At 70.5% G+C, this 57328-nt stretch carries 51 protein-coding genes and 1 pseudogene (2 of these 52 only partly in view); 36 read left to right on the top strand and 16 right to left on the bottom strand.

Annotation, left to right across the window (positions count from 1 at the left end):
- The 3 genes from BLS97_RS02055 to nusB form a co-directional block, all read left to right on the top strand.
- Window positions 1-866 carry the 3' portion of a M24 family metallopeptidase gene (locus BLS97_RS02055; protein WP_090474321.1) on the top strand. The gene continues 226 nt to the left of window position 1, outside the view, so the window shows 866 of its 1092 coding nt (coding positions 227-1092); its start codon lies off the left edge, out of view; it ends in the stop codon at window positions 864-866.
- 96 nt (window positions 867-962) lie between these two features.
- Window positions 963-1526 (top strand): elongation factor P, encoded by a 564-nt coding sequence (gene efp, locus BLS97_RS02050; RefSeq protein WP_090474320.1) that lies wholly within the window; start codon window positions 963-965, stop codon window positions 1524-1526.
- Between the two features lie 36 nt (window positions 1527-1562).
- Window positions 1563-1979, top strand: a complete 417-nt coding sequence (gene nusB, locus BLS97_RS02045) for a transcription antitermination factor NusB (RefSeq protein ID WP_090474319.1) — start codon at window positions 1563-1565, stop codon at window positions 1977-1979.
- 106 nt (window positions 1980-2085) lie between these two features.
- On the opposite strand, the gene bldD is transcribed toward nusB, so the two are convergent.
- The gene (bldD, locus tag BLS97_RS02040) at window positions 2086-2568 is read right to left on the bottom strand and encodes a transcriptional regulator BldD (RefSeq protein WP_090474317.1); all 483 of its coding nucleotides are present in this window, start codon (window positions 2566-2568) and stop codon (window positions 2086-2088) included.
- Between the two features lie 301 nt (window positions 2569-2869).
- Between bldD and pyrR the strand changes: the two genes are divergently transcribed.
- From pyrR to BLS97_RS01975, 13 genes and pseudogenes are all read left to right on the top strand, one after another.
- A complete protein-coding gene (gene pyrR, locus BLS97_RS02035; protein ID WP_407938029.1) occupies window positions 2870-3508 on the top strand; it encodes a bifunctional pyr operon transcriptional regulator/uracil phosphoribosyltransferase PyrR in 639 nt (212 codons plus the stop codon).
- Window positions 3509-3558: 50 nt separating this feature from the next.
- Window positions 3559-4491: an aspartate carbamoyltransferase catalytic subunit gene (locus BLS97_RS02030; protein ID WP_090481094.1), complete on the top strand. Its 933-nt coding sequence runs from the start codon at window positions 3559-3561 to the stop codon at window positions 4489-4491.
- Between the two features lie 92 nt (window positions 4492-4583).
- The gene (locus BLS97_RS02025; RefSeq protein ID WP_090481091.1) at window positions 4584-5900 is read left to right on the top strand and encodes a dihydroorotase; all 1317 of its coding nucleotides are present in this window, start codon (window positions 4584-4586) and stop codon (window positions 5898-5900) included.
- Between the two features lie 2 nt (window positions 5901-5902).
- Window positions 5903-6436, top strand: a complete 534-nt coding sequence (locus BLS97_RS02020) for a PH-like domain-containing protein (RefSeq protein WP_090474314.1) — start codon at window positions 5903-5905, stop codon at window positions 6434-6436.
- A complete protein-coding gene (carA, locus tag BLS97_RS02015) occupies window positions 6433-7608 on the top strand; it encodes a glutamine-hydrolyzing carbamoyl-phosphate synthase small subunit (protein WP_090474312.1) in 1176 nt (391 codons plus the stop codon). Before BLS97_RS02020 ends, carA begins: the two co-directional genes overlap by 4 nt.
- Window positions 7608-10997 carry a carbamoyl-phosphate synthase large subunit gene (gene carB, locus BLS97_RS02010; protein ID WP_090474310.1) on the top strand — a complete coding sequence of 1130 codons (3390 nt, stop codon included), beginning with the start codon at window positions 7608-7610 and terminating at the stop codon, window positions 10995-10997. Before carA ends, carB begins: the two co-directional genes overlap by 1 nt.
- A complete protein-coding gene (locus tag BLS97_RS02005) occupies window positions 10994-12061 on the top strand; it encodes a quinone-dependent dihydroorotate dehydrogenase (RefSeq protein ID WP_197676359.1) in 1068 nt (355 codons plus the stop codon). The genes carB and BLS97_RS02005 overlap by 4 nt, the downstream gene beginning before the upstream one ends.
- 8 nt (window positions 12062-12069) lie before the next feature.
- Window positions 12070-12909 (top strand): orotidine-5'-phosphate decarboxylase, encoded by an 840-nt coding sequence (pyrF, locus tag BLS97_RS02000; RefSeq protein WP_090474308.1) that lies wholly within the window; start codon window positions 12070-12072, stop codon window positions 12907-12909.
- 46 nt (window positions 12910-12955) lie between these two features.
- Window positions 12956-13861, top strand: a complete 906-nt coding sequence (locus BLS97_RS01995; protein WP_231988310.1) for an EamA family transporter — start codon at window positions 12956-12958, stop codon at window positions 13859-13861.
- Between the two features lie 38 nt (window positions 13862-13899).
- Window positions 13900-15579, top strand: a complete 1680-nt coding sequence (gene ilvD / locus BLS97_RS01990; protein ID WP_090474306.1) for a dihydroxy-acid dehydratase — start codon at window positions 13900-13902, stop codon at window positions 15577-15579.
- 45 nt (window positions 15580-15624) lie between these two features.
- Window positions 15625-16560: a TIGR04222 domain-containing membrane protein gene (locus BLS97_RS01985; protein ID WP_090474304.1), complete on the top strand. Its 936-nt coding sequence runs from the start codon at window positions 15625-15627 to the stop codon at window positions 16558-16560.
- Window positions 16557-17375: pseudogene (locus BLS97_RS01980) on the top strand (DUF692 domain-containing protein); the annotation flags it as partial. The gene BLS97_RS01985 and the pseudogene BLS97_RS01980, both read left to right, overlap by 4 nt.
- A 91-nt stretch (window positions 17376-17466) precedes the next feature.
- Entirely contained in the window at window positions 17467-18009 is a 543-nt protein-coding gene (locus tag BLS97_RS01975; protein ID WP_197676357.1) for a hypothetical protein, read from the top strand.
- A gap of 64 nt (window positions 18010-18073) precedes the next feature.
- On the opposite strand, the gene BLS97_RS01970 is transcribed toward BLS97_RS01975, so the two are convergent.
- The gene (locus tag BLS97_RS01970) at window positions 18074-19147 is read right to left on the bottom strand and encodes a LacI family DNA-binding transcriptional regulator (RefSeq protein WP_090474303.1); all 1074 of its coding nucleotides are present in this window, start codon (window positions 19145-19147) and stop codon (window positions 18074-18076) included.
- Between the two features lie 234 nt (window positions 19148-19381).
- On the opposite strand from BLS97_RS01970, the gene BLS97_RS01965 reads away from it, so the two are divergent.
- Both BLS97_RS01965 and ahcY read left to right on the top strand, forming a co-directional pair.
- The gene (locus BLS97_RS01965; RefSeq protein ID WP_090481076.1) at window positions 19382-20623 is read left to right on the top strand and encodes an MFS transporter; all 1242 of its coding nucleotides are present in this window, start codon (window positions 19382-19384) and stop codon (window positions 20621-20623) included.
- 232 nt (window positions 20624-20855) lie between these two features.
- Window positions 20856-22334 carry an adenosylhomocysteinase gene (gene ahcY / locus BLS97_RS01960; protein WP_197676537.1) on the top strand — a complete coding sequence of 493 codons (1479 nt, stop codon included), beginning with the start codon at window positions 20856-20858 and terminating at the stop codon, window positions 22332-22334.
- Window positions 22335-22657: 323 nt separating this feature from the next.
- Here ahcY and BLS97_RS01955 read toward each other — a convergent pair whose 3' ends face one another.
- Window positions 22658-23029: an FKBP-type peptidyl-prolyl cis-trans isomerase gene (locus tag BLS97_RS01955; RefSeq protein ID WP_090474301.1), complete on the bottom strand. Its 372-nt coding sequence runs from the start codon at window positions 23027-23029 to the stop codon at window positions 22658-22660.
- Window positions 23030-23127: 98 nt separating this feature from the next.
- Here BLS97_RS01955 and BLS97_RS01950 point away from each other — a divergent pair, with 98 nt between their 5' ends.
- A complete protein-coding gene (locus BLS97_RS01950) occupies window positions 23128-23763 on the top strand; it encodes a dTMP kinase (RefSeq protein ID WP_090474300.1) in 636 nt (211 codons plus the stop codon).
- A 42-nt stretch (window positions 23764-23805) separates the two neighbouring features.
- Here BLS97_RS01950 and BLS97_RS01945 read toward each other — a convergent pair whose 3' ends face one another.
- Entirely contained in the window at window positions 23806-24708 is a 903-nt protein-coding gene (locus BLS97_RS01945) for a hypothetical protein (RefSeq protein WP_090474299.1), read from the bottom strand.
- Between the two features lie 151 nt (window positions 24709-24859).
- On the opposite strand from BLS97_RS01945, the gene mtrA reads away from it, so the two are divergent.
- The 6 genes from mtrA (at window position 24860) to secA (ending at window position 34035) form a co-directional block, all read left to right on the top strand.
- The gene (gene mtrA / locus BLS97_RS01940; protein WP_090474298.1) at window positions 24860-25537 is read left to right on the top strand and encodes an MtrAB system response regulator MtrA; all 678 of its coding nucleotides are present in this window, start codon (window positions 24860-24862) and stop codon (window positions 25535-25537) included.
- Window positions 25534-27270, top strand: a complete 1737-nt coding sequence (gene mtrB / locus BLS97_RS01935) for an MtrAB system histidine kinase MtrB (RefSeq protein WP_231988309.1) — start codon at window positions 25534-25536, stop codon at window positions 27268-27270. Before mtrA ends, mtrB begins: the two co-directional genes overlap by 4 nt.
- Window positions 27267-29162 carry an LpqB family beta-propeller domain-containing protein gene (locus tag BLS97_RS01930; RefSeq protein ID WP_090474297.1) on the top strand — a complete coding sequence of 632 codons (1896 nt, stop codon included), beginning with the start codon at window positions 27267-27269 and terminating at the stop codon, window positions 29160-29162. Before mtrB ends, BLS97_RS01930 begins: the two co-directional genes overlap by 4 nt.
- 131 nt (window positions 29163-29293) lie before the next feature.
- Window positions 29294-30010 carry a ComF family protein gene (locus BLS97_RS01925; RefSeq protein ID WP_090474296.1) on the top strand — a complete coding sequence of 239 codons (717 nt, stop codon included), beginning with the start codon at window positions 29294-29296 and terminating at the stop codon, window positions 30008-30010.
- 210 nt (window positions 30011-30220) lie between these two features.
- On the top strand, window positions 30221-30841 hold the full coding sequence (gene hpf, locus BLS97_RS01920; RefSeq protein WP_090474295.1) for a ribosome hibernation-promoting factor, HPF/YfiA family: 621 nt from the start codon (window positions 30221-30223) through the stop codon (window positions 30839-30841).
- Between the two features lie 254 nt (window positions 30842-31095).
- A complete protein-coding gene (gene secA, locus BLS97_RS01915; RefSeq protein ID WP_090474294.1) occupies window positions 31096-34035 on the top strand; it encodes a preprotein translocase subunit SecA in 2940 nt (979 codons plus the stop codon).
- Window positions 34036-34106: 71 nt separating this feature from the next.
- Here the strand turns inward: secA and BLS97_RS01910 are convergent, their stop codons facing one another.
- Window positions 34107-34739, bottom strand: a complete 633-nt coding sequence (locus BLS97_RS01910; protein ID WP_090474293.1) for an Rv3235 family protein — start codon at window positions 34737-34739, stop codon at window positions 34107-34109.
- Window position 34740: 1 nt separating this feature from the next.
- Complete coding sequence (locus BLS97_RS01905) at window positions 34741-35652, bottom strand: LysM peptidoglycan-binding domain-containing protein (RefSeq protein WP_090474292.1); 912 nt, start codon at window positions 35650-35652, stop codon at window positions 34741-34743.
- Between the two features lie 91 nt (window positions 35653-35743).
- On the opposite strand from BLS97_RS01905, the gene BLS97_RS01900 reads away from it, so the two are divergent.
- On the top strand, window positions 35744-36325 hold the full coding sequence (locus BLS97_RS01900) for a hypothetical protein (protein WP_090474291.1): 582 nt from the start codon (window positions 35744-35746) through the stop codon (window positions 36323-36325).
- A 32-nt stretch (window positions 36326-36357) separates the two neighbouring features.
- Here the strand turns inward: BLS97_RS01900 and BLS97_RS01895 are convergent, their stop codons facing one another.
- Window positions 36358-36588 (bottom strand): helix-turn-helix domain-containing protein, encoded by a 231-nt coding sequence (locus tag BLS97_RS01895; protein ID WP_090474290.1) that lies wholly within the window; start codon window positions 36586-36588, stop codon window positions 36358-36360.
- A 281-nt stretch (window positions 36589-36869) separates the two neighbouring features.
- Between BLS97_RS01895 and BLS97_RS01890 the strand changes: the two genes are divergently transcribed.
- Genes BLS97_RS01890 through BLS97_RS01875 form a run of 4 tightly spaced genes read left to right on the top strand, consistent with a single transcriptional unit; the run spans window position 36870 to window position 40873 of the window.
- Window positions 36870-37526, top strand: coding sequence for a hypothetical protein (locus tag BLS97_RS01890; protein ID WP_090474289.1), 657 nt, complete (start codon window positions 36870-36872; stop codon window positions 37524-37526).
- Entirely contained in the window at window positions 37523-38857 is a 1335-nt protein-coding gene (locus BLS97_RS01885; protein ID WP_090474288.1) for an AAA family ATPase, read from the top strand. Before BLS97_RS01890 ends, BLS97_RS01885 begins: the two co-directional genes overlap by 4 nt.
- A gap of 4 nt (window positions 38858-38861) precedes the next feature.
- Window positions 38862-40370, top strand: a complete 1509-nt coding sequence (locus tag BLS97_RS01880) for a WS/DGAT/MGAT family O-acyltransferase (RefSeq protein WP_090481071.1) — start codon at window positions 38862-38864, stop codon at window positions 40368-40370.
- Entirely contained in the window at window positions 40367-40873 is a 507-nt protein-coding gene (locus BLS97_RS01875) for a DUF6912 family protein (protein WP_090474287.1), read from the top strand. Before BLS97_RS01880 ends, BLS97_RS01875 begins: the two co-directional genes overlap by 4 nt.
- Before the next feature lie 142 nt (window positions 40874-41015).
- On the opposite strand, the gene BLS97_RS01870 is transcribed toward BLS97_RS01875, so the two are convergent.
- Window positions 41016-41567, bottom strand: a complete 552-nt coding sequence (locus tag BLS97_RS01870; protein ID WP_090474286.1) for a YceI family protein — start codon at window positions 41565-41567, stop codon at window positions 41016-41018.
- A 173-nt stretch (window positions 41568-41740) separates the two neighbouring features.
- On the opposite strand from BLS97_RS01870, the gene BLS97_RS01865 reads away from it, so the two are divergent.
- Window positions 41741-42586 (top strand): SGNH/GDSL hydrolase family protein, encoded by an 846-nt coding sequence (locus BLS97_RS01865; RefSeq protein ID WP_090474285.1) that lies wholly within the window; start codon window positions 41741-41743, stop codon window positions 42584-42586.
- On the opposite strand, the gene BLS97_RS01860 is transcribed toward BLS97_RS01865, so the two are convergent.
- From BLS97_RS01860 to BLS97_RS01840, 5 genes are all read right to left on the bottom strand, one after another.
- Window positions 42573-43928, bottom strand: a complete 1356-nt coding sequence (locus BLS97_RS01860; RefSeq protein ID WP_090474284.1) for a L,D-transpeptidase — start codon at window positions 43926-43928, stop codon at window positions 42573-42575. The two genes, BLS97_RS01865 and BLS97_RS01860, sit on opposite strands and share 14 nt — an antisense overlap.
- A gap of 263 nt (window positions 43929-44191) precedes the next feature.
- A complete protein-coding gene (locus BLS97_RS01855) occupies window positions 44192-48121 on the bottom strand; it encodes an FtsK/SpoIIIE domain-containing protein (protein WP_090474283.1) in 3930 nt (1309 codons plus the stop codon).
- A gap of 89 nt (window positions 48122-48210) precedes the next feature.
- Window positions 48211-49260 (bottom strand): ribosome small subunit-dependent GTPase A, encoded by a 1050-nt coding sequence (gene rsgA / locus BLS97_RS01850; RefSeq protein ID WP_090474282.1) that lies wholly within the window; start codon window positions 49258-49260, stop codon window positions 48211-48213.
- A 70-nt stretch (window positions 49261-49330) separates the two neighbouring features.
- Entirely contained in the window at window positions 49331-50641 is a 1311-nt protein-coding gene (aroA, locus tag BLS97_RS01845; protein WP_090481068.1) for a 3-phosphoshikimate 1-carboxyvinyltransferase, read from the bottom strand.
- A gap of 48 nt (window positions 50642-50689) precedes the next feature.
- Entirely contained in the window at window positions 50690-51520 is an 831-nt protein-coding gene (locus BLS97_RS01840) for a septum formation family protein (RefSeq protein WP_090474281.1), read from the bottom strand.
- 124 nt (window positions 51521-51644) lie between these two features.
- Here BLS97_RS01840 and BLS97_RS01835 point away from each other — a divergent pair, with 124 nt between their 5' ends.
- Window positions 51645-52385 (top strand): SOS response-associated peptidase, encoded by a 741-nt coding sequence (locus BLS97_RS01835; protein WP_090474280.1) that lies wholly within the window; start codon window positions 51645-51647, stop codon window positions 52383-52385.
- Window positions 52386-52433: 48 nt separating this feature from the next.
- Here the strand turns inward: BLS97_RS01835 and BLS97_RS01830 are convergent, their stop codons facing one another.
- A complete protein-coding gene (locus tag BLS97_RS01830) occupies window positions 52434-53822 on the bottom strand; it encodes an aminotransferase-like domain-containing protein (RefSeq protein ID WP_090474279.1) in 1389 nt (462 codons plus the stop codon).
- Window positions 53823-53917: 95 nt separating this feature from the next.
- Between BLS97_RS01830 and pdxS the strand changes: the two genes are divergently transcribed.
- On the top strand, window positions 53918-54847 hold the full coding sequence (gene pdxS, locus BLS97_RS01825; RefSeq protein ID WP_090474278.1) for a pyridoxal 5'-phosphate synthase lyase subunit PdxS: 930 nt from the start codon (window positions 53918-53920) through the stop codon (window positions 54845-54847).
- Window positions 54841-55425, top strand: a complete 585-nt coding sequence (gene pdxT, locus BLS97_RS01820) for a pyridoxal 5'-phosphate synthase glutaminase subunit PdxT (protein ID WP_090474277.1) — start codon at window positions 54841-54843, stop codon at window positions 55423-55425. The genes pdxS and pdxT overlap by 7 nt, the downstream gene beginning before the upstream one ends.
- A 1-nt stretch (window position 55426) precedes the next feature.
- On the opposite strand, the gene ybaK is transcribed toward pdxT, so the two are convergent.
- Window positions 55427-55906, bottom strand: a complete 480-nt coding sequence (gene ybaK / locus BLS97_RS01815; protein WP_090474276.1) for a Cys-tRNA(Pro) deacylase — start codon at window positions 55904-55906, stop codon at window positions 55427-55429.
- A gap of 304 nt (window positions 55907-56210) precedes the next feature.
- Between ybaK and BLS97_RS01810 the strand changes: the two genes are divergently transcribed.
- Both BLS97_RS01810 and rsrA read left to right on the top strand, forming a co-directional pair.
- On the top strand, window positions 56211-56831 hold the full coding sequence (locus BLS97_RS01810) for a sigma-70 family RNA polymerase sigma factor (RefSeq protein ID WP_090481065.1): 621 nt from the start codon (window positions 56211-56213) through the stop codon (window positions 56829-56831).
- A 3-nt stretch (window positions 56832-56834) separates the two neighbouring features.
- On the top strand, window positions 56835-57155 hold the full coding sequence (rsrA, locus tag BLS97_RS01805; protein WP_090474275.1) for a mycothiol system anti-sigma-R factor: 321 nt from the start codon (window positions 56835-56837) through the stop codon (window positions 57153-57155).
- A 116-nt stretch (window positions 57156-57271) separates the two neighbouring features.
- On the opposite strand, the gene BLS97_RS24385 is transcribed toward rsrA, so the two are convergent.
- Window positions 57272-57328, bottom strand: partial view of a 50S ribosomal protein bL37 gene (locus BLS97_RS24385; RefSeq protein WP_370531406.1) — the 3' portion only. The gene runs 18 nt beyond the window's last position; 57 of the gene's 75 nt are visible here — the last part of the coding sequence; its start codon lies off the right edge, out of view; its stop codon occupies window positions 57272-57274.

The following is a 57328-nucleotide window of genomic DNA, read 5'->3' as shown; positions in this document are numbered from 1 at the left end:
ACCGTCCGTGCGACCTGGCCCTGCTGGCCGCGGCCGGCGGCCGGGTGGGATTCGAGGCGGCCCTGGTCTCGGTCGCCGCGCACCGGGATCAGGTCAAGGCGGCGGCCGACGCCGAACTGGTGGAGACGGTCGACCTGGTCGAGCAGCTGCGCGCGGTCAAGGATGAGGGCGAGATCGACTCCCTGCGCACCGCCTGCGCGGTGGCCGACCGGGCGCTGGCCGATCTGATCTCCGACGGCGGACTCCGGCCCGGCCGCACCGAGCGGGAGGTCGGGCTCGACCTGGACGAGCGGATGCGGCGGCTGGGCGCCTCGGATCCGGCCTTCGAGACCATCGTGGCCGCCGGCGCCAACTCGGCCATCCCGCACCATCGGCCAACGTCCGCTCCGCTGCGCCGCGGTGACCTGCTCAAACTCGACTTCGGCGCGGCCGTCGGCGGCTACCACTCGGACATGACGCGCACCTTCGTGCTGGGAAATCCGGCCGATTGGCAGGTGGAGATCTACCAGCTCGTCGCGGAGGCTCAGCGGGCCGGCCGGGAGGCCGCCGTGGTCGGCGCGATCGGCGGGGACGTCGACCAAGCGGCCCGCAGCGTCATCACCGACGCCGGCTACGGGCCGCAGTTCTCCCACGGCCTGGGCCACGGCATCGGCCTCCAGGTCCACGAAGCCCCGAGCCTGGCTCGGGCTCAACCGGGTATCATCAGGGCAGATATGTGTGTCACCGTCGAGCCGGGGGTCTATCTACCGGGCCGCGGCGGGGTCCGCATCGAGGACAGCGGAGTAGTCCGAGCGCCGGAGAACGACCAGGGTGTCCCCGGGTACGAGGTGCTCACCCTGACGTCGCGCGATCTGGTCGTCCTGTAGCGGTTTGCGCCGCCGCGGGACGCCCGCCCGGTGTCCGCTGCCCAAGCACTCCACGCATCTGACGCAATTCTTCACGAAAGGCACCGCAACCACCTCATGGCTTCCACCAGCGACTTCAAGAACGGCCTCGTCCTCAACCTGGAGGGGCAGCTCTGGACCATCACCGAGTTCCAGCACGTCAAGCCGGGTAAGGGTCCCGCCTTCGTCCGCACCACGCTGAAGAACGTGATGTCGGGCAAGGTCGTCGACAAGACGTTCAACGCCGGGATCAAGGTCGACACCGCGACCGTGGACAAGCGCGACATGACCTTCCTGTACAAGGACGGGTCGGACTTCGTGTTCATGGACAAGGACACCTACGACCAGATCAACGTCCCGGCCCAGACGGTCGGGAGCGTCGCCGACTATCTGCTGGAGAACCAGGAGGCGATGGTCGCGCAGCACGACGGCGCGGTCCTGTTCGTCGAACTCCCGGCCTCGGTCGAGCTGATCGTCTCGCACACTGATCCCGGTCTGCAGGGCGATCGGTCCACCGGCGGCACCAAGCCGGCGACGTTGGAGACCGGTGCCGAGATCAACGTGCCGCTGTTCCTGAACACCGGCGACAAGATCAAGGTCGACACCCGCGACGGTCGCTACCTCGGCCGCGTCAACAGCTGACGTGATCCATTCTCACGCTGCCCGGCCGGCCCGCTGATGTCGGCCCGGTCCAAGGCGCGCAAGCGCGCACTTGATGTGCTGTACGCCGCCGACGCCCGCGGGGCCGACCCGTTGGACGTGCTGTCCGAGCGGGTCGACTCCGAAGAGGCGGCGCCGCTCGGCGAGTACGCGGAGACCCTCATCCGCGGTTACGCCGACCACGCGGCCCGCATCGACGATCTGCTCAGCGAGCACGCCGAAGGCTGGACCCTTAACCGGATGCCGGCTGTGGACCGCGCCATCCTGCGGATCGCCGTCTACGAGTTGGTGTACTCGCCCGACGTGCCGGCAGCGGTCGCCGTCGACGAGGCGGTCGAACTGGCGAAGTCACTGTCCACGGACAACTCCCCGCGATTCATCAACGGGGTGCTCGGGCAGATCCTGCTGATCGCCCCGCAGCTGCGGCGCGTCTGAACGTGGAGTCCTTGGATGCGGAGTCCTTGGATCAGGGCGTCACGCCGAGACGGCGGTCACCATCCCGGAGGATGTGACCGCGGCGTCCGGCGAACAGCTGGAGTGACTACTCGAGCTCGGTCCCGGCCGGCAGAACGCCCCAACCGACCAGCTGCTCGGTCAGGCTCTCGGGCGACATGTCGTAGATGACTGCGAGTGATCGCAGGTCCTCGGCGCGGATGGTCAGCACCTTGCCGTTGTAGTCACCACGCTGCGACTGGATGGCGGCGGCGTACCGGGCCAGCGGACCGGCCTGGTGGGCCGGCAGTTCGGACAGCCGATGCAGGTCGATGACGAGCTTCGGGGCCGGCATGCCCCGGCGGGAGGCCCGCGCGTCGGGCAACAGCTCGGCGACCGGGACGCCGTAGAACTCAGCGAGTTCGGCCAGCTTGGCGACCGTGACGGCGCGGTCGCCGCGTTCGTAGGACCCCACCACGACCGCCTTCCAGCGGCCTTCCGACTTCTCCTCGACCCCGTGGAGGCTCAATCCCTGCTGAGCACGAATCGACCGCAGGCGTTGCCCCAGCGCTCGTGCGTAGTCCTGCGTCATGTCAGCCTTCCTGGCCGCCGAAGAGAAGAAATCCTGGCCCAATGGACAGTGGAGTCACCGTCCAACACGCAGAGTAGTCGCAACTCATCAATGGTTCCACTGCGACCCGCGGGTTGGTGCGCCGACTTCTGTCACGCAGGGTCATCCGCCACCTCCGCTCCGCGATCGGTCGGAGGCCACCAGCGCGGTTGGTAGCATGGCCAATGGGTCACCGGTCGGCGGCGCTCGCGCCGCACCGCGATCCACTTCCTTGAGACATCCTTTAAAGCCGTCCAGTGAGGCGGGAAAGGAGTCGGCGAAAGTGCCTGCGCGCCCGAACCGGACCGAAGCGGCTTCCTCCGCTCGCAGTAGACCCCATCGCTCCCAGGGCGATCCCCACGTCACCGAGGCATCTGCGACTTCCGCGGCCGGAACGGTGTCCCTGTTGTCCGCGGCCGACATCGGCCGGACGATCGACCGGATCGCCCACCAGATCCTGGAACGCACCGGGGACGCCTCAGTGGTGCTGGTCGGGATTCCGACCCGCGGCGTCCATCTGGCCCGCCGGCTGGCCGAACGGCTCACCGCGTTCACCGGCCGTGCCTATCCGGTCGGTTCGCTCGACATCACCCTGTACCGCGACGACCTGCGTCGGCGCCCCCCGAGAGCCCTCGAGGAGACGGTCCTGCCGGAATCGGGGATCGAGGGGACGACCGTCATCCTGGTCGACGACGTTCTCTACTCCGGGCGCACCGTCCGGGCCGCCCTCGATGCGCTGCGCGACCACGGGCGCCCGGCGGTGGTGCAACTGGCCGTACTCGTGGACCGCGGCCATCGTCGGTTGCCGATCCGGGCCGACTACGTCGGGAAGAACATCCCGACCGCGCTGGCCGACGACGTGGCCGTCCGGCTGGCCGAATCCGACGGTGTCGACGGTGTCGACCTGATCCGAGGGCAGTGATGACGATCCTCCAGAACCCGGCCGCGCCGGTCATCGTTCCGGCCGGCGCCCTGCCCCGGCACCTGCTGTCCGCCGGCGACCTGGACCGGGACGCCGCCCTGCGGATCCTGGACACCGCGACCCGCCTCGACCAGGCGATCGCCGGCCGTGAGGTCCGCAAGCTGCCCACCCTCCGTGGGCGGACCGTGGTCAACCTGTTCTACGAGGACTCGACCCGGACCCGGATCTCGTTCGAACTCGCCGCCAAGCGGCTCTCGGCCGACGTCATCAATTTCTCGGCCAAGGGATCCTCGGTGTCCAAGGGCGAGTCGCTCAAGGACACCGCGCTGACCCTGCAGGCCATGGGAGCCGACGCGGTCGTCTGCCGGCACTCGTCGTCCGGGGCCCCGGAGCGGCTGTCGGCCTGGGTCGACGGTCACGTCATCAACGCCGGCGACGGTACCCACGAACACCCGACCCAGGCGCTGCTGGACGCCTACACGCTGCGCCGGCACCTGGCCCCGGGCGGCAGCCTGGAGGGCCGGCGGGTGGTGATCGTCGGTGATGTCCTGCACTCCCGGGTCGCCCGTTCCAACGTGCTGCTGCTGTCGACCCTCGGGGTCAGGGTGACGCTGGTCGCCCCGCCGACCCTGCTGCCGGTCGGGGTCGACACCTGGCCGGCCGACGTCTCCTACGACCTGGACGCCTCACTGGTCGGCGCCGACGCGGTGATGATGCTGCGGGTGCAGCGCGAGCGGATGGGTGGCGCGTTCTTCCCGACCGAACGCGAGTACAGCCGCTCCTACGGGCTGGATTCCCGGCGAGCCGCGCTGCTCGCCCGGCACGGCATCGTCATGCACCCGGGCCCGATGAACCGCGGGATGGAGATCACCCCACAGGTCGCCGACAGCGCCGGTTCGGTGATCGTCGAGCAGGTCGCCAACGGGGTCACCGTCCGGATGGCCGTGCTCTACCTGCTGCTCACCGGCGGTCGGGACGAGTGAGCGGCGCAACCAGGCACGAGCGGGCCGCGCCCGAACGCCGACGCGACGAGCCGGGTCCGTCCGGCGACCCGACCCAGATCGAGAGGAACACGATGAGCGCGGTACTGATCACCGGAGCCCGGCCCTACGGCGAGGAGGTCACCGACCTGCTGCTCCTGGACGGCGTGGTGGCCGTCGCCGGCGCCGCGGCGTCCACCGATCCCCGGGCCGCGGGGGCCGAACGGATCGACGGGTCCGGACTGATCGTGCTGCCCGGCCTGGTCGACCTGCACACCCATCTCCGGGAGCCGGGGCGCGAGGATTCGGAGACCGTGGCCACCGGTTCGGCCGCCGCTGCGCTCGGCGGGTACACGGCGATCTTCGCCATGCCCAACACGGACCCGACCGCCGACACCGCCGGGGTGGTCGAGCAGGTGTACCGGCTGGGCGTCGCGGCCGGCCTGGTCGACGTCTTCCCGATCGGCGCCGTCACGGTCGGCCGGAGAGGGGAGCGGCTGGCCGAACTCGGGGCCATGGCTGCCTCCGCGGCCCGGGTTCGCGTCTTCTCCGACGACGGCGATTGTGTGTCCGACCCGCTGCTGATGCGCCGCGCCCTGGAATACGTGAAGGCGTTCGACGGAGTCATCGCCCAGCACGCCCAGGAGCCCCGGCTGACCGTCGGCGCCCAGATGCACGAGGGCATCGTGTCGGCCACCCTCGGGATGACCGGCTGGCCCGCTGTGGCCGAGGAGGCCATCATCGCCCGCGACTGCCTGCTGGCCGACCACGTCGACTCCCGGCTGCACGTCTGCCACCTGTCCACCGCCGGATCGGTGGAGATCGTCGCCGCCGCCAAGGCCCGCGGTACCCGGGTCACGGCCGAGGTGACCCCGCACCATCTGATCCTCACCGACGAGCGCGCGATCGGCTACGACCCGGTGTTCAAGGTCAACCCGCCGCTGCGGACGGCGTCGGACGTCACCGCGTTGCGGACGGCGCTGGCCGGCGGCACGATCGACATCGTCGCCACCGACCACGCCCCGCACGCGATCCAGGACAAGGAAACCGAGTGGGACAACGCGAAGCCGGGCATGCTCGGCCTGCAGACCGCGCTGTCCGTCGTCATCGCCACCATGGTGGCAACGGGGTTGCTCGACTGGCGCGGGGTGGCCCGGGTGATGAGCGAGAACCCGGCCGTCATCGGCGGTCTGGCCGACCACGGCCGGCCGATCGCCGAGGGTGAGCCGGCCAACCTGGTCCTGGTCGACCCGGCCGCCACCTGGACCGTGCGCGGGGACGATCTGGCCAGCCTGTCCGACAACACGCCGTTCGAGGGCATGACGCTGCCCGGCAAGGTGGTCGCCACCATCCTGCGCGGACGACCGACCGTCCGGGCCGGCGTCCTGGCCGCCGCGACCGTGGAGGTCTGACGATGGAACGACTACTCCTGACCCTGGTGCTGGTCGCGCTGATCCTCCTGTCGGCCTACGGCATCCTGGTCGGCTGGCGGCACCGGGCAGCGCGTCAGTCCGACCTGGCCGCCCCGCCGGCCGCGCCGGCCGACCTCGGCGACGAGCTCTGCGCACCGTTGTCCGGGCTCTACGTCTCCACCACCAATGCCGGTTCCTGGCAGGACCGCATCGTCGCCCACACCCTCGGCCGGCGGGCCGCGGCGACGGTGCACCTGAGCCGGCGCGGCGTGCTGATCGACCGGGTCGGGGAGACCGCGATCTTCATCCCGGCCGCCGATCTCGTCGCGGTGGGCGCCGCCCCCGGCATCGCCGGCAAGGTGATGGCCATGCCCGACGGCGTCCTGGTCATCACCTGGGACCTGGGCGGCGTCCAGGTCGATTCGGGTCTGCGTCTGGACGACCTGCAGGCCCAGGCCGAATGGATCCAGACCGCCCGGCAACTCATTCCCGGCGTCATTCCCGGCGCCACCACGAACGACGGAGCAACGGCATGACAACAACAACTCCGAACGCCACCGCCCTTCTGGTCCTCGAGGACGGCCGTGTCTACCGCGGCACCGGTTTCGGGGCAACGGGTTCCGCCTTCGGCGAGGCCGTCTTCTCCACCGGCATGACCGGGTACCAGGAGACGCTGACCGACCCGTCGTACCGTCGTCAGGTGGTCGTGGCCACGGCTCCCCAGATCGGCAACACCGGCTGGGTGGCCGGCCCGGAACAGAACGACAACGAATCCGGACGCATCTGGGTGGCCGGTTACGTGGTGCGCGACCTGTCGCCCGAACCGTCCAACTGGCGGGCGTCCTCCAGCCTGCCGGCCGAGATGGAAACCCAGAACGTGGTGGGGATCTCGGGGGTGGACACCAGGGCGTTGACCCGGCACCTGCGGACCGCTGGGGCGATGCGTTGCGGCATCTTCTCCGGTGACGCCCTGAGCTCGGTCGAGGATCTGGTGGCCCAAGTGCGGGCCCAGCCCGGCATGGAGGGCGCCGACCTGACCGACGAGGTGACCACGGCCCAGCCCTACACGGTGCCGGCCGCCGGCGAGTCGCGGTTCCGCGTCGCCGCGGTCGATCTGGGCATCAAGGCGAACACCCCGCGGATGATGGCCCAGCGCGGCATCACCACCGTCGTCGTCCCGGGCGACGTCACCATCGAGGAGATCGAAGCCCTCGGCGTGGACGGGGTCTTCCTGTCCAACGGTCCCGGCGATCCGGCCACCCAGACCGAGATGGTGGCCCTGACCCGCGAGATCCTGGCCCGCCGGATCCCGCTGTTCGGCATCTGCTTCGGCAACCAGATCCTGGGCCGGGCCCTCGGGTTCGGCACCTACAAGCTCAAGTTCGGCCACCGCGGCATCAACCAGCCGGTGCTGGAGCGGGCCTCTGGCCGGGTGCTGATCTCGGCCCACAACCACGGGTTCGCCGTCGACGCACCGCTGGACACGGTCTCCGACACCGAGTTCGGCCGCGTCCAGGTCGGCTTCGTGTGCCTGAACGACAATGTGGTCGAGGGCCTGGAATGCCTTGACGTGCCGGCCTTCTCGGTGCAGTTCCACCCCGAGGCGGCGGCCGGGCCGCACGATGCCCAAGCCCTGTTCGATCGTTTCGTCGCCTTGATGAGCGATCCGTCCCAACGCAACGACACCCCCCGGAAGGCCTCAGCCTGATGCCCGCACGCACCGACATCAAGCACATCCTGGTCATCGGGTCCGGCCCGATCGTCATCGGCCAGGCGTGCGAATTCGACTACTCCGGTACCCAGGCCTGCCGGGTGCTGCGCGAGGAGGGCATCCGCGTCTCCCTGATCAACTCCAACCCGGCCACGATCATGACCGACCCCGAGTTCGCCGACGCCACCTACATCGAGCCGATCACCGCCGAGTACGTGGAGAAGGTGCTGGCCGACCAGGCCGCGCGCGGCTTCCCGGTGGACGCCATGCTGGCCACCCTGGGCGGGCAGACGGCGCTGAACACGGCTATCGCCATCGCCGAGGCGGGAGTGCTGGAGAAGTACGACGTCGAGCTGATCGGTGCCGACATCCCGGCCATCCAGCGCGGCGAGGACCGGCAGATCTTCAAGGACATCGTCCGCGGTGTCGGCGGTGACGTGCCGCGGTCCGCCGTCTGCCACACCATCGAGGAGGTCCGCTCGACGGTGGCCGAGCTCGGTCTCCCGGTGGTCATCCGGCCGTCGTTCACCATGGGTGGCCTCGGTTCGGGGATGGCCTACACCGACACCGATCTCGAGCGGATCGCGGTCACCGGCCTGGCCGCTTCCCCGGTCCACGAGGTGTTGATCGAGGAGAGCGTGCTGGGCTGGAAGGAGTACGAACTCGAGCTGATGCGCGACGCCCACGACAACATGGTCGTGGTCTGCTCCATCGAGAACATCGACCCGATGGGCGTGCACACCGGCGACTCCATGACGGTGGCCCCGGCGATGACGCTGACCGACCGCGAGTACCAGGACATGCGCGACCTCGGACTGAAGATCCTGCGGGCGGTCGGCGTGGCCACCGGCGGCTGCAACATCCAGTTCGGCATCGAACCCTCGACCGGGCGGATGGTCGTCATCGAGATGAATCCGCGGGTTTCCCGCTCCTCGGCCCTGGCCTCCAAGGCGACCGGGTTCCCGATCGCCAAGATCGCGGCCAAGCTGGCCATCGGCTACACCCTGGACGAGATCGCCAACGACATCACCAAGGCCACGCCGGCCGCGTTCGAGCCATCGCTGGACTACGTCGTGGTCAAGATCCCGCGGTTCGCGTTCGAGAAGTTCCCCGGCGCCGACCCGACGCTCACCACCACCATGAAGTCGGTGGGGGAGGCCATGTCCATCGGCCGGTCCTTTGCCGAGGCGCTGGGCAAGGCCATGCGATCGATGGAGACCAAGACGTCGGGCTTCTGGACCGGCCCGGCCACCCCGCCCGGCGACGTCGACGCCCTGCTGGAGAAGATCAAGCAGCCGCTGGACGGCCGGATCTACGACGTCGAGCGCGCGCTCGCCTGGGGTGCCACCATCGACCAGGTCTTCCAGGCGACCCGGATCGATCCCTGGTTCCTGGGCCAGATCCAGCTCATCGCCTCGGCCGGCAACGCGCTGCGCGACGCCGCCGTGATCGACGCCGACGTGCTGCGGACGGCCAAGCGCTACGGCCTGTCGGATCTGCAGATCTCGGTGCTGCGGCCCGATCTCGGCTCCGAGGCCGACGTCCGGGAGCTGCGCTGGTCGCTCGGCGTCCGGCCGGTGTTCAAGACGGTCGACACCTGCGCCGCGGAGTTCGAGGCGGCGACGCCGTACCACTACTCGGCGTACGAGACCGATCCGGCGGCCGAGTCCGAGGTCGCCCCGCAGACGCAGCGGGAGAAGATCATCATCCTGGGCTCGGGGCCGAACCGGATCGGCCAGGGCATCGAGTTCGACTACTCGTGCGTGCACGCCGCGCTCGCGCTCCGCGAGGCCGGCTACGAGACCGTCATGGTCAACTGCAACCCGGAGACCGTGTCCACCGACTACGACACCTCCGACCGCCTGTACTTCGAGCCGCTGACCGCCGAGGACGTCCTGGAGGTCATTGCCGCCGAACAGGAATCGGGCACCGTGGCCGGCGTCATCGTCACCCTGGGCGGGCAGACGCCGCTGAAGCTGGCGTCCGTGCTCGACGGCGCGTCGATCGTCCGGCGCGACGGCACCGGCCGCATCCCGGTCAAGATCCTCGGCACCTCCTCGGACGCCATCGATCTGGCCGAGGACCGCGGCCGGTTCGGCGACCTGCTGACCCGGGCCGGATTGCCGGCCCCGGCGTTCGGCATGGCCACCTCGTTCGAGCAGGCGCGCGTCGCTGCGGAGCGGATCGGCTACCCGGTGCTGGTGCGGCCCTCGTACGTCCTGGGTGGCCGGGGGATGGAGATCGTCTACGACGAGCCGTCGTTGGCCGACTACATCTCCCGGGCCACCGAGATCACCGACGATCATCCGGTGCTGGTCGACCGGTTCCTCGACGACGCGATCGAGATCGACGTCGACGCGCTGTGCGACGGCACCGAGGTCTACCTGGGCGGCGTGATGGAGCACATCGAGGAGGCCGGCATCCACTCCGGTGACTCGGCCTGTGTCCTGCCGCCGATCACGTTGGGCCGCAGCGACATCGAGCGGGTGCGGGCGCACACCGAGGCGATCGCGCTGAACGGCCGCGTGGTCGGGTTGCTCAACGTCCAGTACGCGCTGAAGGACCAGACGCTGTACGTGATCGAATCGAACCCGCGGGCCAGCCGGACGGTGCCGTTCAGCTCCAAGGCGACCGCGGTGCCGCTGGCCAAGGCGGCGGCCCGGATCATGGCCGGGGCCACGATCAAGTCCCTGCGGGCCGAGGGGCTGCTCCCGGCCGAGGGGGACGGCGGCCTGATGCCGGCCGGTTCGCCGGTGTCGGTGAAGGAAGCGGTGATGCCGTTCCACCGGTTCCGCCGCCCGGACGGCACCGGGGTCGATTCCCTGCTCGGGCCCGAGATGCGGTCCACCGGTGAGGTGATGGGCGTCGACATGGCCTTCGGCCCGGCGTTCGCCAAGTCGCAGACGGCGTCCTACGGCTCCCTGCCGACCAAGGGCACCATCTTCGTCTCGGTGGCCAACGCCGACAAGCGGTCCATGGTGTTCCCGGTGAAGCGGCTGGCCGACCTGGGGTTCACCATCATGGCCACCGAGGGTACGGCGGAGATGTTGCAGCGCAACGGAATGGACGTCACCGTGGTGCGGAAGCACTACGAGGGCGACGGCAACATCGTCGACCTGATCAAGGCCGGCCAGGTCGATCTGGTCATCAACACCCCGTACGGACAGAGCGGCACCCGGGTCGACGGCTACGAGATCCGCACCGCGGCCGTGTCGGCCGACATCCCGTGCATCACCACCGTGGCCGGAGCGGCCGCGGCGATCCAGGGCATCGAGGCGATCATCCGCTCCGATGTCGGTGTGGCCCCGCTGCAGGTGCTCCAGGAGCGGCTGCGCGCGGCGCGGGCCAAGGCGGCTGCGGCGCTGCCGGCCGGCCACCAGGCGTGACCGTACTGGAAGGGCCGTACCGGAAGCTGGCCCGTCCGGTGCTGTTCCGGCTGGGGCGCGGCGACGCGGAAGTCGCGCACCACGCCACACTGCGGGCGTTGTCGGCGATCGGACGGTCACCGGCAGCGTTCAAGGGTCTGTCCCTGCTGCTGGCCCGCAACCAGGTGCCGCGCACTGTGTTCGGTGTCCGGTTCCCGTCCGCCGTCGGCCTGGCCGCCGGGATGGACAAGGACGGCGTTGCGGTCCGGGCGTGGCCGGCGCTCGGGTTCGGGTTCGCCGAACTCGGCACCGTCACCGCGAAACCCCAGCCCGGCAACGACAAGCCGCGGCTGTTCCGGCTCAAGGCGTCCGAGGCGATCATCAACCGGATGGGGTTCAACAACCGCGGAGCCGCCGCGCTGGCCGCGACCCTGGCCGCCGCCGGCCCGGTCGGAATCCCGCTGGGCATCTCGCTCGGCAAGTCCAAGGTCACGCCGGTCGAGGAGGCGGTGGGCGACTACCTGACCTCCTTGCGGGCCGTGCACGACCACGCGGACTACATCGCGGTCAACGTCTCGTCGCCCAACACTCCCGGGTTGCGGTCGCTGCAGGAGCGAGGACCGCTGGCCGAGTTGCTGGGTGCGCTGACCGGCAGCGCCCGGGCCTTGGCTGCCGGTCGCACGCCGCTGCCGGTCCTGGTGAAGATCGCGCCTGACCTGACGGACGGCGCCATCGCCGAACTGCTGCAGGTGTGTCACGAGCAGGGCGTCGCCGGCGTCATCGCCACCAACACCACCCTGTCCCGGGACGGGATCGCCGGTCCCGACCGGGATCTGGCCGATCAGGCCGGGGGGCTGTCGGGGGCTCCGTTGCGTCGCCGGGCGTTGGAGGTGGTGCGCTTCGTGGCCGGTCACACCGACCTTCCGGTGATTGGCGTCGGTGGAATATCCACCCCCGAACACGGGATGGCGATGCTCGACGCGGGCGCCTCGCTGCTGCAGGTCTACACCGGTTTCATCTACTCTGGCCCCGGACTCGTCACCGGTCTCAACCAGTCCATCCGATTGCGCGACAAGCAGAACTGAGGCAGATCATGGAAACCTTCGGTGCCCGGCTGGCCGCGGCGACGCACGCCCGCGGACCCCTGTGCGTCGGCATCGATCCCCACCCGGGTCTGCTCCGGGCGTGGGGGTTGCCGGAATCCGTGGGCGGGCTGGAGTCGTTCGCCATGACGGCGGTCGAGGCCCTGGCCGGCACGGTCGCCGTGGTCAAGCCCCAGTCGGCGTTCTTCGAGGCGTACGGCAGCGCCGGGGTGGCCGTGCTGGAGCGGCTGATCGCCGATTCCCGCGCCGCCGGAGCGCTGGTCCTGCTCGATGCCAAGCGCGGCGACATCGGGTCGACCATGGCCGCCTACGCCGCCGCCTACCTGACCGAAGGGTCGCCGTTGGCGGCCGACGCCGTCACGCTGTCGCCGTATCTGGGCTTCGGCTCGCTGCAACCGGCCATCGACGCGGCTGCGGCCAACGGCCGGGGCATCTTCGTCCTGGCCCTGACCTCCAACCCGGAGGGTCCGGCTCTGCAGCATGCGGTGACCGCGGACGGCCGCACCGTGGCCCAGTCGATCGCCGACAGCGCCGCCGCCGTCAACGCCGGTGCGGCACCGATGGGTTCGGTGGGGCTGGTGGTCGGGGCCACCGTCGGCTGGACCGGGGTCGATCTGAGCCAGGTCAACGGTCCGCTGCTGGCCCCCGGCCTGGGGGCCCAGGGGGCGACCGTGGACGATCTGAAGATCGTCTTCGGGGACGATCTCTCGACCGTACTGCCGACCTCGAGCCGTGAGGTGCTGCAGGCCGGGCCGTCCGTCGCCGGGCTGCGGACGGCGGCGGGGGTGCTGGCCGAGCAGCTACGGGACGCGCTGGCCGCCCGTCGCTGACCCTGTTCATTTCCGATCGGCCGCCGCACCGCCTAGCGTCGAGCCCGTGGAACTCACCGCCGCCGGACCCACGTCCAAGGCCAAGGCCGGAGCGATCGGGTTGTTCCTGGGGGGCGCGTTCTCGGTGCAGTTCGGGGCCGGGGTCGCGGTGCTGCTCTTCCCGAAGGCCGGGCCGCTCGGCACGGTGACCCTGCGGCTCGTGGTCTCGGCCGTCCTGATGCTCGCGGTGTGCCGGCCGTCCCTGCGTGAGCGCAACCGCGGTGACTGGCTGACCGTTCTCGGATTCGGGGCGGCGTTGGCCGGCATGAACGGCCTGTTCTACCAGGCCATCGACCGGATCCCGCTCGGCGCCGCGGTGACCCTGGAGGTACTCGGACCGCTGGCCCTCTCGGTGATCACCAATCGCCGGCTCATCTCCTGGTTGTGGGCCGGGCTGGCCCTGGCCGGCGTGGTGCTGCTCAGTGACGGACTGACCGGGTTGAACCTGCCCGGTGTGCTGTTCGCCCTCGGAACCGGCGTGTTCTGGGCCGCGTACGTGTTGCTCAGCGGACGGACCGGTGCCCGTTTCTCCGGGGCCGACGGCCTGGCCCTGTCCCTCGGGGTCGCGGCGGTGCTGATACTCCCGTTCGGGCTTCTCACCGCCGGGTCGGTTCTGCTCCATCCCGACGTCTTCGGACCAGGGGCGGCCGTCGCCGTGCTGTCCTCGATGATCCCGTACACCCTGGAGCTGTTCGCGCTGCGCACCTTGTCGGCCTCGACCTTCTCCGTGCTGCTGGCTCTGGCCCCGGCCGTCGCGGCCGTCTCCGGGTTCCTCATCCTCGGACAGGCGTTGACCGTGCGTGACCTGGTCGCCATGGCCTTGGTGATCGTCGCCGGCGCGGGCGCCGTGCTCACCGCGCCCGCGCGGGTGAACGCCGTACCGTCCGCCGGGGCGGGTGAACTGCTGACGTGAGGCGACCCGGATAGGCTCCACTCGTGAGCACACCCGACATGAAGCCCCGCAGTCGCGACGTCACCGACGGCATCGAGAGCACCGCCTCCCGCGGCATGCTCCGCGCGGTCGGGATGGGCGACGCGGATTGGGGCAAGCCGCAGATCGGCATCGGCAGCTCCTGGAACGAGATCACCCCGTGCAACCTGTCGTTGGACCGCTTGGCGCAGGCGTCGAAGGAAGGGGTGCATGCCGGCGGCGGGTACCCGCTCCAGTTCGGCACCATCTCCGTCTCGGACGGGATCTCCATGGGCCACGAGGGTATGCACTTCTCCCTGGTCTCCCGGGAGGTCATCGCCGACTCGGTCGAGACCGTCATGCAGGCCGAACGGCTGGACGGGTCGGTTCTGCTGGCCGGCTGCGACAAGTCCCTGCCGGGCATGCTGATGGCGGCCGCCCGGCTGGACCTGGCCTCGGTGTTCCTCTACGCGGGCACCATCGCCCCGGGGTGGGTGAAGCTGGAGGACGGAACCGAGAAGAACGTCACCCTGATCGATGCCTTCGAGGCGGTCGGCGCCTGCAAGACGGGCAAGATGAGCATGGGCGACCTGGACCGGATCGAGCGCGCGGTCTGTCCCGGTGAGGGTGCGTGCGGCGGCATGTACACGGCCAACACGATGGCGTCGGCGGCGGAGGCGCTGGGCATGTCGCTTCCCGGCTCGGCCGCGCCACCGGCGGCCGACCGCCGTCGGGACTACTTCGCGCACCGGTCCGGCGAGGCCGTCGTCAACCTGATCCGGCTCGGCCTGACCGCCCGGGACATCATGACCAAGAAGGCGTTCGAGAACGCCATCTCCGTCGTCATGGCGCTGGGCGGTTCCACCAATGCGGTGCTGCACCTGTTGGCCATCGCGCACGAGGCCGAGGTCGACCTGAGCCTGGACGATTTCAATCGGATCGCCGACCGGGTCCCGCACCTGGGAGACCTGAAGCCGTTCGGGCGGTACGTGATGAACGACATGGACCGGGTCGGCGGTATCCCGGTGATCATGAAAGCCCTGCTGGACGCCGGGTTGCTGCACGGCGACGCCTTGACGGTGACCGGGAAGACGCTGGCCGAGAACCTGGCCGACCTGTCCCTGCCCGATCTGGACGGCGACGTGCTGCGCAAGCTGGACAACCCCCTGCACAAGACCGGCGGCATCGCGATCCTGCGCGGCTCACTGGCTCCGCAGGGGGCCGTGGTCAAGACTGCTGGGTTCGACCTGGCCACCTTCGAGGGCCCGGCCCGGGTCTTCGAGCGGGAACGATCGGCCATGGACGCGCTGACCAACGGCGAGGTGACGGCCGGTGACGTGATCGTCATCCGGTACGAGGGGCCCAAGGGCGGGCCGGGCATGCGGGAGATGCTGGCCATCACCGCGGCCATCAAGGGGGCCGGGCTCGGCCAGAACGTGCTGCTGCTGACCGACGGGCGGTTCTCCGGCGGCACGACCGGCCTGTGCATCGGGCACATCGCACCGGAGGCGGTCGACGGCGGCCCGATCGCGTTCGTCCGCGACGGCGACCGGATCCGGGTCGACATTGCCCGGCGCACCCTCGACCTGATGGTCGACGAGGCAGAGCTGGCCGCGCGGCGGGAGGGTTGGGTCCCCCTGCCGCACCGGTACAAGCGGGGGGTGCTGGCCAAGTACTCCAAGCTCGTCGGCTCGGCCGCCCAGGGCGCGATCACCAGCTGACGGAGCAGCGCGGGCGGGGATCCGCGCCGAGGGAGGGACAAGGCCATGAACACCGCAGCCGCCCGGCCGTTGGCCGCCCCGGGGGACACCTGGGGTGTGTCCGGTGCCGACTTCTTCCGCGAGTATCTGGTGTCCGCGATCGTCGCGGTCGCGGTGGTGATCGTGGTGCGAAGAATGCTGACCCGCGGTTCCCGCCGCGCTGCGGAGGCGAGGACCGACCCGGAGGCGATCGGATACCTGGTGGACGGGCGGGTGCGTGCCTTCTACGTCGCGCTGACCGCCCTGCGGGCCCTGCACCTGGTGAAGCCGGTCGGCAAGGGCAGGATCATCAAGGCCGGCAGCAGCCGGGTCCCGCTGTCCGACCTGCAACAGGCGGTGCTACAGGTCTGCGTGCACGGCGTGCGCACCATGGCCGCGGCCGCCGATCCACGACTGACTCCCGCGATGAACCGGATCCGCGACCTCCTGCGATCGGCCGGGCTGGTGACCGATGCCGGTGCCCGGCTGGGATGCCGCATCGTGGTGGTGCCCCTGATGGCACTGGAGGCGCTCGGCGCGGCCCGGATCGCATCCGCACCGGAAGGTCACCCGATCGCTCACCTGGTGATGGTCATGATCGCGCTCGGCGCCGTCACCCTGATCCTCCTGATCCGCGTGCCGAGAACCACGGCGGCGGGTCGATCGTTGATGCGGCGTCAACGCCGCGGCCACGCCCATCTGCGGACGTCCAGTCACCCAGCCTGGTCGACCTACGGTGCATCCGGCGCCGGGCTCTCGGTGGCGCTGTTCGGGGTCGGTGCCCTCTACTCGATGGACCCGGAGTTCGCGGCCGCGGCCCGGGTCGCCGCGCCGGCCTCGGGTGGCTCCGGCTCCGATACAGGCGGGGGCAGCAGTTGTAGCAGCGGCGGCAGCAGTTGCAGCGGGGGCAGCAGCTGTGGCGGGGGCAGCAGTTGTGGTGGTGGCGGCGGGTGCGGCGGGTGACCGCGCCGGCCGGAGTCGGCATCGGATGGCGCCCCGAGATCGCCGGGTTCGTCGATGCTCTTCCCGGCCTCGGGTTCGTCGAGGTGGTCGCCGAGGGGATCGGCGCGTCGGCCCCGGAGACCCTGCTCCCCCTGATGTCCCGGGGCGTTCCGATCGTCTCCCACGGGACGCGGCTGTCCCTCGGTGGAGCGGAACGGCTCGATCCGCAACGGATCACGCAGTTCGCGACAGCCGCCGCGACGTTGGGAGCACCGATGGTCAGCGAGCACATCGCCTTCGTCCGGGCCGCCGGGGTGGAGGCCGGGCACCTGCTCCCCGTCCCGCGGACGCGGGAAGCGGTGGACGCGATCGTCCGCAACGTCGCCCAGTTGCGGCCCGAACTGGATGTCCCGCTGGCCCTGGAACCGATCGCGGCCGTCTTCGACTGGCCCGACGCCGAGCTGACCGAGGGTCAGTTCCTGACCGAGATCCTGGAGCGCACCGGCTGTCTGCTGCTACTGGACGTGGCCAACGTGTACGCCAACGCGCTGAACCGCCGGTTGGACCCGAGCGCCCTGTTCGAGGCTCTTCCGCTGGACCGGATCGCTTACGTGCACATGGCCGGCGGTGCGGAGGGGCCGGGCGCGGACGGGGTGTACCACGACACCCACACCGACCCGATCCCGCCGGCGGTGCTCGACCTGCTGTCGGAACTCGTTGCGCGTCAACCGGTCCCGGCGGTGATGCTGGAACGGGACGGCCACTATCCACCGGCCGCCGAACTCGGAAGAGAACTCGACGCCATCGCCGACCGCAGCCACCACCCGCGGGTGACCCTCGCCCCGGCTGCCCTTCCGCGCATACATTCCGCCCCGGCTGCCCTTCCGCGCATACATTCCGGCCCGGCGCATACATTCCGGCCCGGAAATGGCTGAAACGAGCCCGATCCGGGCCGTTTCGTCTGCGCCGCCGCAACACCAGCAGCAGCAGCAGCAACAACAACAGCAGCAGCAGCAGCAGCAGCCGTCGACGTCGGCCGCCGCATACGCCCGGGCGCAGGCGGATCTGGTCGCCGCCCTCACCGGGACGGCCCCGGTGCCCCCCGGCTTCGATCCCGATCGGATCGAGATCGCCCGGAACGCGTTGCTGCGCAAGCGCGCCGGCGAGATCGCCAGGCACTGGCCGCGGCTGCGGGCCGAACTGGGGGAGGGGTTCCAGGTCGAGTTCGCCGAGTGGGCCGCGCACCGTCCGACGGGCGGCGCCTGGCGTGACGGCTGGGATTTCGCACGCTCGCTCCGGGCCCGCGCGGTTCTCACCGGGATCGCGGCGCAGGAACTCGTGGAGCGGGAACTGCTGTTCCGGTACGACGGCACGAGACCGCCCCGGCGGCGGCGGGCGCCCGGGATGGCGCGGGTGAACGGGCACCTGCTCGTGCAGATCGCCGGGCACATCAGACTCTTCCGGCTCTGAAGCGCCCACCGGCTCTGACGCGCCCGCTGGCTCTGACGCGCCCCACCGGGTTTGACGCCGCGGCCTACTCGGCGGGGGGTGGGGCGGTGGTGTTGCCCAGGTGGAATTCGCTGGTGAACCGGGCGGCCTCCGGCTGCACGTCCTCCAGCATGTCCAGCACCATCCGGCCGGCCGTCGCACCCTGTTCGGCCGCCGGCTGCACCATGGTCGTGAGGTCGTGGGCGATGACGTTGTCCAGCCGGATTCCGTCGAACCCGACCACGCTGACGTCGGCCGGCACCTGCAGGCCGAGTTCCTGCGCGGCCCGGATGACGCCGGCCGCCAGCAGGTCGCTCTGGGCGATGATCGCGGTCGGGCGATCCGGCCGGCCCAGCAGTTCACGTCCGGCCAGCAGTCCTTCGTCGACCAGGCTGCCTGCGGCGACCAGGCCGGTCAGTTCCGGGAAGACGGTCCGGGCGCCGGCGAGCCGCTCGACGGTCGTGGAGATGGTGGCCCTGGCCTCCCACTCCGGGGTCAGCGGGCCGCGGGCGCGCGACTCTTCCAGAGGCAGGGTGACCGCGGCGATCCGGCGGTGGCCGAGGTCGTAGAGGTGCCGGGCCAGTTCGGCGGTGGCCGGACGGTCGTCGAGCGTCACCGAGAGCACGTCGTCGAACGGTGTACTGCCGAGCGAGACGATCGGGATCGATCGTCTCCGGGTGAGCTCGATGGAGCGGCCGACGTGCGGGCTGCAACCCATCAGCACCACGGCGTCCATCGGTGCCGTCTCGATGGCGGTCGGCCCGTCGCCGATTACCGGGACCAGCAGCAGCGAGTGGCCGGACGCGGCGATCTCCTGGGCGATGCCGTCCAGGAAGGCGATCATCACCGGATCCCGGAATGCCTGCAGCACCGTCTCCTCGAGCACGGCGGCGATGATGCCGGAACGGCCCTGCCGCAGCGACCGGGCCCTGGGGTCGGGACCGGCGTACTGCAGCTGCTCGGCTGCGGCCAGGACGCGTTCGCGGGTGGCCGCCGACACCGGCCCGGAACCGCTGAAGGCCAGTGACGCGGTGGACACCGACACACCGGCCAGGGCGGCCACCGCGGCCAGAGTGGGTCGCTTGTCCGGGTGGTGGCGTTCTGGTGCATCGCTCGTCATCGTTCCCACGGTCCACCTCCTGGCTGTCCTGGTCGGCCTGGCCGTCCCTGGCCCGGACCGCCCCCACCGGCGGGGTTGACCGCGCCGGACGCGCTCGCTACCTTAGTCGAAACACCGAATCGAATCGTTTCGACCGACGTCCGGGCAACCGGGGCGTCCCGGCTGGCGGGTTCCTCCGCGCCACCTCGGGCGCACCGGCCGGTGGCCGAGATCGCGATCTGCACAAAGGACAACATGAGCAACGCTGCTGCGTCGTCGACGGCGCCCGACTTGACCCGTGAGCAGGTCGTGACCTGGCGCAATGCCGTGTTCGTCATCTTCTCGCTGTCCGGGCTGGGGCTGGCCAGCTGGGTCGCCCGCATCCCGTCGGTCCGCGACTCGCTGCACGCCAGCACGGAGCTCATGGGTATCGTCGCCTTCGGCCTGGCCGCCGGGTCGATCGTCGGGCTGGTGTTCTCCAGTCACGTGCTCGTGCGCTTCGGCCCGGCCCGGACCATCGGCGGCGCCGTCGTGGTCAGCGCGGCCGGGCTCACCCTGGCCGGCTTGGCCTCCACCCTGTTCACCACGCCGGTTCTGGCCATCGTCGGGCTGGCCCTGTTCGGCGCCGGCACCGGAATGTGCGACGTCGCGATGAACGTCGAGGGGGCAGCCAACGAGCGGGCGCTGGGGCGGACCGTCATGCCGCTGTTCCACGCCGCGTTCAGCGTGGGCACGGTGGCCGGGGCGTTGCTCGGCGGCCTGGCCGAGAAGGCGCACCTGGCGATCGCGGTCCACCTCGGGATCATCGCGTCGGTGATGGTGGTGGCCGTTGCCCTGGCTGTCCGCAAACTGCCACCCCACCCCGACGCGGTGACCCCTGAGGTGTCCGACGACGGGTCGACGGCCGGTTGGCGCTCCCGACTGCTCATCTGGAAGAACCCGCGGATCCTGCTGATCGGGCTGATCGTCCTCGGCATGGCTTTCGCCGAGGGCAGCGCAACCGACTGGCTGGCCCTGGCCATGGTCGACGGGCACCACGTCGGCAACGCGACCGGCAGCTTCGTGTTCGGCATCTTCGTGGCCGCGATGACGATCGGCCGGGTAGCCGGAGTGCGGCTGCTGGACCGGTTCGGACGGGTGCTCGTGCTGCGGTCCTCGGCCGTCCTGGCGGCGGCGGGGCTGCTCATCGTGATCTTCGTGCCGAGCGCGGCGGTGGCTGCGATCGGGGTGGTCCTCTGGGGGCTGGGCGCGTCGCTGGGGTTCCCGGTCGGTATGTCGGCCGCCGCCGACGACCCGAAGAATGCGGCGGCCAGCGTCAGCGTGGTCGCGACCATCGGCTACTTCGCCTTCCTGGTCGGGCCGCCGTCCATCGGATTCCTGGGCCAGCACGTCGGTCTGTTGCACGCGTTGCTGCTGGTACTCGTGCTCGTCGGACTGGCCGGACTCACCGCCGGCGCGTCGCGCAAGCCGGAGACTGGCGCCGCCCCGACTTCCTGAGCCGGGCCCGAGGGTGGGCCGGGCCGCTTCTGAGCCGGGCCCGCGGGTGGGCCGCGTCTCCGGCCGGCAGCGTGACCGAACAGTGATCTCCCGGTACCCTGACCACTGACATGCACGCCCGCGGGCGTCCGGTGCAGGGCTGCCGATCAGGGCAGATCCGAGTCCGGCCGTTGGGTGCTGCGATCCGCGCGGCGCCAAATTCTGCGCTAGGAGCGTTTCGTTGACCTCAACCCTGAGCCCCGAGCTGGTCGCTGACCGCATCGGCGACCTCGACTTCAAGGTGGCCGATCTCTCGCTGGCCGAGTTCGGCCGCAAGGAGATCACCCTCGCCGAGCACGAGATGCCCGGCCTGATGACCCTGCGCCGCGAGTACTCGGAGGTGCAGCCGCTCAAGGGCGCGCGCATCGCCGGCTCGCTGCACATGACCGTCCAGACCGCGGTCCTCATCGAGACCCTGGTTGCCCTCGGCGCCAGCGTCCGCTGGGTGTCCTGCAACATCTTCTCCACCCAGGACCACGCCGCCGCGGCGACCGTCGTCGGCCCCTACGGCACCGTGGACGAGCCCAAGGGCGTCTCGGTCTACGCCTGGAAGGGCGAGACCCTGCCCGAGTACTGGTGGTGCACCGATCAGATGCTGCGGTGGCCGGCCCCGGCCGGTGAGCGTCAGGGCCCGAACATGATCCTCGACGACGGCGGCGACGTCACCATGCTCATCCACAAGGGTGTGCAGTACGAGAAGGCCGGCGTCGTCCCGCCGACCGACGAGTCCGACAGCGAGGAGTGGGGCGTCGTCCTCGACCTGCTCCGCAAGTCCCTGGCCACCGACCCCGGGTACTACTCCGAGATCGGCCCGAAGATCCTCGGCGTGACGGAGGAGACCACCACTGGTGTGCTGCGTCTGTACCAGCTGGCCGCGGCGGGCGAACTGCTCTTCCCGGCGATCAACGTCAACGACTCGGTCACCAAGAGCAAGTTCGACAACAAGTACGGCTGCCGGCACTCGCTGATTGACGGCATCAACCGCGCCACCGACGTCCTCATCGGCGGCAAGGTCGCTCTGGTGGCCGGCTACGGCGATGTCGGCAAGGGCTGCGCCGAGTCCCTCCGCGGCCAGGGTGCGCGCGTCATCATCGCCGAGATCGACCCCATCTGTGCCCTGCAGGCGCTGATGGACGGCTACCAGGTGGCGACCATCGACCAGGCCATCTCCAGCGCCGACTTCATCATCACCACCACCGGCAACAAGGACATCATCACCACCGCGCACATGCAGGCGATGAAGCACCAGGCCGTGCTGGGCAACATCGGTCACTTCGACAACGAGATCGACATGGCCGGGCTGGCCAAGCTCCCGGGCGTCACCAAGCTGGAGATCAAGCCGCAGGTGCACCTGTGGACCTTCGCGAACGGCAAGACCATCCTGGTGCTGTCCGAAGGCCGCCTGCTGAACCTGGGTAACGCCACCGGCCACCCGTCGTTCGTCATGTCGGCGTCCTTCGCCAACCAGACGATCGCGCAGATCGAGCTGTTCACCAAGCGCAACGAGTACGACCTCGAGGTCTACCGGCTGCCGAAGCACCTGGACGAGAAGGTCGCGCTGATCCACGTCCTGGCCCTGGGCGGGGAGATGACCAAGCTCACCAAGGAGCAGGCCGAATACATCGGCGTCGACGTCGAAGGCCCGTACAAGGCCGACCACTACCGGTACTAGGAGTCCGGCGCCGTCCGTCCGCGCCTGATCCGACCGACGAAATGCCCCGCGAGAGCTGATGTCTCGCGGGGCATTTCGCTGTCTCGATGGTGCACGATCCGGCATGGATCAACTTGTGCACGATCCCGCATGGATCAACGGTGCACGATCCGGCATGGATCAACTTGGCCGATGTGGGACTGGAGTGACGCGAGTGAACACGTTCGTCCATGCCTGCGAAGTTGATCCACGCCGGGGAGAGCTGACGCCGGGGAGAGCCGGCGCCGGGGAGAGCCGGCGCCGGGGAGAGCTGACGCCCGGGGGGTCCTGACGCAGGGGGAGGGTCAGTTCACGGCCAGCAGATCGATGATGAAGATCAGGGTCTGGCCGGACAGGCGGTGGCCGGAGCCGGCCGGGCCGTACGCGAGATGCGGGGGGATGACCAGTTCGCGGCGGCCGCCGACCTTCATGCCGGGGATGCCGTCCTGCCAGCCCTGGATCAGGCCGCGCAACGGGAACTGGATGGACTCGCCGCGATTCCACGAGGAGTCGAACTCCTCGCCGCTGCTGAATTCGACTCCCAGGTAGTGCACGGTCACCTTGGCCCCGGGAACGGCCTCCGCGCCGTCGCCGACGGTGATGTCGCGGATCTGCAGCTCGTTCGGCGCGTCACCGGTGGGGAAGTCGATCTCGGGCTTGCTGGCTGGATTCGTCATGCGGCCATCCAACCATCCCCGCCGCGGCCGGGGTCAAGCCGAGGATTCCGCCCGGCGCTCGTCCGGCCGGCGGTGCAGCCGCCGGTAGGGTTCCGGGAGTGGGCCGACTGATCGTGATCGAGGGACTGGACGGGTCCGGCAAGCAGACCCTCACCAAGGGGTTGGCCGAACAGGCCAGGGCGACCGGTCTCGGCATCACCACCATGGCCTTTCCCCGGTACGGCGTCGACATCCACGCCGATCTGGTGCGCGACGCCCTGTACGGCCGTCTGGGCGATCTCTCGGATTCGGTGTACGGGACGGCGCTGCTGTTCGCGCTCGACCGCCGGGCGGCAGCGCAGGAGATCCGCGACCGTCTCACGCAGTTCGACCTGGTGGTGCTGGACCGCTACGTCAGTTCCAACGCCGCGTACGGAGCGGCGCGGTTGGGTGGCCCCGAGGTGGACACCGGCTTCCCGGAGTGGGTGCTGGATCTGGAGATCGGCCGGTTCGGCCTGCCGCGGCCCGACCGCCAGGTGCTGCTGGCCACCCCCCGGCACATCGCCGCGCAACGGGCCGCGGGCCGTGCCGAGCAGGACAGCAGCCGGTCCCTGGACCGCTTCGAGTCCGATGCCGGCCTGCAGGAGCGCACGGCCGCGATGTACGAGCGGTTCGCCGCCGAGGAGTTCCTGTCGCCCTGGACGGTGCTCCGCCCCGACCGTCCCGTCGACCTACTGGCCGAGCTGGTCGGGTGAACCCGGTCCGACGCATCGGCGCGCCGAACGGTCCGCCCGGGTCTAGCTGAAGGACGACGGCTGCGAACTGGCCAGCAGTGCCTGGGCCAGACCCTCTCGGCGCATCCGGATGTCGATGTAGATCATGGCTGTGACGGACGCCGTCCAGGCCAGCGTCAGGGCCCCGACGACGACCGCGATGGCCTGGGTCAGGTACAGGTGCACAACGGGATCACTGTTGCTGACCAGCTGGCCGAGGATCGCCGCCGCGCCGAAGCCGATGGCGCCGGTGATCAATCCGGCCAGACACATGATCCCGAACAGCCGACCCTTGACGCCGGTGCTGAGCGCCGCGGCCCGCCGCATCGAATCGACGACGGAGGATTTCTCCATGGCGACCACCGGGCCGGCCGGCAGCAGCATCAGCCACGCGATGATGCCCGGCACCACCAGCAGAACGGACCCGACCGCGACGGCCAGACCGCAGAGCACGGCCACTCCGGTGAGCGGGCCGAGCCGACCGCGGAGCCGGGCCAGGCCGGCGCTGTTCGGCGCTTCGGCGGTGGTGGCGCCGAGGGCGGCAAACGGGGTGGCCACCGCGGCCAGCACCGGAGCGGCGATCAGGCTGACGAGCCCGGCCGCCCCGACAGCGGGGAGCAGATGGCTGAACAGGTAGGAGATCTGCGCCTGGATCTCGGCCGGGCCGGCCTGCGGGTCGATGGTGCTGAGCCGTCCGGAGGCGAATTCCTCGAGAGACCCGTTCGCCTTCATCACCGCGAACTCCACCGCACTGGAGACGACGCCGATCAGCAGCCCGATCGGCGCCAGGACCAGGATGTGCCGCCAGGCCACCCTCGCCGCGGCGCCGAAGATCTCACCGATCTGCAGCGGCCGCAACGGGTACAACCCCGGCTGCGGGGCATTGAGGTTGGAGTTCGCTGGGTTCGAATACGGCGGGAGACTCACCGCCTCATCGTCCCATGTGGCGCCGCCCGCGCTCGCCCGGGAAGGCCGGCCCACCCCGGCCGGCCGTCGCGCCGGCCCGCTGCGGGGGTCGCCCCGCCCGGTCTGGTGGGACCTGCGCACATCTGGAGCGCCGAGATGACACCATGGTGGAATGAGAGCGCGCGTTCTGGTGGTCGACGACGACCCTGCCCTGGCCGAGATGCTGACCATCGTGCTGCGTGGTGAGGGTTTCGACACCGCAGTTGTCCGGGATGGCGCGAAGGCCCTCGACGTCTTCCGGGAGATCCACCCGGACCTGGTCCTGCTCGACCTGATGCTGCCTGGCACCTCCGGTCTGGACGTGTGCAAGGAGATCCGGGCCGAGTCGGGGATCCCGATCATCATGCTGACGGCCAAGACCGACACGGTCGACGTCGTCCTCGGTCTGGAGTCCGGGGCCGACGACTACGTCATGAAGCCGTTCAAGCCCAAGGAGCTGACCGCCCGGATCCGGGCCCGGCTCCGGCACGCGGACGTGGGCACGGCCGAACGTCTGCGGGTGGCCGACATCGAGATCGACGTGCTGGGTCACCAGGTGACCCGGGACAACGAGCCGATCCCGCTGACCCCGTTGGAGTTCGACCTGCTGGTCGCGCTGGCCCGCAAACCGCGTCAGGTGTTCACCCGTGAAGTGCTGCTCGAGCAGGTCTGGGGCTACCGGCACGCGGCCGACACCCGGCTGGTCAACGTGCACGTGCAGCGGTTGCGCAGCAAGATCGAGAAGGACCCGGAGCGGCCCGAGGTCGTGGTCACGGTGCGCGGCGTCGGTTACAAGGCCGGCATAGCGTGACGATCGGTCCAACGCCGGCGACCTCGTCGCCCCGGCGGCGGGCCGTCCCACTGCGTCTGCAGGGTTCCCGTCTGCGGGCGGCGTTGTCCTTCTGGAGTCGATCGCTGCTGCTGCGGGTCGCCGTCCTGACGTTGTTCTTCTCCACGCTGGCCATGTTCGGCGTCGGATTGGTCCTGCAGCAGCAGATCACCAAGGGCTTGCTGGTGACGCGGCAGAACGTCGCCCTGGCCGAGGTCGAGAAGGCCGCCCAGACCGTGCAGTCCGACCTGCAGGGGGCCGATGCCGATCCGAGTTCACTGGCCCGCGCGCTGGGTCTGACCCTGCAGAAGCTGGGCAACCCGGCCCTGGTCAACGAGTCGAACGCGACGGCCAGCAACTCCGGTGCCTTCGATCCGGTGATCATCCCGGCCGACAGCTCGTTGACCGTCGGGCCGCTCGCCGCCGACGTCCCGGCGGACCTGAAGGCATCCGTGCTGGAGGGAAACGTCGCCTACCAGTACACGACGGTGCGGAACGTCCCGGCCCTGGTGGTCGGCTCACCCGCCTCGACCAGCACCGATACCTTCTCGGTGTTCCTGATCTTCTCATTGGCGGCCGATCAGGCCACCGCCGCGGTGGTGCGGAACACGCTGCTGCTGGGCGGGGCGGGCCTGGCCCTGGCCCTGGCTCTGATCGCCGTCCTGGTGGCCCTGCAGGTGGTCCGCCCGGTCCGGCGGGCCGCAGCGGTGGCCCAGCGGCTGGCCGCCGGCGACCTGGCCGAGCGGATGCCCGTCAAGGGACCGATCGAGCTCACCGCCCTGGCCCGATCGTTCAACGGCATGGCCGATGCCATCCGCGCGCAGATCCGCCAGCTCGAGGAGTTCGGCAGCCTGCAACGGCGGTTCACCTCGGATGTCTCCCACGAGTTGCGCACCCCGGTGACGACGGTCCGGATGGCCGCCGACCTGCTCTACGACAGCCGGGAGGACCTGCCGGCCCACCTCGGCCGCTCCACGGAGCTGCTGGTGGCCGAACTCGATCGGTTCGAGACCCTGCTGGCCGACCTGCTCGAGATCAGCCGGTACGACGCCGGGATGGCCGAGCTCTCGGCCGAGAAGGTGGACATCCGGGGCGTGATCGCGTCCTGCATCGCCGCGTCAGAGCCGATCGCCGCGAACGCCGGCGTGAAGATCCGACGAACCCTTCCCCCGAAGCCGGTGGTGGCTGAGATCGACAGCCGCCGGGTCGAACGCATCCTGCGGAACCTGCTCAACAACGCCATCGACCACGCTGACGGGAGCACGGTCGACGTCGAACTGGTCAGTGACTCCGACGTGCTGGCGATCACCGTCACCGATCACGGCGTCGGACTCAAACCCGGTGAGGCCGGACTGGTGTTCAACCGCTTCTGGCGGGCCGATCCGTCGCGCCAGCGCCAGACCGGCGGCACCGGACTCGGTCTGGCCATCTCCCTCGAGGACGCCCGGCTGCACGGCGGTTGGCTGCAGGCGTCGGGCGGGCCGGGTCAGGGCGCCCGGTTCCGGCTGACACTCCCGCTGGTGGCCGGCGCGCTGGTGGAGTCGTCGCCGCTTCCGCTCCGGATCGGTGATGAGGGTGACGACGCGGGCCCGGACGCCTCGGACCCGATGGACAATCGGGATTGGAACCACCACGGCCTGGCCGGTGCCCTGCCCGCCGGCGGCACCATCAACTGGCCGGGTGTTCTGGACGCGAAGGACGAGGGGGCCAGATGAGGTCTCGGACAAGGCTTCTGCTGATGGGAGCGGTGGCCGTGCTGCTGGTCGGCTGCAGCGGGATCCCGGGGTCGAGCGCCGTCCATGCCGTCAGCCGGGTCGCCGATCAGGTCAGCGAGTCGGCGCCGGCGCCGCCAATCCCCGGCTCCGGGCCGGGCGTCATCGTCAGCAGCTTCATCCAGGCCGCGGCCCGGGTGTCGTCCACCGGTGCCGTCGGGTCCGTGTTCGACGCTCCCGCGCAGTACCTCACGGCGAAGGCCAGAGCGGACTGGAAGACCAATCCGCCGAGCACGGTGCAGATCCTGAGCAACCAGAAGGTGATCCCGGGCGACAACGGCACGGTTGTCATCACCGGTACCTCGGAGGGCACCCTGGACACGGACAAGGCGTACCGCCCGGGCAACGGACTCGACATCAAGGTCACGCTCCATCTGGTGCAGGAGAGCGGTCAGTGGCGGATCAGCGATCCGCCGACCGCTCTGCTGATCCTGCAGTCGGACTTCAACCGGGTCTATGCGGCGCGCACCGTGTACTTCCTGGACGCCAGCCGCACCGTCGTCGTACCCGACCGGCGCTATCTGATCACGGGCACGACCAGGAACCGGGTGGCGACGCTGGTCAACCTGCTGCTGGCGGGCCCGGCCGGTCTGCTCAAGGGGGCCGCCCAGTCCGAGCTGGACCAGGGGTCCCTGCGCACCGCTGTGACCATCGACCAGCGCGGTATCGCGCACGTCGACCTGCTGGGCATCGATCTGCCGAAACCGGCCGACCAGGCGGCGCTGGCCGCCCAAATCGTCTGGACCCTGAATCCGGACGTGGCCCAGGTGATGATCGCGGTCAATGGGGTCCTGCTCAGCGACTCGGCGTACACCCGTCAGGCCCTCGAGTCGTTCAGCCCGGATCGGGTCCCGGGTACCGGCCAGGTCGTCTCCGATCCCTACTACGTGGACCGCAACCACCGCGTCGTCGACCTGCTGACCGGGGCCCCGATGTCCGGAAGCTTCGGCAGCGGGGCGGCCAGGGTGGTTTCCGCGGCCATGTCGGCCGGCACCGGCATGGTCGCCGGCGTATCGGATCCCGCCGGGGGAGCCGGGCAGACCCTGCTCATCGGACGGTACGACGGCGGAACCCCGCAATCCGCCCTGCGGGCCAAGACCCTCACCCAGCCGACGTTCAACCGCACCGGTGACGAGGTGTGGGTGGTGCAGAACGGCACTACGGCGCCCGAGATCTATCAGGTGTCGACCAGCCTGACCGGCGCTGCCGGGCTGCCCAGCCGGGCCAAGGTGGGGGTCAGCGGTCTGGAAGGTCGAACGGTCACCGGGCTCACCCTGTCGCCGGACGGTATCCGGGTGGCCATCGTGGCCGACGGCCAGTTGTTCATGGGGGCCATCGCCTCGTCGACGACCGCCGGCAAGGCGGACTCCACGGCCCCCGCGCCGGCCGACGGTCCGGACACCCTGTCGGTGATCAACCTGCAACCGATCCGCAGCCAACTCGGACAGGTGGGCTCGGTCGTGTTCAGCTCGGCCACGGAATTGCTGGCGGTCGGCCGGGAGTCCGGCTCCGGGCTCGGGTTCCGATCGATCACCAGCCTGGACGTGGACGGGTCCAATGCCATCCAGCTGACCTCGACCGGGCTGAACAACGACGTGCAATCGCTCGCCGTCAACACGGCCTCCGGGTCGGCGGTCGGCCCGGGTGACACCACTACGACGACCGACACGGACACCACGTCGGCCGCCGCCTCGATGTACGTGGTCTCGGCTCAGGCGCCCGGCGAGGCGGGGACGATCTCTGCGCTCAGCGGCAGCCAGACCAGCGGCGAATGGGTCGGCCCGGCCCGGGTCTCGGGCGACGGCACGGCGTTGAGCGTCTTCTTCCCGCACTGACCCTGGGGCCCCGGCCCGGCGCACGTCCATCCCTGTGGCCCCGGCCCGGCGCTTGTCCACCGGTGCCGGGGTTGTCCACAACCGTCCGTCGCCGGTTGCCGTGACGGCCGGTCCGGCCGACGGTTGGTGGCATGTCCGGTGAGCCCGGCCCGTTCGCGGTCCTCCTCGATCTCGTGCTCCCCCGGCCGTGTCCCGGCTGCGGCGGCCCGGAGCCCTGGTGTCCCGGATGCGCGGCGACGCTGTCCTCGCGGGCCCGATCGGTGGCGCTGCCGGGCCTCACCCTGGACGGAGCGGCCGACCTGCACCTGCCGCCGGTGATGGCCCTGGCCCGCTACGCCGGGCCAGTACGGGCGGCCATCATCGCCGGCAAGGAGCGTGGCCGCCGGGATCTGCCGGCTCGACTCGGGTGCTCGGTGGGCACGGCCATGTTTCGCCTGCGCCGGATCGACCTGATCCCGCCCGAGGTGTGGATCGTGCCCGCCCCCAGCCGGCGGAGCGCCGCCCGGGCCAGGGGCGGGGACCCGGTACGGGCCATGGCGGAGAGCGCGGCCTCGACCCTGGCCGGGCGCGGAGTGACGGCCGGTGTGGCCCCGTGCCTCTACACGGCCGGGCGGGCCCGTGACTCGGTCGGGCTCGACGCGTCGGGCCGGGCGGCGAACCTGGCCGGGCGGATCCGTCTGCGCACGGCCGGACGCCCGCCCCCCGGAGTGCCGGTGGTGCTGCTGGATGACGTGATCACCACCGGCGCGACAGTGGTCGCCTCGCTGCGAACACTCTCGGTCACCGGAATCGAGGTCAAAGCGGTGGTGGCCCTGGCATCGGCGGCGCCCTGGCGGTCCGTTCGGTGAGAATCGCGGCCGACCTGACGGAGTGTCTGTCACGAAAACGACAGGTGACGCATTGGTGTTGTCCACCTTGCACTTCGATGATGTGCCGGTAGGTTCGAAGGTAACCCGGGTGAGTCCGGATCCAGCAGCGATGGTCTCGCTCGGGGTGTGGACAGCAGTGGAGTTGGCGCGCCCGGTGGACTCCGGCCGCCATGATCGCCTGGAGGACGCGTGGACATTGTCGTCAAGGGCCGCAACGTGGAGGTTCCGGAGCATTTCCGGACACATGTGGCCGACAAGCTGGCCCGAAGTGAGCGGTACGACTCGAAGATCATCCGGGTCGACGTGGAACTGTCGCACGAGTCCAACCGTCGGCTCTCGAAAACCTGCCAACGAGTGCAGATCACCCTGGCCAGCCGGGGACCAGCGGTGCGGGCCGAGGCCAGTGCCGACACCTTCTACACCGCGCTGGACTCCGCCGTCGCGAAACTCGAGGCGCGCCTGCGTCGGTCGGCCGACATCCGGCACCACAAACAGCATGCCCGCGAACCGATCTCGGTGGTGGCCGGTCCGGGCGGCGGCCTGCCCGAAGAGCCGGCGAGCTCCGAGGAGAACGCGGAGGGCGTCGATCGGTGGCAGGACGACCAACTCGGTGATTCCGCCGATGGCGGACCGGGCCGGATCGTCCGGATCAAGGACCACCCGGCCGACCCGATCACCGTCGACCAGGCGCTGTACCAGATGGAACTCGTCGGGCACGACTTCTACCTGTTCAAGGACGTCGAGTCGGGGCTGTGCTCGGTCGTCTATCGGCGCAAGGGCTTCGACTACGGGCTGCTGCGCCTGACCTGAGTTCCAGGCGCACAGTCGGAGCATCCACCCCCGCGTTCGTCGGCGAGCCGACGGACGCGGGGGTTCTGCGTCGGGTGGCCGGTGGGCCGGATGCGCATGGCTGATCGCGAAAGCCCCCGACGAGCGTCATGCCCGAGCCGCGGTGCGCTTACCATGGGCACTGCCGGGGGAGTCAAGAGTCTCCGGAGGTAGTCCGCTGCGCGGAAGCGCGCCCGCGGGCTGCGGCTGGTGAGAAATCGACCGAGGGTGACCACGTGGTTCTGTCCCGACTGCTCCGCGCCGGTGAGGCGAAGACGATCAAACGTCTGCGCGCCATCGCCGACCACATCAACGCCATCGAGTCCGACTACACGGACCTGACCGACGCTGAACTGCGCGAGTTGACCGATTCGTTCAAGGAGCGGTTGACCGCCGGCGAGACGACCGACGACATCCTGCCGGAAGCCTTCGCCGTCGTCCGCGAGGCAGCCAAGCGCACGCTCGGGCAGCGGCACTTCGACGTCCAGTTGATGGGCGGCGCCGCGCTGCACCTCGGCAACATCGCGGAGATGAAGACCGGCGAGGGCAAGACCCTGGTCTCCACCCTTCCGGTGTACCTCAACGCCCTGGAGGGCAAGGGCGTTCACGTCGTCACCACCAACGACTACCTGGCCCAGCGGGACTCCGAATGGATGGGCCGGGTGCACCGATTCCTCGGTCTCGAGGTCGGCGTCATCCTGTCCTCCCAGACACCGGATGTGCGCAAGCAGCAGTACGCGGCGGACGTCACCTACGGCACCAACAACGAGTTCGGCTTCGACTACCTGCGCGACAACATGGCCTGGTCGAAGGACGATCTGGTCCAGCGCGGCCACTACTACGCCGTGGTCGACGAGGTCGACTCGATCCTGATCGACGAGGCCAGGACGCCGCTGATCATCTCCGGCCCGGCCGACCAGTCGTCCAAGTGGTACTCCGAGTTCGCCCGGCTGGTCCCCCGGCTGCGCAAGGGCAGCGAGGGCGGCGGGGACGGCGACTACGAGGTCGACGAAGCCAAGCGCACCGTCGGTGTGACCGAGGAGGGAGTGGCCAAGGTCGAGGCCGCCCTGGGCATCGACAACCTCTACGAATCGGTCAACACCCCACTGGTCGGCTTTCTCAACAACGCCCTCAAGGCCAAGGAGCTGTACAAGAAGGACCGCGACTACATCGTCGTCAACGGCGAGGTGCTGATCGTCGACGAGTTCACCGGCCGGGTGCTGCACGGCCGCCGGTACAACGAGGGCATGCACCAGGCGATCGAGGCCAAGGAAGGCGTCGAGATCAAGGCCGAGAACCAGACGCTGGCCACGATCACCCTGCAGAACTACTTCCGGCTCTACGAGAAGCTCTCGGGCATGACGGGGACCGCCCAGACCGAGGCGGCCGAGCTGAGCCAGACCTACAAGCTCGGCGTCGTGCCGATCCCGCCGAACCGGCCCGTGCAGCGGGCCGACGAGGGCGATCTGATCTACAAGGCCGAGGAGGCGAAGTTCGACGCGGTCGTGGAGGACATCGCGGCCCGGCACGAGAAGGGCCAGCCGGTGCTGGTCGGCACCGCCTCTGTGGAGAAGTCCGAGCTGCTGAGCAAGCTGCTGCTCCGGGCCGGCGTGCCGCACGAGGTGCTGAACGCCAAGAACCACGCGCGGGAGGCGGCGATCATCGCCCAGGCCGGTCGCTCCGGTGCGGTCACCGTGGCCACCAACATGGCTGGACGAGGCACTGACATCGTCCTCGGCGGCAACCCCGACTTCACAGCCGACCTGGACCTGCGCGAGCAGGGCCTGAGCCCGACCGAGACGCCGGAGGAGTACGAGGCGGCCTGGCCGGCGGCACTCGAGGCGGCGGCCAAGAAGACCAAGACCGAGGCCGAGAAGGTGCGGGCCGCGGGCGGTCTGTACGTGCTCGGCACCGAACGGCACGAGTCGCGCCGGATCGACAACCAGCTCCGCGGCCGCGCCGGCCGCCAGGGCGATCCGGGCGAGTCCCGGTTCTACCTGTCCCTGGGTGACGACCTGATGCGCCGGGTCGGCGGCGGCACCGTCGAGATGCTGATGACCCGGTTGCGGATGCCCGACGACATGCCGATCGAGCACAAGTTCGTGTCCAAGGCGATCAAGAGTGCGCAGACCCAGGTGGAGCAGCAGAACTTCGAGATCCGCAAGAACGTCCTCAAGTACGACGAGGTGATGAACAAGCAGCGCACCGTGATCTACGAGGAGCGGCGGCGCGTCCTGGACGGGGAGGACCTGCACGAACAGGTGCAGAACATGATCACCGATGTGATCACCGCCTACATCGACGGGGCGGCCTCGCAGGGTTACGCCGAGGACTGGGACACCGACACGCTCTGGGCGGCGCTCAAGACGCTGTACCCGATCAGCCTGACCCCGGAAACGGTGGCGCACGACCACGGCGACCTGACCCGGGACACTCTGCGCGAGGCCGTTCTGGCCGACGCCCGCCGGGCGTGGGCCGACCGCGAGGAGGCGCTGACCCCGGAGATCACCCGTGAGCTGGAGCGCCGCGTGGTGCTCTCGGTGCTGGACCGGAAGTGGCGCGAGCACCTCTACGAGATGGACTACCTCAAGGAGGGCATCGGCCTCCGTGCGATGGCCCAGCGGGATCCGCTGATCGAGTACCAGCGCGAAGGCTTTGACATGTTCAACGCCATGCTCGACTCCCTCAAGGAGGAGTCGGTCGGGTTCCTGTACAACCTGCAGGTGCAGATCGTCCCGGCGGACGGCGAGGCGCCCGGTTCGGACGGGGGGACCGACGGCTCTGGACCGGACGGTTCCGCTGCCGGCGCCCCGGGCCCGCGCAACGGGACGTCCGGGCTCCCGGCCCCGAAACCGGTCGGCGGCAAGCAGGCCGGCAGCGTCCGGACCCGGGTGCGCCCGGTCGAGGCCCTGCCGACCCAGCAGGCAGCCGCCCCGGTCGTCAAGGACACCGACGGCGCGCCGGCTGCGCTGCGGGCCAAGGGACTCACCCGGCCGACCAGCACGCCGCCCCTGAGCTATTCCGGGCCGGCCGAGGACGGCGGCACGGAGCTCACCGGGGCAACGGCGCAGTCCGGGTCGGCCACGGGCGCCCCGGCCCGCAACGCTCCGTGCCCGTGTGGTTCCGGCAAGAAGTACAAGCAGTGCCACGGACGCCCGGGGGCGGAAGCGCTGTAGTCCGCAGATAGCGGAAAGGGCCGGCCCGGGCACCTCGGGCCGGCCCTTTCGCTGTCGGGCAAGGGGTTCCGTCAGCCGGTCTGCAGCGCGGTGATCCGCCAGCGACCGTCAACACCCTGGATCCGGAACGCGATCGCCCGCACCCGCTGCCCCCGCCGGAACGCCGCACTGATCTCGGCCACGCCGTCCGCCGGCTCGCACACCCGCACAGTGAGCAGGTGGCTCAGCGCGCCCGGCACCGTCGGACGCCCCTGCAGCCCGGCGAACACCTCAGGTGAGCAGTGCACTCGGAGTTGGCTCACCGGGCGCTGCCCGGACAGCATCTCGACCAGGGCGCGCGCGAGCATCTGGCCCGACCGGGCGGCCGGTGGCAGGTCGGCGGTCGCGGTACGGCGGACGCCGACGTCGGCGTCCTGCGACCAACCGGGCACGTCGGCGTCGGCGATGGCCTCCGGTTCGCCCGCCGTGGGCGCGAGGTCAGGCGCCGTGAACGGCAGCGGACGTCGCCTGGCGGGTTCCTCGACCGGGACGAGTGTGCGTGATGGCCGACGGAGCTGTTGGATCCGGCCGACCGGGGTCCGTTCGTCGTCGAACGGCGGGTCGCAGTCCGGCACCGGCGCCAGGTAGGGACGCCGAGTAGTGGTGGCGCCGGCCCGGTCCGGGGCGGCGGGGAACGCGTCGGAGTCGATCAGTGCGGAGGTCATGTCATTCCCCGTTCGGCTGGGTCGGTGGCAGCAGGATCTGCCCGGGCAGGATGCGATCGGGATCGGCCCCGATGACGGACTTGTTGGCCGCGTACCAGCGGTGCCAGGCCTGGGTGATCTCCGCTGGCGATGCTCCGGCCGGGAGGTGGGCGGCGGCGATGCTCCAGAGTGAGTCGCCGCGCCGCACCACCACCGGCTCGGTCGACCGCGGCCAGTCCACGTCGACCGTTCGCGCCGGTGACCCGACCGCCGCGCCGCTGGTCGACGGGGTGGTTGGCCAATCGATGTCCAGTGGCGTCGGGGTCGGGGCTTCCGGTCGATCGAGACCGACGGTCGGCACCGGGACGCGATCGAGTTGGACCGCCGACCCCTCGACGGGGGTCCAACTCGTGGTCGCGGTGTCGCCCGACGGCCCGGACGCCGACGACTGATCCGCGCCCGGTGGCGCGGATACCGCCGACGCGCCGGGCGCTCCTCCCACCGCGAGGCCGGACATGAGCGAGACGCCGACGACCGACAGAACGAGCTTCCGGGCGGCCTTCGGCGCGATGCGGCCCAGCAGGACGTGCGCCGAGCGTCCGGCCGAGCCCGGAAGATGACCGCCCAGCGCCACCAGCGCGACCAGGATGGCCCAGGTCAGCAGGGTCCAGACCAGCAGTGATGCCGCAGCCAGGGCAACCGATGCGACCAGCTGGGCGGGCCGGTCGGCCGAGGTGGCCGGTCCGGCCAGTACGGCGCGGACCGACGACGGCGCAGGTAGGGCGACGGCCAGGACGACGAGTCCCGACAGGGCTCCGGCGAGCTGGAACCAGGCCTGCCGCGACGAGGCGAGCTCACGGTGGCTCGCGGTCCCCAGATTCAGATCAACCCTGCCGTTTGACCACGTTTGATCAAGCTTGGCACGTGTGAACATGAAATGAAGTCAAACAGCGTCAAATGGACTAAGTCAAGCCGATTCGGGGTTCTTGTTGACGAAACGCCTTCGATCGGTCACGGTGAACGCCATGCGGTGGGAGCAGCTCTTCAGTGACCTCGACGCGCGCTTCGACGACCTCGCCGATGCCGACATGATGGCCGAGCTGGCCGATCGCCAGCGGGTGGCCGCCGGTGCGATCACGGTGGTCGAGCGGGTCGGTGGCGCGCTCGGACGGCCGGTCCGGATCCGGACGACGGCCGGGATGACGGTGGCCGGCACCCTGCGAAAGGTGGGCCCCGACTGGGTGCTGCTGCAGGAAGCGCCTGGCCGGGAGGTCGTACTGGCCCTCCGGGCGGCCACCATCGTCGAGGGCCTCAGTGCGGCTACCGGGCCGGCGGTCAAGGGCGTCGGGCTGCGGTTGAATCTCCGTCACGCGTTACGGGGACTGGCGCGCGACCGATCTCCGATCGCCATGGTCGTCGGGGGCGGGGTCGGGGACTCAGCCGGTCCGTACACCGAGGTCACCGGCACCATCGATCGCCTGGGGGCGGACTTCCTGGAGCTGGCCGTACATGCGCCGTGGGAGCCCCGCCGGGCGGCCAGCGTCCGATCGGTGGTGCTGATCCCGTTGCCCGCGGTCGTCCTGGTTCGTGCGGTTCCGCTCGGATGAGCTCTCGGCGGTGCCCTCAGGTCTGCCGGCGATCAGGCGTCGGTCGGCAGCGCGGAGGGCAGCTCGGACAGTGAGGCCGCGGTCCGCTGGTAGGCCTCGTCGATGTATTCCTCCAAGCGAGCGCGCTCGACTCGCCACTGGTTCCGGCCACCGATCTGGATGCCCTTGAGATCGCCGCTCCGCACCAGGGCGTAGGTCTGGGACGCGGAGATGTTCAGGATCTCGGCGACGTCGGCCAGAGTCAGAAAGCGTTCGGTGGTCATGTCAGGCGTTCCTTCACGGGGCGGGCAGCAGATGAGTGGGATCTCGGCCAGTGACCGATCCCGCAAACGAGGGTATTGATCACCAGTTCGCGCCACGTAGGCTTCATCGAACGGGGTGCGTCACGAAGACTCCGGCGCAGTTGGGCAGTGTGCACTCATTTGGCTGGGTTGGGGCCGGGTGAGCTAGTTTGGGACCGGTTCAATTCTGGCACAGCCGCCCGGTGTGTGACGGTTTTGTTCCACACGCGGCGTGGGCGGCGATCGAGGGGCAGGGGGCACGGATGAAGGCGACCACAGCGGAGGGGGCGCCGGTCCCGCGGCGGACGAGCCGGCCGAAGTGGTTGGACATCCGCGTCATCGGGGGTCTCGTCCTGGTGATCGCCGCGGTGGTCGTGGGAGCCCGGGTCGTCGGCGCAAGTTCGCACACCTCGCCGGTGTGGTCGGTGACCCGGGACCTGGCGCCCGGCACCGTCATCACCGCTGCGGATCTCGAGCGGGTCGACGTGAATCTCGGTGATCAAGCCGCCCGCTACGTCGCGGCCGGCGGTGGCAGCGCGGCAGTCGGCACCGCCGTGGCCGTGCAACTGCACGCCGGCGAGCTCCTGCCGGTCTCCGCGATCACCGTGAGCAAGCCGGGGCGGGTGGTGGTGATCGGGGTGACCCCGGACCACATGCCGCCGGGGGTCACCCACGGCTCGGTGATCGATCTGTACCTGACAACCGGAGGTGCGACCGCCGCCACGACCGCCGTCACCGACCTCGTCTCGGCCGGCGTCACCGTGCAGTCGGTGTCGGCCCCCGCCTCCGGCGGGCTGTCCGGGGCGAGTTCGACCCGCTACCAGATCGCCGTGCTGGTGTCGGCGGCCTTGGCCGACTCGTTGGTCAAGACGTTGCCCAAGGGGGACGCGATCGTCGTGCTGCAGACCGGTGAGCGATGAGTTCGGGGCTGCTCACCGCGGGTAACGGGCAGAACTGGGAGAACGATCTGGTCGCCGCGTTGGACCGCCCGGGCGCCGGCATGTCGGTGGTCCGCCGGTGCGTCGACATCGCTGACGTCCTGACCGCCGCGACCACCGGGCAGGCGGCGGCGGTGGTGCTCTCCGGGGAACTGCGCCGGCTGGACACCGAGGCCGTTCAGCGTCTCACCGCGGCCGGCGTCGCGGTGGTCGCCATCTATCCGGCGTCCGAACCGCGGATCCGGACGCGGCTCGAGCGGATCGGGATCACCACGCTGGTCGCCGATGACGACGCGGGAGCGGCGGCGCTGATGGCGGCCGTCCGGACGGCGATCACCCAGCTGGCCGCCGGCGTCAACCCGGTCGTGGCCGGGTTGCCCCCGGAGGCGACCGGCTTCCTTCCGCATCCAGCGGTGGCCGATCCCCGGTTCGCGCTGCCGCCCGATCGGGGCCAGGGCACCTCGATCCCAGTGCCGGCCCGAGCTGATCCGCCGCCGCTGGGCCAGGTGGTGGCGGTCTGGGGTCCGGCCGGCGCCCCGGGACGCACCATGCTGGCCGCCAACCTGGCCGTCGAATCGGCCGAGGCCGGTCGGCCCACACTGCTGATCGACGCGGATGTGTACGGCGGCGTGCTCGGAAACGCCTTCGGTCTGCTGGACGAATCGCCGGGACTGGCCGGGGCGTGTCGCCAGGCCGCCAACGGCCGCCTGGACCTGGCCGAACTGACCCGCCTGGTGTGGGCCATCGGCAGCAATCTGCGACTGCTCACCGGGATCAGCCGCGCCGACCGCTGGCCCGAAGTGCGGCCGTCGGCCATCCCGGCGGTGCTCGGTGTGGCCCGGTCGATGGCCGCGGTGACGGTGGTCGACTGCGGTTTCTGCCTCGAGGCGGACGAGGAGATCACGTTCGACACCGCGGCCCCCCGGCGCAACGGCGCCACCCTGGCCGTGCTGGCCGACGCCGACGTGCTGGTTGCGGTCGGATCGGCGGATCCGCCGGGCATCGAACGCCTCGTCCGCGGGCTGGCCGAGCTGCGGGACATGGTCCCGGAGGTCCAGCCGCTGGTGGTGCTGAACCGGTCCCGGCGAACGGCCGCGTCGCCCGATGAGGCGATTGCCGCGTTGGCCCGATTCTCCGGTCTCGGTGTCACGGCCGTCCTGCCGGAGGACCGTGGCAGCACCGACAAGGCCTGGCTGCAGGGGATTCCGCTGGCGCAGGCGGCGCCCGGGTCGGCGCTGCGCAAGGGGATCCGTGATCTCGCCGGTGCCCTGACCCGTGCCGGTGCCGTGCCGTCGGGGTCTGTGCCACGATGACCAGATGACCGACCGGCTCTCGGCGACCGACGCCGCCTTCCTCTATGCAGAGGATGCGTCGACGCCGATGCACGTCGGCGGTGTGGTGATCCTGCATCCGGAACCGGGGACGTTCGACTACCGGGAGATCGTGGATCTGATCTCGGCCCGGCTGTCGCTGGTCCCGCGCTACCGGCAGCGGGTGCGCTTCGTGCCCGGACGGCTGGGCCGTCCGGTGTGGGTGGACGACGAGGACTTCGACCTGACATATCACGTCCGGCGGTCGGCCCTGCCCAAGCCGGGCACCATGTCGACCCTGGACGAACTCGTCGGACGACTGATCTCGCGTCCGCTGGACCGTGCGCGTCCGCTCTGGGAGATGTACGTCATCGAAGGTCTCGAGGGCGGGCGGATCGCCATCGTCAACAAGACCCATCACGCGATGGTCGACCGGATCGGGGCCGTCGACGTGGCCGCAGCCATCCTGGACCTCGCCCGGCGCCCGCGCCGCCTGCCCGACGAACCCTGGATCCCGGTTCCACCGCCGAGCGACATCGATCTGGTGGTCGATGCCGTTGCCGACATCGCCAGCCGCCCGTCCGACCTGGTCGACGTACTGCGACTGGCCGCGGCCGACATCGGGTCCACGGTCTCGAAGGTGGCGCGGGCCGGTGTCGACGTGGTGGAGATGGTGCGGCGCACGGTGAATCCGGCACCACGATCGGTGCTCAATGTGACCAAGAGCGGCCAGCGCCGGTTCGCCTCCTTCCGGGTCGATCTGGCCGATGTGAAGGCCATCCGGGCCGCGCACGGTGCGTCCGTCAACGACGTGCTGCTGGCCGCCATCACCGGTGCCCTGCGGACCTGGCTACTGGCCCGCGGCGAGGCGGTCACCCCGACCACCACCTTGCGTGCACTGGTCCCGATGTCGGTCAAGGGCAGTCCGGTGACCGGCGACGAGGAACCGGATGGCGGACCGGTCAACCCGGTGGTTTCCTACGTGGTCGACATGCCCGTGGCCGAGCCGAACCCCGTCATGCGGCTGCATCAGGTGTCGTTCGCCATGGGAGCCCATCTGGAATCGGGACGGCAGGTCGGCGCCGACTCGTTGCTGGAGCTCGGCCGATTCGCCCCGCCGACCCTGCACGCCCTGGGCGCCCGGGTCGCCGGCCAGCTCTCCGGCCGGATGTACAACCTGCTCATCACCAACGCCCCGGGCCCGCAACTCCCGCTGTTCGCGGCGGGCTCGCCAGTCGTGGCGATGTATCCGGTGGCGCCGTTGGCCAAGGGGCAGGCGCTGGCCGTGGCCTGCACGTCCTACAACGGGGGAGTGTTCTTCGGTCTCACCGCCGATCGGGATGCAATTCCCGACATCGAGGAGTTCGCCGTCCACATCGGCGAAGCAGTCGAGGAGTTGCTCCCGGCGCCCGGCACCGGCGTGGTCACCGGCCGGTCCCGGCCGGCATCGGCGGCCGGCCGGCCCGGGACCTCGGCCCGGGTTCGTTCTGCACGCAGGTTGGGAGAACAGAAGTGAGGGTCTACATTCCGGTCACCTTCTCCGGGCTTCGGACGGTCGTGACCGAGCGCGAGGTGCGGCCCCAGGGCGGGATCGTGTTCGGGGTGACCGACGACCTACGGCAGGAGTACGCCGACGCCGACGACGAGGAGCTGGAATACCTCGCCCTGTCCGATGCCGCCCGGGCCTGCCTGCGGCTGCTCGCGGCGGCGCCGGCCGATGAGCCGCCAATGCGGGTGGTGATCGCCGCCGACGTCACCGATGCCGAATCCATTCCGCACCGGGACCGGGCCGCGGCCCGGGTCGCCGGCCCGGTGCCCTGGAAGCAGATCGCTTCGTTCCATGTGGACGGGGCCGAGGCGGGCGACGTGGTTCGGGCGGCGGTGGACGTGATCTACGAGGCGGACCTGGGGGATGACGACGCCGAGTTCGCTGTCGGGTCGGCGCAGGACATGGACCTGGCTTGGTACGCGCCGGGCGAGATCGCCTATCTGATCGAGGATCTGGACAGCAGCGGCTGACTCGTGACGGTCGCCCGCGACCGGTTCCTCACGGGACGGCCTGGGTGAACGCACCGAACCCCGCGCCGGCCATGAGCCGGACACGGGGTTCGAGGTGAGTTGACGCCGACCGCGGCCGCGCCGCGGGTCAGCTTTCGGTGGTTCAGGCGCTCTTGGTGAACTCCAGCTCGAGGGAGATCTCGACCTTGTCGCTGACCACGGCGTTACCGGCGCCGAAGGCGGCCTCGAAGGAGACGTTGAATTCCTTGCGGCTGATCGAGGTGGTCGCGGTGAAACCGGCCCGCTCGGCTCCGTAGGCGTCGGTGGTGGCACCGAGGAACTCGACCGCCAACTCGACCGACTTGGTCACGTCGCGGATGGTGAGGTCGCCGACCACGACGAACTCGTCGCCGTCGAAGTTCTTGATGCCGGTGGAGACGAACTTCAGGGACGGGTACTGCTCGACGTGCAGGAAGTCGGGGGACTTCACGTGCTCGTTGCGCTGCTCCTGCTTGGTCTCGACGCTGGCGGCGTCGATGACGGCGGTGACGGTGGCGTCGGCCAGGCCGCTCTCCGGGACGACCAGGGTGGCCGACTCCAGCTCGAACGTGCCCTTGGCCTTGCCGACCGCCATGTGGCGAACCTTGAAACTGACGTCCGAGTGGACGGTGTCACCGATCCAGGTGCCGGTCAGGGTGGTGGTGGGGGTGCTCATGGGATCCTCCGAAGTTTGTGATGCGTCAACGACCTTGTGACTTCACGATAGACCCGGGAAGTGGACTTGTCACCTAATTCATTGAGTGTTCAACTATGACGTGTCTCACAATCGATCGGACCGGGTTCGGCCCGTCCGGCCGGCGCAGTTACTGCTGAGTAACATGTGTGGCCATGTCGGATTTCGCCTCGCCCCGCACATTCGATCGCTACGTCGCCATCGGCGACAGCTTCACCGAGGGGGTGGGCGACGAGCCGCTCGACGGGGCTCCCCGGGGCTGGGCCGATCTGGTGGCCGGCGTGCTGTCGCAGGACTGGATCGCGCGCGATCCGGCCGGTGAGCGCACCGGTTACGCGAATCTCGCCATCCGCGGCCAGCTGTTGGGACCCATCATCGACGAGCAACTGGACCCGGCCCTGGCCCTGCGGCCTGACCTGGTCACCTTCGCCGGCGGCGGCAACGACATGCTCCGACCGAGAGCGGTGCTGCCCGCACTCCTGCGCCTGGTCGACCTCACCGTCGCTCGCCTGACCGACTCCGGCGCCACGGTGGTCATCTTCACCGGTGCCGATCCGTGTGACGGACTGCCGTTCGGCGCCCGCATCCGGGCCACCGGTGACAAGCTCTCGGCCGGGGTCCGAAGGATCGCCGAGAAGCGTGGCGCAGTGCTGGTCGACCTCTGGCCCCTGACCGAACTCCGCGACCCGCGGTACTGGGCGGTCGACCGGCTCCACCTGAACGCGATCGGTCACCAACAGGTGGCCGCCCGGGTGCTCGACAAGCTGCGCGTCGAACGGCCCGCGGAATGGTCGGCGCCGGTGGGGACGCCGGAGCGGCGGGCGCGGACCGCCCGGGACGAGCTGGACTTCTACTGGGAGTACGTCGGGCCGTGGGTCCGCCGTCGGCTCACCGGTACGTCGTCCGGCGACCACCGGCCGCCGAAGCGGCCGGTGCTGGCCCCCCTCGAGCCAGCCTCGCCAGCTGTCGGGATCCACCGGGCCGAGATCACTGGGACTTGACCGCGAGGTTCTTCCACTGACTCCACGAGTAGGTCCAGTCGAACAGGTCACCGTCGGATGCGGACAGGTCGATGGTCGTTCCGGTCACCTCCACCGGGTCGCCGATCAGTGCGGATTGGAAGTAGGCCTTGGCGTCGGCCAGGGAGAGGTTGACGCAGCCGTGGGAGACGTTGGTGTTGCCCTGGTCGCTGACCGTGTTCGGGTTGGCGTGGATGAACTCGCCGTTGTCGCTGATCCGCACGGCCCAGTGTTCGAGCACGTTGGTGTACCCGTACTTCGGGTTGCTCATCAGCTTCGTCACGTTCATGTCGTTGACCACGTGGATGCCGGAGCGGGTGATCTTGTCCGGGGTGTCGCCCTTTCCGTAGGAGGCCGCGTACTTCGCCACCTCCTTGTTGTCCTGGTAGACGTACAGGTAGTGCGAGTTCACGTCGGCCTTCACCACCTGGTTGCGACCGATGGTGAAGTCACTGGTCACGTCGCTGGAGCCGTACGCGCCGGGGCCGAACTTCAGTCCGTAGACGTTCGCCTCCACGTGCACCTTGGTGTTCTCCGGCCAGTAGTCCTCGGTGCGGAAGTCGAGTGCCCAACGGCCGTCGTCGTGCTGGATCCAGACCCAGGCACCGGAGACCTTGGGTGTGGTCGTGATCGTGACGTACTTGGCGATGTTGTCGCCGTCGGCCGGCTTGACGCCGAAGGAGACGATGACGGACGTCGCGACGCCGACCGTCTTCCCGTCACCGGGGCTGATCGTGGTGCGCACCTTCGTCGCCGGGGTGACCGTCGTGAAAGTGCCCGTGATCGGGACGGACTTACCGTCGGTGCCGGTCGCCGAGCCGGTGGCCGTGTAGGTCTTGCCGTAGCCGAGGACCTCACCGAGGGTCCACGTGCTGCCGTCGGCCGAGATGGCGCCCTTGACGACCACTCCGGTCGGGTTGACCAGCTTCAGCGAGGTGATCTTGCCCTTGGCCACGGTGATCTTCAAGGGGTCCGACGGGCTCATGGTCTTGGTACCGAACGCCGGGCTGGCCGACACTGCGGCCACCGGTAGCGCGATGGCGCTGGAGGCGGCGGCCGAACTCGCCGGGGCCGAGGCGACGGGGCGGCCCGAGGCAACGGCACCGCCGGACGCCGCCGGACCCGACGCCGGAGCGCCGGTGGCGGCCGGGATGGTCACGGAGGTCGATCCCGGGGCGCCCCCTACGGTGGAGCTCACCGTCACGGTCTGGACGCCGGCCGATCCGGCCGCTGAGGTGCAGGCGGCCGCGGCCAATCCGACTGCTGCCAGCAGAGCCACGAGCCCCACGTTCCGTCCGGCGAAGCCGCGTCTGACCACATGCATGTGAACCATCCAATTCCTGCTTGTTCTGCTGTGACGTGAGACACCGCCGGGCGAACCGGCGGTGGTGCCGGCACCACCGGCGCGCCCGGTGAGGACGCAGCGGACCCGGGTCGGGTTGCCCGCGGCGGCGCGCACGCTCCGGTCGGCCTCGCCGAGGCGAGGCCGACCGGATCATCGGTCTGCGCCCCATGGTGCCGGGATCTTGGTGAACCCCCTGTGTGTGCGGTTCGGAGCCGGACGTTGCTCACCGGGTCCGGAGCCGTTCAGAGCGGGTGTCCGGCGAGCTGCAGCGGGACGGCTCGCCCCTGTCGGACGAGGTAGCCCCGACCGGCCGGCGGTTGCCCCTGCCGTCGCGGCAGGGTGACGTCGAACAGGGTGCCATCTGCGGAATCGGGATGCAGCAGGATGCCGGTCCGGAATGCCGCGATCTCGGCGATCGGACCCCGGTGGGACCGCAGGGCCCGCTCAAGGCGGGCCGCGGCGGCCAGGTACTGCCCCGGCCCGGCGACTGTGACGAATCGCTCGAACAGGGCCAGGGCGTCGTCGGGCCAGTCGGGGCGGTCCAGATCATCCGCGACCAGCAGGATCGGCCCGTCGTGGTCGAGCAGCAGGCGGTGCAACGGGCCGGCTCCCGGCCCCAGGATGATGTCCTCGACGCCCGGCAGCCCGGGCGCCGGGCGCACCGTGGCCCGGACGACGCGCACACCGGCCGCCGCCGCGCCGACGGCCAGTCGAGCCAGGGCGGTACTGACCCCGCTTCGGCGCGGACCGGCCACCAGCAGCCCTCCGCCCGGTCCGGTCAGGTCGATCACCTGCACCGAACCGTCGTCATCGCCCACGCCCAGCGGGACCGCGTCGGCCCTCGGGTCGGGGAGCTGGGACGCCGTCACGATCACGGGCAATGCCCGGACGACGGGCGCGCCGTGCCCGACCGGATCCGATGACGGTGCGCCCGGCGGACCGTGCGCGACCTGGATCTCGGCTCCGAGCAGGCGTCCCCGGCCCGGGGGAGCGCCACATGGATCGTTCCGCGCGTCGACGCCGAGCCGGATGACGGTGGTGAACGCCCCGGCCGTCCGATGGTGCTCCATCCGCAGGTCACCGGAGACGGCCACCCGCATCCCGGCCGACGGTCCACCTCCGGCCAGATCGGTCACCGTGCTCGTCGAGCCTCCGTAGTCCAGTCCGTCGAGCGGGCCGGCCATGGCGTCCCAGCCGTCGATCAGTAGCAGGAGCGGGGAGCCGGTTCCGTCGACCCTGGCCCGCCGAACGACGCGCAGCCGGTCGATCAGCCGATGCACCAGCACCGGGTCGTGGCCGTCGAGGTAGGTGCGGGTGCTCGGCCAATCGGCCAGCTCGCGGAGCCCACCCGACGGGTCGACGACGACCAGTTCGGCGCCGTCCGTCGCGGCGCACCAGGCCAGCCGCCGCAGCGTCGAACTCCGGCCCGACCCGGGTCGGCCCAGGACAAGGGTGGAACCGGCGGGCGCGCCAATCTCGGTCTGCCGTTGTTCATCGGGTACGTCGCGCAGGGCCAGGACGGCCTCGCCGTCCGGTCGGTAGTCGTCCGGCAGGGGCGGCAACCAGGGCGTGTCGGGTCGGCCCCGCCCGACCGCCGCCCCGGTCACCACCTCGATGACCTCGTCGAGGATGGTCGGGCCGACGGTGACGGCCTCGGCCGGCTCCAGGTCATCACGCACCCGGACCTGCTCACGCCGGATCCCGGTCGCCCGGGCGACCTGGAACAACGTCGTCCGGCCCTTCGCCCGGCGCAGGTACGCCCGTCCTGGGGCCCACGGCGGCAGCTGCGCGGCCTCGGGCGAGTCGATGACGTCGAGCGAATCGGCATCGTCGGTCACCCGTAGGCAGATGCGCAGGCCGATGTTCGCTTTCATGGCCGGACTCAGCACGCCGGCCGGCCGCTGGGTCGCCAGCACCAGGTGCAGCCCGAGCGAGCGTCCTCGCTGCGCGACGTCGAGCAGGCCGGCCAGGAACTCGGGCCGTTCGGCGCCGAGCGTGGCGTACTCGTCGACCACCACGACCAGGGACGGCGGGCAACCATCTGGCCGGTCGACGCGTAGCCCGGCCAGGTCGGCTGCTCCGGAATCGGCCAGCAGCCGTTCGCGGCGGCGTACCTCGGCTCGCAGGCTGGTCAACGCGCGAGCGGCCTCGGCCTGGTCCAGATCGGTCACCACACCGGTGGTGTGGGGTAGGTCGGCCAGTCGGCCGAAGGCAGCGCCGCCCTTGTAGTCGATCAGCAGGAATGCGGTCCGGTCGGGCGGCGCCGCGCAGGCCAGGCCGGCCACCAGGGTCTGAAGGAGTTCGGACTTGCCCGACCCGGTGGTCCCCGCGATGAGTACGTGCGGTCCGTCGCGTTCCAGGTCGATCTCGACCGTCCCCGCGGCGCCCGTGCCGAGCCCGACCGTCAGGGAAGGGGCAACCCACCGTCGTGCCGTGCCCGCTCGAACCCCGGCGGTGCCGAACAGGTCGGACAGCCAGACCTCGTCGGGCAGGCCGGCACCGGGTCGATCGGGATCGATCAGCGGAGTCAGGGCGGCGACCACTCGTTCCAGGTGAGCGCGCGAGACACCCACGGTCTCGGCCGCCAGATGGTGCGAGCCGGCCCGCACCCTGATCTGCCCGTCCCCGACCACCGCCACGGCTGTGCATTCCACCGGTAGCGCCTCGGCGGCCGTGGCGATGCAGATCGCCGCGACCGAGCCGGGGCCGGGACGTGGCGTGGCCACCTCGGTCAGCCCGGACGCAGCGGTGGCCGGTCGTGCGGCCCCGATCAGCAGCTCGTTCATCCGCGGCGTCCGTCGCCATCGGTGGGCGTCGTCCAGCACCACCACGGTGGTCGCCTCCCGGGCGATCGACAGGATCCGGGCCACCCCGGCCGTGGCCCGCACGCGGTCGGCGTGCAGCTCGACGTGCGGAAGGTCCCGTAGCCGGCGCAGTTCGGGGTCGTCGGTGAACAGGTGGATCCGCAGGTCGGCCGGTGAGTGCAGGACCAGGAGCTGGCTCAGCAGATGCCGGACCAGCCCCCGGCAGGCGCCGGCTATCCCCAGGACGCCGATGGCGGCCAGGTCGAGCGTGAGCGGGACCTCGGCCACGAGTGGTGCGTCCTCGGCCGGGATTCGACCCTTGCGCTCACCGATCCCGACGGCCAGGCGCAGGAAATCGGGATTGCCCGGCCGGCGTTCCCACAACCGCACGCCGGCCGAGGCGGCCCGTCGGCCCAGGGTGGCTGGATCCGGGTAGCGGTCCCATGCGTCGAGGCGGTCGGCCGCCAGCGCGGCCCCGACCCGGACCCTGTGGTCGGAGACCGCCCGCAGGTGTTCCCGGCTGGCGCGCCGGAAGCCGCGCCGGCCGCTGAGCCGGTCCGACACCGCGGTGGCCAGCATCATCGCCGGGCCCAAGGCGGCCAGCAGGAGAAACGTCCACAATCCGGTGACCAGCGCGATGACCACCCCCACCCCGGCGCCGAACAAGGCGGCGAGGACGGGGATCGGGCGGCGGCCACGCGTGGGCGGTGGTCCGGGGGGAGGGGGAACGTCGCATCGGAATTCCGGGGCGACCCGGGCCGGGCGGGCGACGGCCAGATGTCCCGCCCCGTCCGGGGACAGGAGCAGCGACGGTTCGGCGGCCAGGCCGCTGCGCAGGATGCTGGCGCCGAGCCGGATCAACCCGTGGACCGGCACCGGCCGGCCCGGCCCGGCCCGCGGACGAGCCTCACCGTCGACCCTGACGCCGTTGCTCGACTCGAGGTCGGTGACCAGCAGAACCCCGGCGGCCAGCTCGACCCGGGCGTGCCGGCGCGACAGTTCGGGATCGTCCAGAGTCAGGTCGCAATCCGGATGACGCCCGACGACGATCGGCCGGTCCGGCATCGGGATCGACGGGCCGGCGTCCGGCCCGGCCACGCACGAGAGCTGGACCGGCCCGACCGCGGTGGCTTCGACGTCCGGCCGCGTCGACAACACCCGGCCGGCCAGCAACGGGGCCCGGCCCAGAACCCACGAATCGTCGACCACTCCGTGCCCGAGGTGCAGCGTGCTGTCGGCGGGCAGGCCCGCCCGGCGCCGGATCGCGGGAAGTACCTGGCCGAGCGACGTGGGGCCGGCCAGGTCGATCAACAGGTCGGTGTCGGCGTCGTCGGTACGGACGGTGAGCGGCAGGACGAACGGGGTCATGCGGCCAGTGTCGGGACCGGCGGTGAGCGTCCGCCAGCGACGGAGCGGCTTTGTGGAAGGACCTGCCCCCTGTGGACAACCGGGTGGGGTCAGACCGAACCGTCGGCGTCCTCCGGTTCGGTGGCGCCCGCTCGCGAGGCCAGCAGGCGGCGGAAGGAGGCCAGCCGACCGGGGCGGGCACCACCCGCCGCGACGAACGGATCCAGCGCGCACCCGATGTCCGGGCCGGAATGATCACAGCCGGGTGGGCAGTCGACGGTGGCCGGCAGCAGGTCGTCGAACGTCTCCAGCAGGTCGTCCGCCGTGACGTGGGCCAGGCCGAAGGACCGGACTCCGGGCGTGTCGATGACCCAGCCTCCGTCGGGCAGGGCAAGGGCGATGGCCGAGACCGACGTGTGCCGACCCTTGCCGACACCGGTCACCGTGCCGGTGGCCCGCAGGGCGTCCGGCACCAGCTCGTTGACCAGCGTCGACTTGCCCACCCCGGAGTGTCCGACCAGCACCGACACCAGCCCGTCGAGCCGGTCGCGCACTTGCTGCACCCCGTCCGGGTCGATCGCCCGCTCGTTCGGACTCCGCCGGGTGACGATGATCGGCAGGTCGAGGTCCTGGTACGCGGCGAGCAGGGGAGCGGGATCGGCCAGGTCGGCCTTGGTGAGCACCAGGACGGGATCGAGGTTGCCGGTGTACGCCGCGACCAGACACCGGTCGATGAATCCGGTACGCGGTGTCGGGTCGGCCAGGGCGGTGACGATGACCAGCTGGTCGGCATTGGCCACGATGACCCGCTCGGCCAGGTCGGTGTCGTCGGCCGATCGCCGGAGCACGCTGCGTCGTTCGGCGATGCGGACGATCCGGGCCAGGGTGTCCGGGGCGCCCGAGATGTCGCCCACGATGTCGACCCGATCACCCACGGCGACCGCGCGGCGCCCGAGTTCACGGGCCCGCATCGCGGTGATCGTCCTGACCTTCTTCGTGCCTTCGGCGACCAGGCACTGATAGCGCCCTCGGTCGACCGTGATGACCATGCCCGAGGTCGAATCGTCGTGGGCGGGACGGGTCTTGGTGCGTGGACGGGAGCGGCGGGAGGGACGCACGTGCACGTCGTCGTTGTCCCAGCGGTCGCCGAGGGTGCTCATGCCGACGGCTCGTCGCACGGACGCAGTCGGCAGACCCGTTCCCGGTGGCTCTCGTACCGCGCCGCGATGCTCACCCGTTGTCCGTCGCGGCGGTACCGGCCAACATGTCGGCCCACATCCGGTCGAAGCCGGGCAGGGTCTTGGCGGTGGTCCCGATGTCGTCGACCACCAGCCCGGGTACCCGGAGCCCGACGATCGCCCCGGCGGTGGCCATCCGGTGGTCGGCCCAGGCGCCCCACAGACCGCCGGTCAACGGACGGGGGCGGATGACGACACCGTCGTCGGTCTCGTCGGCGTCGCCGCCGATGGCCCGGATGTTCGCGACGATGGCGCCCAGCCGGTCGGTCTCGTGGCCCCGCAGGTGACCGATGCCGCGCAACCGGGTCGGGCCGTCGGCGAACAGGGCCACGGCGGCGATCGTCGGAGTCAGCTCCCCGACGTCGTGCAGGTCGAGGTCGACGCCGGTCAGGGTGCCGGTGCCGGTGACGGTGAGGGTGCCGTCGGTGAGGTCAACGGCCGCGCCCAGCAGAGACAGGATCCAGCGGATGGCGTCACCGGGTTGGGTGGTGCTTGCCGGCCAGTCCGGGATCCGCACCGACCCGCCGGCGACGGCCGCGGCGGCCAGGAAAGGGGTGGCGTTGGACAGGTCGGGCTCCACCGTTCGGTTCCACGGTGAAATCGGACCGGGCTCGACCCGCCAGGTGTTGGCCCCGCTGTCGTCCACCCCGACCCCGACTTCGCGCAGCATGTCGACCGTCATCTCGATGTGGGGCATGGACGGCACCGGTTTCCCGGTGTGGACCAGGGTGAGGCCGTCCCGGTAACTCGCTCCGGACAGCATCAGACCGGAGACGAACTGGGATGACGCGGACGCGTCGATCCTGACCGTCCCTCCGCGCAGGGACCCGTGACCGTGGACGACGAAGGGCAGTGCATCGCCGTCGATGTCGGCCCCCAGGTCTCGGAGGGCGTTGAGGATGGTCGCCATCGGCCGGAGCCGCGCGTACTCGTCGCCGTCCACCCGGACGTCGCCGACCGCGTTGACCGCCAGGGGCGGGAAGAACCGCATGACGGTGCCGGCCAGTCCGGTGTCGATGACGGCCGGCCCCCGCAGCGGGGCCGGCGTGACCAGCCACGATCTCGGACCCTGGTCGATCCGCACTCCCAACGCGGTCAGCGCGGCGGCCATCAGGTCGGTGTCCCGGCTGCGGAGCGGAGCGGTGATCCTCGACGGCCCGGTGGCCTGCGCGGCCAGGATCAACGCTCGATTGGTCAGTGATTTCGATCCGGGGACGGCGACCGTCGCGTCCACTGGTCGGGACGCGGTCGGGGCAGGCCAGCTGGTGCTCGTGGTGGGACTCACCGGATCATTTTCGCCCATCATCGGGCCGGGATGCGCCGCGTGGCGCGGGTGGCGGTCGTTCCCGTCCTACTGCAGCGGGAGCGGCCGGCTGCCGTGGTTGATCAGGGTCGCCGTCAGGTAGCGACTGGACGTGGTGGTCACCCAGCACTGGGACGCGCCGCCCTGGACCCGGGACAGCACCGCCAGCTGACCGTTGAACGTCGGGTCGGAGGTTCCGATGACCTTCGCGACCAGGGCCCGGCAGTTCCCGTCACCGCCGGCAGACTTGCCGTAGCTGCTGGTCAGCTGTTCGGCATGGTGCGGCTCGCGGCAGGAGATGCGTGTCTCGCCCGGCCCGTCAGCGCAGTTCGCGAACGCGTCCGGCGGCGTCCGGAAGCTGGCGTTCTGGGCGGTGCCGTCGTAGCTGATCGGGTAGTCGAGGACGCCCGGCATCAACTCGCAGGCGTACCACCGCTGCCCGAGCCGCCACTCCAGTTCACCGGGAATCGTGAGCCGGGTGAAGAAGGAGACCTGGATGCGGGGGACGGTGTTCTTGGTGCCCCACCCGAGGAACTTGGCCGCCGCCTGGTCGCACTGCTCGCTGAGCGGACCACTGGTGAACGCGGCGTCGGCCACGGTCGGGCGCACCGGGTAGTCCACGGGGTCGATACGACCGACCGCGATCACCTCGGCACTGTGGGCCCGGGTGCACGCGACCACGGGAACCACGTCGACGATCGTGTTGAGTTCCTGTGGCGTGTTCAGCGGCCCCAGGCAGTTGCCGATCTCCAGCGGCGGATTGACGTGTAAGGCCGGCGCGGCCGAACCGGTCAGGCGGCGGCCGAGCACACCCGGGACGGTGATGACGGCGACGGCCATCAACGCGATGAGCACCGCCCCGACGAACCGCTTGTCCACCGCGTCTCCCTGCCCGGCTCACGTGCGGCGATGCACGCAATGTTGGACCGCACCGGTTCACTATGAACCGTCCCGCTCCGCTTTCGACAGGGTCCGCCGAATTGTTCTGCTGCACAATCACTACATGTGTGGTCGCTACGCGAACTCAGCCAACACGGCCGGCCTGTACGGGGCCTTCGACGTCGAGGAAGTGATCGGAGACGACCTCGAGCCGTCCTGGAACATCGCCCCGACCGACGAGATCCGCGCGATTCTCGAACGCCGACCGCGGGGCGACGAGGAGGCCCCGCCCGTCCGTCAACTGCGGACCGTGCGATGGGGGCTGGTGCCCAGCTGGTCGAAGGACAAGAAGGGCGCGGCGCGGCTGATCAACGCCCGCCGGGAGACGGTCACCCAGAAGCCGGCGTTCAAGAAGGCCGCCGGCCGACGCCGCTGCCTGCTGCCGGCCGACGGCTACTACGAGTGGCAGAAGGCCCCGGACGGCAAGGTGCCCTACTTCCTGCACGACGCGCACGGCGACCAACTGGCGTTCGCCGGCCTGTACGAGTTGTGGCCCGACCCGACACTGCCCGACGACGACCCGGCGAAGTGGTTCTGGAGCGCGACGGTGATCACCCAACAGGCCACCGACACCCTGGGCGAGATCCACGACCGCTGCCCGGTTCTGGTGCCGCCGAACCTGCGGGACGCCTGGCTGGACTGCTCGTCCGGTGATCCGGCGGTCGCCGCCAAGCTGCTCGAGACCATGCCGGAGCCGGTTCTGGAGCCGCGACTGGTGTCCTCGGAGGTCAACAGCGTGAAGAACGACGGCCCCCAACTCATCGAGCCCGTCGCCGCCACCCCACCTGACCTCCGGCTGCTCTGACCGACCCGTCGGTGCGGGCCACCCGCTCCGCCCCACGGGCGCCGAGATTCACGCCTGGACCGCAGCTCGGGCCGCGCCGAGGCGGGCCACCGCGTCGGGCAGCTGGTGCTCGGTGAGGTTGGCGAAGGAGAGTCGGAGGTGACCGGACGGGTGGTCGCCGATCGAGTAGTCGCGGCCCGGCCCGACGGCCAGGCCCTGCTCACGAGCCGCGCGGACCAGTGCGTCCTCGTCCAGCCCGGCCGGTAGCTCCAGCCAGATGCTCAGGCCTCCCCGCGGGGGCACGAACGTGAAGTCCGGCAGGGCCGACCGGAGTTCGGCCGTCAACCGGTTGACCCGCGCCCCGAGGGCCGCCGCGGTGCGGCGAACGTGACCGGCCCAGGCGGTGGACGTGACGACGTCGATCGCCGCGTGCTGCAGCGGCCCGGACACGAAGAAGTCGTCCACCATTCGCAGCGCGGCCAGACGGGCCGCCACCTGGCCGCGGGCGGCGATGGCCCCGATCCGGAGGCCGGGCGCACCCGCCTTGGTGAGCGAGCAGACGGTGATGACGTGACCGTTGGGGTCGTCGCGGATCAATGGCGGGGGGATCGGGTCGCCGTGTCCCAGCCATCGGGCCCAGTCGTCCTCGACCACGAAGAGGCCGTGCCTGGCCGCAACGTCCAGCACCTTCCGGCGCCGCTCGGCCGAGAGCACGTTGCCGTCCGGGTTCGCGAACGTCGGCTGCAGGTACAGGACCCGGGCCTGAGTGCGTTCCAGCGCCCGTTCCAGCAGGTCGGGGCGCAGGCCGTCTTCGTCGCCGGGTACCGGGACGGCGACCTGCCCGGCGCTGCGGGCGATGGCCAACGCACCGGGATAGGTGGGTGTGGCGAACAGGATGGACTCGCCGGCCGGAACGATGGCCCGGAAGATCGTCGACAGCGCCGACTGGGTCCCCGGCGTCACGATGATGTTGTCGGGGCTGACGCCGATCTGCTGGCCGAACCACGACCGGAGGGAGGGGAGGCCCAGGACCGGCGGCGGATCCCATACCCCGGGACGGCGGGCGGCGCGGGCCAGCGCGGCCGACAACGGCAGGTCACCGCCGAGATCGGAACTGGGATAGCCGACGGCCATCGGCAGCAGATCCGGTTCACCCGTCCGCAGGGCCAGGTCCAGCCCGGTGGTGTCGACCGGGCTGGCCTGCAGGGTGACGTCCTGCCACCGGGTGTCGCTCGGCTCCGGTTCGCGCCGGGCAGCGACGAAGGTGCCCGCACCGGGCCGGGTGACCACCACGCCGTCCTGCACCAACCGGTCGAGGGCCTGCTGGATCGTCGTCGCGCTCACCGCGAACTCGCGGATCAGCGCCCGGCTGCCCGGCAGCCGCGCACCCGGGCCGGCGGCCTGCGCCCGCGCCGCCAGGATCCGGGCCACGCGCCCGGCACTGCTATCACCCGACATATTCAGGAGAGTAGCGCCAGGAGGCACCGTCATCGGCGGTCGGGCGTCAGCTGGGAATTCAGTGCCCGCGTCGCCGTGGACTGCTATCGTCAAATATGACAGCAGAAGATAGCGCTACGCCAACAGTCGCTCCAGCGTTACCCCGTCGGACCGGAACCGACCGGGTCAAACGCGGTCTGGCCGAGATGCTCCGGGGCGGCGTCATCATGGACGTGGTCACGGCCGACCAGGCGCGGCTCGCCGAGGACGCCGGGGCCGTTGCGGTGATGGCCCTGGAACGGGTGCCGGCCGATATCCGGGCCCAGGGCGGCGTCTCCCGGATGAGCGACCCGGACATGATCGACTCGATCATCGCGGCGGTCAGCATCCCGGTGATGGCCAAGGCCCGGATCGGGCACTTCGTCGAGGCCCAGGTGTTGCAGTCCCTCGGCGTCGACTACATCGACGAATCGGAGGTCCTGACCCCGGCCGACTACACCCACCACATCGACAAATGGCAGTTCACGGTGCCGTTCGTCTGCGGTGCGACCAACCTCGGAGAGGCTTTGCGCCGGATCACCGAGGGCGCCGCCATGATCCGCTCCAAGGGCGAGGCGGGCACCGGTGACGTGTCGAACGCGACCACCCACATGCGAACGATCCTCGGGGAGATCCGCCGGCTGACCACGTTGCCCGCCGACGAGCTCTACGCCGCGGCCAAGGAGTTGCAGGCGCCGCACGAACTGGTGGAGCAGGTGGCCACCACCGGCCACCTGCCGGTGGTCCTGTTCACCGCCGGAGGCATCGCCACCCCGGCCGACGCGGCCATGATGATGCAGCTCGGAGCCCAGGGTGTGTTCGTCGGTTCGGGGATCTTCAAGTCGGGCAACCCCGCCCAGCGGGCGGCGGCGATCGTGGCCGCGACGACGTTCTTCGACGATCCGGAGGTCATCGCCAAGGTGTCCCGCGGGCTGGGCGAGGCGATGGTCGGTATCAACGTCGATGACCTGCCGGTCGCTCACCGGCTGGCCGACCGGGGCTGGTGACGGGGGTGCCGGTGATCGGGCTGCTCGCCGTCCAGGGCGGGGTGGCCGAGCACGAACGGCACCTGGAACGCCTGGGCGCGGCCGTCCGGCGTGTGCGCCGCCCCGGGGAGCTCGACGGAATCGACGGGATCGTCCTGCCCGGTGGCGAATCGTCGGCCATGCGCCGGCTGCTGACCACCGTCGGACTCTGGGAGCCCCTGCGGGAACGGGTCAGGAGCGGCCTCCCGGCCTTCGGGACCTGCGCCGGCATGATCCTGCTGTCCGGCGGTGACGACGCCGATCCGGGGCTGGGCGGCGTGGACATCCGCGTGCAGCGCAACGCCTTCGGTTCGCAGGCCGCGTCGTTCGAGTCCGAACTCGACGTCGACGGCGTCGAGGGGGGACCGATGCGCGGGGTCTTCATCCGGGCTCCGCTGGTCCGGTCCTGCGGGGTGGGCGTACAGGTGCTGGCGCGGGTGGGCGACCGGCCGGTGGCGGCCCGTCAGGGTGCTGTGTTGGTGACGGCCTTCCACCCCGAACTGACCGGCGACCTTCGCATGCACCGTCTCTTTCTGGCCGGTGTCAGCGGATCGGTCTGAGCTACGCGCCGGCGATCGGTGCCATCACTCCCCGGCACACCGCGACCAGGTCGGCCGCGGCGATCTCGACCTGCAGACCCCGGCGGCCGGCGCTGACGAAGATGGTCGGGAAGTCCCCGGCCGACGAGTCCACGATCGTCCTGAGCGGTCTGCGCTGGCCGATCGGGGAGATCCCGCCGGCGACGTACCCGCTGGACCGCTCGGCCTCGGCGACGGCGGCCATGACGGCACGCTTGCCTCCCGCGGCCGAGGCGAGCGCCTTCAGATCAAGGTGGGCCGAGACCGGAACTACGCCGACCACCAGTGCGCCGTCGACGCTCGCGACCAGCGTCTTGAACACCCGGGCCGGGTCCTGACCCAGCGCCGCCACCACTTCGTCACCGTAGGCGGTGGTCCTGGGGTCGTGTTCGTAGGGGCGGACGGTATGGGCGATCTTCGCCTTGATCAGCGCGGCGATCGCGGGGGTGGGGGCTCCGGCCATCGCAGCACAGTAGCGTCCCGCCCGGGCGTCGCCATCTCCGGCGGTCGGCGGAATAGGCCGACGTCAACCGGTGTTCCTCCCACTGGAAGAGAGGTGGCCGATGGTGCTGTCAGCGATTGCGGAACGTCAGGTGACGAGCGGGGTCGGCCTGGGCGATCTGAGCAGCAGGATCATCGTCCTGCCCACGTCCGGCGTACCCTGCAACACCAGTGGAGTCGAGGGCTCCGACGTCCGCGGGACGGACGAAACGGCAGGGACGAGGGCGTTGGTGGCGACAGACATCGAGTTGGAAGCGGGCGGCGGCATGGCCGGCGAACCGGCGGCTCCGGCCGCCATCAGCGAGCGTGAGCTCTCCGACCGGTTCACCGAGCAGGCGATGCCGTTGCTGGACCAGTTGTACGCCGCGGCCATGCGGATGACGCGGAATCCGTCCGACGCCGAGGACCTGGTGCAGGAGACATACCTCAAGGCATTCGGGGCGTTCAAGTCGTTCGCGCAGGGCACCAATCTGCGGGCCTGGCTCTACCGGATCCTGACCAACACCTACATCAACGGCTACCGCAAGAAGCAGCGCCAGCCGCAGGTGTCGCCGACCGAGGAGATCACCGACTGGCAGTTGGCGGCGGTCGAGTCGCACACCTCCACCGGGCTCCGATCGGCCGAGATGGACGCTCTGGACCGGCTGCCCGACACGGACGTCAAGCATGCGCTGCAAGAACTTCCCGAGGATTTCCGGCTGGCCGTCTACCTGGCCGACGTGGAGGGTTTCGCGTACAAGGAGATCGCCGAGATCATGGGAACGCCGTTGGGCACCGTGATGTCCCGGCTGCACCGCGGACGGCGGCAGTTGCGCGAACTGCTCACCGATTACGCAACCGAGCGCGGGTTCCTGCGCAATTCTTCGAGCACTCTGAATGAGGTGTGAGCGATGGCTTCCGACGGATCCGGCGACGTCGAATGTGCGAGCGTCCTGAAGGACGTCTGGCTGTTCCTCGATGACGAGATGAATCAGGAGAACCGGGCTGCGGTCGAGGCGCACCTGGACGGGTGCGAGCCGTGCCTGGAGGAGGCGAACCTCGATCAGAAGCTGAAGGCGTTGCTGCACAGCAAGTGTGGCGGGGATCGAGCTCCGGCCGAGCTGCGGGCCAAGTTGGTCGCCCGCCTCCACGAGGTGACCGTGACCAGCGTCGGCCGCGATGGGCTCGAGCAGATCTCGATGCGTACCGTCGAGACCGAGACCACCATCTAAAGCGAACCAGCAAAGCCGACGGGCCCCGTCGGTGAGCTCCCGTACGGCCCTCCTTGCGTGAGGAAGGCACTGCGGGGGATCACCGACGGGGCCCGTCGGCACAACTGGGGGAAAGGTCAGGCGTTGGGACGGTTCCCGTGGTTGGCGCCGTTCTTCTTCCGGGACTTCCGCTT

The organism is Nakamurella panacisegetis, assembly GCF_900104535.1.
GTDB classification, from domain to species: Bacteria; Actinomycetota; Actinomycetes; order Mycobacteriales; family Nakamurellaceae; genus Nakamurella; species Nakamurella panacisegetis.
This window is presented reverse-complemented; position numbering and strand designations above follow the sequence as displayed.

Excerpts from the sequence above, each read along its gene's own strand:
- pyrF (WP_090474308.1), top strand. The coding sequence starts at position 12,070 with ATGGAAACCTTCGGTGCCCGGCTGGCCGCGGCGACGCACGCCCGCGGA.
- BLS97_RS01925 (WP_090474296.1), top strand. The coding sequence starts at position 29,294 with ATGTCCGGTGAGCCCGGCCCGTTCGCGGTCCTCCTCGATCTCGTGCTC.
- carA (WP_090474312.1), top strand. The coding sequence starts at position 6,433 with ATGACAACAACAACTCCGAACGCCACCGCCCTTCTGGTCCTCGAGGAC.
- rsrA (WP_090474275.1), top strand. The coding sequence starts at position 56,835 with ATGGCTTCCGACGGATCCGGCGACGTCGAATGTGCGAGCGTCCTGAAG.
- ybaK (WP_090474276.1), bottom strand. The coding sequence starts at position 55,906 with ATGGCCGGAGCCCCCACCCCCGCGATCGCCGCGCTGATCAAGGCGAAG.
- BLS97_RS01810 (WP_090481065.1), top strand. The coding sequence starts at position 56,211 with ATGGCCGGCGAACCGGCGGCTCCGGCCGCCATCAGCGAGCGTGAGCTC.
- BLS97_RS01930 (WP_090474297.1), top strand. The coding sequence starts at position 27,267 with ATGAGGTCTCGGACAAGGCTTCTGCTGATGGGAGCGGTGGCCGTGCTG.
- bldD (WP_090474317.1), bottom strand. The coding sequence starts at position 2,568 with ATGACGCAGGACTACGCACGAGCGCTGGGGCAACGCCTGCGGTCGATT.
- BLS97_RS01955 (WP_090474301.1), bottom strand. The coding sequence starts at position 23,029 with ATGACGAATCCAGCCAGCAAGCCCGAGATCGACTTCCCCACCGGTGAC.
- BLS97_RS01965 (WP_090481076.1), top strand. The coding sequence starts at position 19,382 with ATGAGCAACGCTGCTGCGTCGTCGACGGCGCCCGACTTGACCCGTGAG.
- BLS97_RS01885 (WP_090474288.1), top strand. The coding sequence starts at position 37,523 with ATGAGTTCGGGGCTGCTCACCGCGGGTAACGGGCAGAACTGGGAGAAC.
- BLS97_RS01890 (WP_090474289.1), top strand. The coding sequence starts at position 36,870 with ATGAAGGCGACCACAGCGGAGGGGGCGCCGGTCCCGCGGCGGACGAGC.
- BLS97_RS01900 (WP_090474291.1), top strand. The coding sequence starts at position 35,744 with ATGCGGTGGGAGCAGCTCTTCAGTGACCTCGACGCGCGCTTCGACGAC.
- BLS97_RS01870 (WP_090474286.1), bottom strand. The coding sequence starts at position 41,567 with ATGAGCACCCCCACCACCACCCTGACCGGCACCTGGATCGGTGACACC.
- BLS97_RS01975 (WP_197676357.1), top strand. The coding sequence starts at position 17,467 with ATGGCTGAAACGAGCCCGATCCGGGCCGTTTCGTCTGCGCCGCCGCAA.
- BLS97_RS01985 (WP_090474304.1), top strand. The coding sequence starts at position 15,625 with ATGAACACCGCAGCCGCCCGGCCGTTGGCCGCCCCGGGGGACACCTGG.
- BLS97_RS01855 (WP_090474283.1), bottom strand. The coding sequence starts at position 48,121 with ATGACCCCGTTCGTCCTGCCGCTCACCGTCCGTACCGACGACGCCGAC.
- BLS97_RS01905 (WP_090474292.1), bottom strand. The coding sequence starts at position 35,652 with ATGTTCACACGTGCCAAGCTTGATCAAACGTGGTCAAACGGCAGGGTT.
- mtrA (WP_090474298.1), top strand. The coding sequence starts at position 24,860 with ATGAGAGCGCGCGTTCTGGTGGTCGACGACGACCCTGCCCTGGCCGAG.
- aroA (WP_090481068.1), bottom strand. The coding sequence starts at position 50,641 with ATGGGCGAAAATGATCCGGTGAGTCCCACCACGAGCACCAGCTGGCCT.
- ilvD (WP_090474306.1), top strand. The coding sequence starts at position 13,900 with ATGAAGCCCCGCAGTCGCGACGTCACCGACGGCATCGAGAGCACCGCC.
- BLS97_RS01835 (WP_090474280.1), top strand. The coding sequence starts at position 51,645 with ATGTGTGGTCGCTACGCGAACTCAGCCAACACGGCCGGCCTGTACGGG.
- BLS97_RS01860 (WP_090474284.1), bottom strand. The coding sequence starts at position 43,928 with ATGCATGTGGTCAGACGCGGCTTCGCCGGACGGAACGTGGGGCTCGTG.
- nusB (WP_090474319.1), top strand. The coding sequence starts at position 1,563 with ATGTCGGCCCGGTCCAAGGCGCGCAAGCGCGCACTTGATGTGCTGTAC.
- carB (WP_090474310.1), top strand. The coding sequence starts at position 7,608 with ATGCCCGCACGCACCGACATCAAGCACATCCTGGTCATCGGGTCCGGC.
- BLS97_RS01880 (WP_090481071.1), top strand. The coding sequence starts at position 38,862 with ATGACCGACCGGCTCTCGGCGACCGACGCCGCCTTCCTCTATGCAGAG.
- BLS97_RS01865 (WP_090474285.1), top strand. The coding sequence starts at position 41,741 with ATGTCGGATTTCGCCTCGCCCCGCACATTCGATCGCTACGTCGCCATC.
- BLS97_RS01895 (WP_090474290.1), bottom strand. The coding sequence starts at position 36,588 with ATGACCACCGAACGCTTTCTGACTCTGGCCGACGTCGCCGAGATCCTG.
- pdxS (WP_090474278.1), top strand. The coding sequence starts at position 53,918 with ATGACAGCAGAAGATAGCGCTACGCCAACAGTCGCTCCAGCGTTACCC.
- BLS97_RS01830 (WP_090474279.1), bottom strand. The coding sequence starts at position 53,822 with ATGTCGGGTGATAGCAGTGCCGGGCGCGTGGCCCGGATCCTGGCGGCG.
- BLS97_RS01910 (WP_090474293.1), bottom strand. The coding sequence starts at position 34,739 with ATGACCTCCGCACTGATCGACTCCGACGCGTTCCCCGCCGCCCCGGAC.
- efp (WP_090474320.1), top strand. The coding sequence starts at position 963 with ATGGCTTCCACCAGCGACTTCAAGAACGGCCTCGTCCTCAACCTGGAG.
- BLS97_RS02025 (WP_090481091.1), top strand. The coding sequence starts at position 4,584 with ATGAGCGCGGTACTGATCACCGGAGCCCGGCCCTACGGCGAGGAGGTC.
- rsgA (WP_090474282.1), bottom strand. The coding sequence starts at position 49,260 with ATGAGCACCCTCGGCGACCGCTGGGACAACGACGACGTGCACGTGCGT.
- BLS97_RS01970 (WP_090474303.1), bottom strand. The coding sequence starts at position 19,147 with ATGACGAGCGATGCACCAGAACGCCACCACCCGGACAAGCGACCCACT.
- BLS97_RS02020 (WP_090474314.1), top strand. The coding sequence starts at position 5,903 with ATGGAACGACTACTCCTGACCCTGGTGCTGGTCGCGCTGATCCTCCTG.